The sequence below is a fragment of the Anaeromassilibacillus sp. 1001302B_160321_C8 genome (assembly GCF_015554745.1).
GTDB lineage: Bacteria > Bacillota > Clostridia > Oscillospirales > Acutalibacteraceae > Anaeromassilibacillus > Anaeromassilibacillus stercoravium.
In genome coordinates, this window is the sequence record NZ_JADNJD010000002.1 from 1 (window position 1) to 57671 (window position 57671).

A 57671-nucleotide genomic window follows, 5' to 3' on the forward strand; every position below is an offset into this window, starting at 1 on the left:
AGAGGCACTGTGTGCCCGCCGTAGGCGCGAGAGGCACTGTGTGCCCGCCGTAGGCGCGAGAGGCACTGTGTGCCCGCCGTAGGCGCGAGAGGCACTGTGTGCCCGCGGAAGACGCTGTGCGTCCAGTCAAGCATTGTGCTGTGACGATTGGCTTAAGCATATCCACAAAGCAAAATAAGCAGGAGAAGACCTTTTCCCTGCAAATCACAAATCTCCCACCCTGGCAAAACCCAGGATGGGAGATTTTCTTTCGTAACAGCCAATTGCTTTTCTCTCTGCCCCATAAATCTTTACAAAACAAAAAGGACCTAGGAAAATCAAACAATTCCTAAGCCCTTAGACCGCACCATCATTTCTGATGATTATTATGCGGACTTCTTCACCGCCAACACAAAAAACTGCTCATACCACAGGATGAACGAATACACGGACCAAATGCGCTGCATATTGGCCGCTTTTCCCGCCTTGTGATCATCCAATAATTTCATGATCGCCTGCTGATTGAAGAATTGCGCCGCAATAGGCCCTTCAAACTTTTCTTTGACCATGTTGTAATACTTATCCTGGCGCAGCCAATCGTTTAGCGGAACCGGGAATCCCAGCTTCTTTTTATTGGCTGTGCGCTCCGGCAGCTGTTTGAGCGCTGCACCGCGTAGGGCCACCTTTGTCACATCGCCATGCACACGGTAGCGGGACGGAATCTGCATCGCCAGCTCCAACATCTTCTTATCCAGGAACGGTACGCGCAGTTCCAAGGAATTTGCCATACTCATGCGGTCTGCCTTTTGCAAAATGTCGAACAGCATCCATGTGTGGATGTCCACATACTGCAATTGCGTCGGCTCATCTAAATCCTTGACCTTGTCAAAATAGGGCTTTGCATAGTCCACCGGGTCCTTCTGATGGTAATCCTTTTTCAGATAGCGGTTCACGTCCCCATACGTAAACACAAAATTGCTGCGCATAAACCGCTGGTACGGCTCCATGCCACCGCGCACAATGAAGTTCTTGCCCTTAAAGTTCGGCATCTTTTTCGCAATGGACGCCGCCGCCCGGCGCAACCCGCGCGGGATTTTCCGATACTTCTCAAAATGCATCCCCGCCAGGTACATCGGGTACCCGCCAAAGAGCTCATCCGCCCCTTCGCCGGAGAGAACCACCTTCACATACTTCCGGGCGTTCTGTGCCAAGAAGAAGAGCGGCACTTCAGACGGATTCGGCAAGGGTTCATCCATATAATACTGGATCGCTTGATTCGCCTCAAAAAACTCGTCCGCGCTCACCTTATTGCTGATGTTCTGCACGCCGATGGTCTTGGAAAAATCCTGCGCATACGGCAGCTCGCTGTACTTTTCCTCCTCGTAACCAACGGAAAACGTCTTTACATCCTTCGCAACCTTGGAAACCTCGCGCACAACATAGCTGGAATCCACGCCGCTGGACAAGAAACAGCCGACCTCTACATCGCTGATCTGGTGGGCCTCCACGCTCTTGGTGAATTCCTCGGTGATACGCGCCTCCCAGTCCTCCAGAGATTTGGATTCGTCGATGTGATACTGAATGTCGTAATATTTGTGGATGCTGAGCTTGCCGTCCTGGTACTCAAAATAATGCCCGCCCAACAGCTTATACACGTTGCGGAACATGGTCTCTTCATCCGGGATATACGAATAACACATGTATTCGGGAAGCCGCTCCTCGTTGAGCTCCGGATGGAAAGCTGGATGTTCCAAAAAGCTTTTGACCTCCGACCCAAACAGGAAGTCCCCATCCTTTTGGTAGTAGTAAAACGGCTTAATGCCAAAGATGTCCCGCGCGCCGAAGAGCTTCTTTGCCCGGCTGTCCCAGATCACAAAGGCATACATGCCGCGCAGCTTTTGCAGCAGCTCCGCGCCGTATTCCTCATACCCGTGCAGCAGCACCTCCGAATCCGTGGAGGTCTTAAACACATGCCCCTTGGCCAGCAAGTCTTTGCGCAATTCCTGGAAATTGTAGATCTCGCCGTTGAACACCAGGACCTTCGTCCCGTCCTCGTTCAAAATCGGCTGAGAACCGCCCTCCAGGTCGATGATGCTCAACCGGCGGAATCCAAACGCCATATCGTCATCCACATAGTAGTCGTCCTGATCCGGCCCGCGGTGTATAATGCGGTCTGCCATCGCCTTGATGACCGCATTTCGATCCCCGCCGTAACCGTTTGTAAAAAATCCAACGAAGCCGCACATGGGCAAAGCCTCCTTTTCTATGCATCAATTGTCAAGGGCAGACGTCCAAGCCGCCCCTATGCTCTCGTAATCAACTGTTCGTACGCTGGGCGCAGGGGTTTCCCGCACCGCTGGATGCTCGCCCGCGCCAATACATCCAAGGCATCCAACACGCCGGGGCCCACGGGACGGTCCCGCTTGATAAGCGAAAGCTCCGTACACCCCAGGACAATGCACTCCGCGCCCTGCCTTCGCACAAAATCGGACGCAAGCTGGAACTTTTCCCATTCCAGTGGCCGCCCGGCCTTGTAATCGTCGTAGATCAGACTCATGACGCGTTGCTGATTCGCTTCATCCGGCAAAATGCAGCGGATCCCCTGCTCCGCCAGCGCATCCTGAAACAAAGACGCGCGTACCGTCCCGGTGGTGGCTAGGATGCCCGCCGCTGCCACGCCGTTCTCCTTCAGGTGGGTGGCGGTCTCACGCAAAATATGGATAAAGGGGATTCCCACAGCTGCGGAAAACTCAAAAAACAGCGCATGGGAGGTGATGCAGGGAATGGCGATGCAGCAGGCCCCCAGCTGTTCCAGCGTTTTGGCCGCATCGACAATCGGCGGCAAGGGCGACGGCTTTGTGCGGTCCAAAATATATGCCGTCCGGTCTGGAATCGAGGGACGGTTCAGTACGATCACATCCAGATGCTCCTGGTCGGTCCATGCATCCGTCATCTCCACGATGCGGCGCAGGAAATAGGCGGTGGCCATTGGCCCCAGTCCCCCGATGACACCCAACGTCTTCATTCGTGCAGCCCCTTATTGCCAAAGCATTTCTTATATTTCTTCCGATAGTTCATCTGGTTGAGGAAGAAGGCCAGTTCATGTTTGAAGTTGCGGTCCGGCTTATACTGCATGGATTGGCAGTATTTTCCCGCCTTGATGAGCGCACGCGCTTTCTCTTTGAGCGCTTCATCGCGCACATATTTGAAAATAACGTCCTTTGGAATGATGCTCCAAAGCACCTCATTGGTGGCAATGGTCAACGGGAGGTCCTTGTGCTCCAAAACGTCCTCCACCAGCCATTTGGCCATATTATATCCGGCGGCAGTCACATAGAAGCTGCTTCTTCCCTGCCGCAGGTTCATCTCAAAGAGCTTATAGCGCCCGTCGCGCGGGTCGAACTTCATATCAAAATTGGCAAATCCGACATAGCCGATGCCCTCCAGGAAATTGCGCATCTGCTCGGAAAGCGCATCGTCGTGCGAGCTGATGATCGCCGCATAGCTGCCGATCCCCTCGGGAGAATGCTCTTCCAACAGCGCGTGGCCCAGGGCAATCAGCTTCACCTTTTTATCCCGCCCGCAATAGCAATTCATCACGCGCATGTTGCTGTCGTCACCGGGGATGTACTCCTGCAAAATCAGGTGATCTTTGTAGGAGGAACCATAGATGGCGTCCAGAATAGCTTCGAATTCCTGGCGGTTATTCGCCACAAAGACCTTTTTCTTATACTGGAAATGGCAGTTCCAATACGCCACCGAATTGCTCGGCTTGATAATCACAGGGAAATCAAAGGGGAGTTCCACACCCTTATAATTCTCGTAAGAACAGGTCGTCGTTTTGGGGAATGCAAATCCATGCTCCTCACAGACCTGGTAGAAGCTCTCTTTGATGCTCAACCGCATCAAAAGCGGCTCGTCGATGCACTCAAAGCGGTAATAGGGGCGCAGCTTGTCCTGGTTGCGCACCAACAGCTTGATATAATTGTCGCCACAGGGCACCAACAAGAGCGTCTTGTTTGGGTAGCGCCCCGCGAAGTCGATCAACGTCTTGCAGAAGACCGCGTCGTCCTCCAAATTGGGTTCCACGCACTCCACGGTGACAATCGCGCTATTGGAGGTCGCGTTTAAGCGCCCCTTCCCCACGGCAACGCTTTTGACGCCGTACGCCTCGTGGAACGACCGCGCCATGCCGTATACATTTACGTCGCTGCCGAGCAACACCGGCAGAAAATCCAACTGGCCCATCAAACATCCTCTTTTCTTCGATGTCGTTTATTATCAAAAGCCCATGTCCGCACGGGCCGGAATGTCTCCATTCTTACAGTATGGCCGCGGGCTCCGCTCCCATACGGGCCCCGCCAATATTTGTATATTATACTATTTTTCCCCAGGAATGACAATAAAAGAATCCAGGAATCCGGCGGGCAAAAACTGTGCAGGTTGCAGGTTTGAAAAGCAAAAGCGGCCCTGCCGTGTGCGGGTTTCCGTACACGGCAGGGCCAAAGGAATCGAAGCGCAAACGTTCTTCGTAGCCTTACTTGCCGGCCTTCCCCTGGTTTGCCACGCTCTGCATTTTGGCGGCGACGACCGCCGGATCGCCGAGGTACTCTTTGTGCACAACGGTAAAATCCGGTGCAAATTCATAGACGAGCGGCACGGCGGTCGGGATGTTTACGCCGACGATCTCTTCCTCGGAGAGGTTCTCAAAATATTTGACCAGCGCGCGCAGGGAATTCCCATGCGCGGCAATCACCACGCGTTCACCCGCTTCGATGCGGGGACGAATCTCCTGCTCAAAATAGGGGATCACACGCGCGATGGTGTCCTTCAGGCTCTCGGTCAGGGGGAGCTGGCGCGGGTCGACCTTGCGGTACTGCGCGTGGCCGCGCGGGTTGCGCTCGTCGCTTTCCTCCAAGGCGGGCGGTTGGATGTCGAAGGAGCGGCGCCAAATTTTCACCTGGTTCTCCCCGTATTTCTGCGCCGTCTCAGATTTGTTCAATCCCTGTAGCGCCCCATAATGGCGCTCGTTGAGTTTCCAATTCTTGACCACCGGCAGCCACTCGCGGTCCATCTGCTCCAGGGTGAAATTCAGTGTATGGATGGCACGCTTTAAATAGGAGGTATAACAAATATCAAAATCGTATCCGGCTTCTTTGAGGGTCTTTCCCGCCTGTTCCGCCTCCTGCCGGCCGGTTTCGGAAAGGCCGACGTCTGTCCAGCCGGTAAACAAATTCAATTTGTTCCACTCGCTCTCGCCATGGCGGATCAAAACCAGTTTTCTATTTTCGCTCAATTCGATCACTCCTTTATTTTCGTTAGCATATGCTAACTATGTTGATTTCTATTATATACCATTTTTATCCATATTGCAAGGCGTCCTTTCCCCAGGGATTCTATTCCACAATATATCCAATATTTCCAAGATCTATGCATGAAAAAACCGCGCCCCAAGAAAATGGAGCGCGGTCAGATCCGCTCATGCAAATTTTATTTTACATATCCATGTGCGGCACGCCATTCTTCCGCCGTACCGGTATAGAAAAAGTCATTCCGCTCGCCGCTCTTCCACCCCATCTTGGAAGCGATTTTACTCACCACGACGCAGAGGATGGGCGAAAGAATCATGGCCAAACACGCATAGATCGGGCCGTCCGGCGTGGTAAAGCCGGAGATCGCCACCGGGACAAAGGCCGTCAGGAAACCGCCCAACATGCCTGCCCATGCGCCCGCGCGGTTGATGCCCTTCCAATACAGGGCGATGGCATACGGCGCCAGGAATGCGCCGGAGATGATTCCCCAGGAATAGGACATCATTTCCAAAATTGGCGTGGGATAATTCGCAACCACATAGGAACCGATGACAAATACCAAGCAAAGCACGCGCGTAAACATTGCGACATGCGAATCGCTCATCTTTGGCTTGATCTTCCCTTTGACCAAATCCATGGCGACCGTGGAGCAGGCCGTCAGCGTAATGCTGGAGAGCGTCGAAACCGAAGCCGAGATCAAGAGGACCAGCACAATGCCGATCAGGATATTGGACAGCCCCGCCATGTTCAGCATATTGGGGATGATGTAATCCTTGCCACCCTCCGGCAGGGTATCGCCGAAGAAGAGGTGGGAGAAGGACCCGATAAAATAGCCGCCGCCCGCCACCAGCAAAGCAAAGAAAGTGGAAATCACCGTGCCGCGCTTGACCTCCCGGTCATCCCGGATGCCGTAATACTTATGAACCATCTGCGGCAATCCCCAGGTGCCGAAGCTGGTCATGAGAATCGTCGCCACAAGGGACAAGGCCGTCTGCGACGACATCGGCGACATGCCGCTTTCCTTCATATAATCGCTCATACGCCGGACGCCTTCTGTAAGGCCGCCCACCTGCGGACAAATGACAACCATCACCACCAGTGCAGCCACGCCGAACATCATCACAATGCCCTGCACAAAATCGGCCTTCAAGGTGGCCATATAGCCGCCCAGCACCAACACCACCGCGGATGCCACCGCGATCATAATCATGCAGACCCGTTCGTCGATGTTCAGCAAAATGGAGCATACGCTGGTTAGGCCCTTATAGACGGACGCCGAATAGGGCAGCAGGAAAATGAAGATCACAATGCAAGAGAAAATCTTCATGCCGTTGCTCTGATACCGCATTTCAAAGAGCTGGGGCATGGATTTGATTTTGAGACGCCGCGTGACCTCTCGGGTGCGCCCCGCCAACACCATCCACGCCAAGAGGGAACCGAACACCGCATTTCCAATTCCCACCAGTGTGGCATATAATCCGTAGCTCCAGCCGGAGCCTCCGGAATACCCGATAAACATAACGGCGGAAAAATACGCCGTTCCGTAGGACAGAGCGGAAATCCACGCGCCTGCATTGCGCCCGCCGACGGTGAAACTCGCCATTCCGCCGCTGTTCTTGGAATTCACCACGCCAATGACCACCATAAAGATGGCATAGATGGCGATGACAATCCAAATGGTTGCCTCTTTGCTCATAATTGTTCCCCCTAAGCTACTTTTTCGATTTAAACCTTCGATGCTTTGACTTGATAAATTATCGCTATTCTATCAAAAAGTCCAACGAAAGGCAATTGATTTTTTGCACAAAATATAGAAGGTTTCTTCGGGAAACGTGGTGAAAGAAGGAACTTTAAAGAATAAACTGCGCCAAATTCATAACCGGAATGCCTTTTTTCTGACAATACGTTACCGTATATTTTGTTCCACCTTTTGGGTAAACCAGGTAGGAAAGGCAAACATCGCTGTGGTCGACCATATAGTGATTTCTCTTTTGCATACAGCCGCGAAAATAGTGATCCGAAATGTATAGAATTTCGTCGGCATTCTTCTCAATAAGGCGTTGATAATTGGATCGGATTTCTTCCTTCCATACTTGGTCGTGACCTTTATATGGCAATGCCAAAATCAATCGAATCTGTGGATATTGTTCACGCGCTTTTAAAACCGCCTGTTCCGCCAAAAAGTCAAATCCTAGCGCTCCCCCTGCGTAGAAATGGACGATTCCCTCCGCAATGAAAGCTTCTATTTGCCTGGCCAATGGCCCTTGAATGGCATTTACAGCTTCCCTTGGTAAATCTCTATGTCCGGTAAAACAACAGCTTTTCATATTCTTCCTCCAAATTGTATTCGTTTTTGTAATCGTTTTTCAATTCTATTCATACTATAGAATATAGAATACAATTTTTCAAGAGGTGAGGTGAAATGTCCAAATTCATTCCAAAGCCATATAAAAAAGAGCCGATTACCATTCGAATGAGTTCTGAGAAGATCGAACAAATTGACCGCCTATCTGCGGAATTCAACTTAAGCCGCAGCGCTTTTATCAATCAATGTATTGACTATGCAATGGAACACATGTCACCACCAAACCAAAAGGATTCTAAGGAATAAATGTTTATTACAATGTGAGATATTTCGTATGTTTCAGATCAATAAGCAATTTAAAAGCGCAAATGTTCCGCGAACTATCCGCTTCACGGAATCCTTATTTGCCGACCTGAATAAAGTTGCTCAGGAAAATCACATTTCTTAAAATTCTTTGGTGCTCCAATGTTGCAAATATACATTGGACAGCCTCTTTTCTTCCTCAGAAGGATCACTATAAATGCAAAAAGCGGCGCTATCCGAACGTTCAGATAGCGCCGCTTTTATCATGATCATTCTTTTTCCAAATAGCCTTTTTCGATGCTCTCCTGAATCATCTTGTCTACAAACGGCCAAACCTCCGGGAGCGCCACACGGATGGGATCCATCCGCTCATACACCTGCGCGCTCTTTACGCCGCCCAATCCCCAGGTGTGCCCCTGGGTCAGGTAGTTGTTCAAAAAGGGCTGCAAGCGGTCAATGGCCGCCGCATATTGGGCGTCCGGCGTCTCCATTGCGTCAAACTCTTCCCATAGCGCCCGAATCTCCGCTGCCTGGTCCTCCGGCAACAGTGCAAAGAGCTTATCCGCCGCTTCGGTCTCCCTCTGCCGTTTGTCCTGGTTTCCCTGCACATCGTAGGCAAAGGTATCGCCCGCGTAAATCTCAATCAAATCGTGCACCAACGCCATGCGGATGACGCGCGCGCAGTCGACCTTTTCCGGGTCCGCATATTCCGCCAGCAGCATGGCCATCAAAGCAAAATGCCAAGAATGCTCAGCATCCGACTCCCGCCGCGTCTTGTCGATCAAGATGGTCCGGCGGTAGACGCTTTTCATCTTATCCACCTCTACCAGAAAGCGCATTTGCTGTTCCAGCCGATTGACGTCCATCTATCTTTCCTCGCTTTCTTTATGCCGGAAGGAACTCCTGCTCCAACCGCAGCACCATTTCCTCGTAGGTACGCGCACATGCCTCCGGTTTTCCGGCCTCCAAATCCTTGAGGCATGACTGCAAATACTCCTGCCAGATTCGCTGGTAGACCGCCCCGCGGTCCGCCCGGCGGTCAATTTTTTGCACCAGCATTGGCGCGTATAAGTAATATTCCTGAATCTTCCGCTCTCCGCCCGGCGCCTTTGCAAGCCAATCGTCCCGGAATTTGCGGAAGGTGGTGAGCTCGTAGCAATCGTCCGCTTTTCCCTGGAATTCGCAGACAGCCGTGGTGATAAAGCAAAGCCGTTGGCGGAATCCATGGCGGATCTCATCGTAGCGCGCTTTTCCCAACGGCTTTTTGGGATACTGCTTATTCCATTTTTCCAGGAATTGATCGGCTAGGGCCTCCGTCGCCTCGTGCCCCTGCTCCAAAATCGCCGGGATTAAAAAAGCGACAACCGTATACCGGTAGTCAAAAAAGGTTGTGTCGTTCTCTTTTACTTGCAGCTTCTGGAACAGCTCCAAAAAGCGCTCCATTAGGAACAAGCTGTATTCTTCTGCCGCGCGTTGCGCTGTACTCGCCTCCGCCGCAACACAGAACGCGCGCAAGGCTGGCGCCAGCTTTTCCACATACGCCTGGAACGCCTCCGGATACCCGTGGTTGTTCACCGCTTGGATATTGGCTTTGTAAGCCACCACATCGTCCTTCATCAATTCCTTTGCCGTATGCAGCAGCGCGCGATAGGAATCTGTATCCTCCTGTGCGTGCAGCACCTGCTGCACATCGATCGGCTTTGCGCAATACATGCACACCACCTGCTGTGCATCGTCTGGCAGCTGAAGCTCCTTGCCGCAGTGGGGACATTGGGCAGAAATAAATTGCATTCGGTAACACCTCTTTGTGAAACGAAATCACGAATTTGATCCGTGATCCTTTATATATTCCTTGATTTTGTCAAAGCTTTCCTGGCTGATCACATGCTCAATCCGGCAAGCATCCTGGACGGCGGTCTCCGGATCGACTCCCAGAACCTTGCGAAAGAAATCGGATAACACGGTGTGGCGCTCATAAACGGCGCTGGCCCGCGCAAAACCGCTCTCTGTCAGGACAATATTCCCGCTCTTTTCCATCACAATCAGCCCCGCCTTGCGCAGGATGCTCATCGCGCGGCTGACGCTCGCCTTTGTAAAGGAGAGCTCATTGGCAATATCCACAGAGCGCACATAACCGTTTCGATTTTTTAATATCAGAATGGTTTCCAAATAGTTTTCGCCTGACTCCTGAATCTTCATGGGACCCCTCCTGTGCTGATGTGGGTTTGTATTCTTATGATTATAGCAGTTTTCCTTAAAAATGACAAGGAATTTCCCATTCCTTTATTGTTTTCATCCATAGGTGCTTTTTCCCTTTTATGATAGAATAGAGTGGCATTTGCACAAGAGGTTTTTTCGCCTCGTCTTTCCAAAATGTATATTGATAAATAAAAAATACAATATGTTTTACGATTTTCAATGAAGGAGCAAAGCCAATGATTACCGTTTCCGATCTTGGCCTCAGTTTTAGCGGCCAGAACCTATTTTCCCATGTCAATCTTCTGTTCACGGCGGGCAACTGCTACGGCGTCATCGGCGCGAACGGAGCCGGAAAATCCACGTTCTTAAAGATTCTCTCCGGCGAGCTGGAGCCCACCAAGGGCGAGGTCATCATCGACCCCAAGCTGCGCATGTCCGTTTTGAAGCAGGACCACCATGCGTATGACGCATACACCGTATTTGAAACCATCCTGATGGGCAATCCGCGCCTATACGAGGTTTTAAAGCAGAAGGACGCGCTCTATGCAAAAGAGGACTTCTCCGATGCGGACGGCGACCTGGCCGCCGAATTGGAGGCGGAATTTGCAGAGCTAAACGGCTGGGAGGCCGAAACAGAGGCCGGAAAGCTCTTACAGGGCTTGGGATTGGACAACATGTTGCTGTATTCCCAGATGGACTCCCTGCCTGGCAACGAAAAGGTGAAGGTATTGCTGGCACAATCGCTGTTTGGCCATCCGGATATCATCCTTCTGGACGAACCGACAAACGACCTCGACGTGCGGTCCATCGCCTGGCTGGAGGATTTTCTCGCGGATTACGAGGGCACGGTGATCGTCGTGTCCCATGACCGCCATTTCCTGAACAATGTCTGCACCCATATTGTCGACATCGATTACAACAAAATCAAGCTCTATGTGGGTAACTACGACTTCTGGTATGAATCCAGCCAGCTGATGCAGCGCGTGATGCGCGACCAGAACAAAAAGGCGGAGGAAAAGATCAAGGAACTCCAATCGTTTATCCAGCGTTTCTCCGCCAACAAGAGCAAATCCAAGCAGGCGACCTCCCGCAAAAAGCTGCTGGAAAAGATCACCGTGGAGGAAATGCCCGCCTCGAGCCGCCGGTACCCGTTTGTCGGCTTTACGATGGACCGCGAACCGGGCAAGGAAATTTTGGAGGTGGAAAACCTCTCCAAAACGGTTGACGGCGTCAAGGTGCTCAACAACGTCAGTTTCCGTGTCAACAAGGGCGATAAGATCGCCTTCCTCGCCAAAAATGATATTGTCACCACGACGCTGTTCAAGATTTTGATGGAAGAACTGGAAGCCGACGAGGGACGCTTCAAATGGGGCGTATCCACCACCCAATCGTACTTCCCGCAGGACAACTCCGCATACTTCAACGGCTGTGATCTGAGCATCATCAAATGGCTGGAACAGTACGCGCAGGACACCACGGAAACGTATCTGCGCAGTTTCCTCGGCAAGATGCTCTTCTCCGGCGACGACGTGCAAAAACCGGTCAACGTGCTCTCCGGCGGCGAAAAAGTGCGCTGCATGTTGTCCCGGATGATGATGTTCGGTTCCAACGTCCTGGTTGTGGACCAGCCCACCAACCACCTCGATCTGGAATCCATCACCGCTGTGAACAATGGCTTGATCGCCTTTAAGGGGATTGTCCTCTTTGCTTCGCACGACCACCAATTCATCCAGACGGTCGCCAACCGGATTATTGAGATCACGGACGACGGCATCATCGACCGCCTCGGCACCTACGACGAATATTTGGAATCCATGAACCGGATGTAAAAACGTTTCTGCCTTCCGGAAAAAATGGCTGCGCCTTTGCAGCCTGAATCTTTCAAAAAAGACGCGCCCTTCCCCATCTATTTGGATGAGGAAGGGCGCGTCTTTTCATATAGATAAAGAGCCTTATAAAACAAACTGTTCGATTGCGCGTGCCACACCGTCCTGTTCGTTGGAAGCCGTACGGTATTTGGCCGCTGCCTTTGCCTCCGGCGTCCCGTCCTCCATGGCGACGGAGCACCCGGCATACCGCAACATTTCAACGTCGTTGCCGCTGTCCCCTACAGCCATCACATTCTCCGGGGGAATCTGCAACCGTTGGCAAAGATGATGCAGCGCATCCCCTTTGCTCGCCCCGTCGCGGTTTAGTTCGATATTGCTTCCAGCCGAAGAGACCACCGTGACGCCCGGCATCGCCTCAAACTGCTTCCACAGCTTTTCGCGCAATCCCGACTCCACATGGGCCAGATTCAGCTTTTCCACACCCTCCGGATGCTCCTCCAACAGCGTCTGGAAGCTGTCCAGCTCGATCTGCGTCTTGCGAATATTCTCAATAAATTCCACCGCAAATGGGAGGTCAACCACCCTGACGAGGGAACGCTTTTCCGCATAGATGTTCCCCCCACAGTAGATCTGGGTCAACAGGCCGTAAGGTTCCAAAATCTGAAGAATCTGCCGGACGGTCTCTGCGGGGATTGGATTCGAATAAATCACGCGATTTTCCACCCGATCCCATACGGACGCCCCATTGGAATTGATCACATAGCGGATGCCGTCCAACTCATAAAAGACCTTTGGCAGCATAGCCGCCACCCGCCCTGTGGCGGGTACAACGGTGACCCCCTTCGCAAGCGCCTGCTCAATGGAGCGCCGCACGGCAGGCGTGACGGTCAGATGGTCGTCCAACAAAACGGTCCCATCCATATCGAGCGCAACCAATTGGATTCCCATTGGTGATTCCCCCTTAAACCGGAAATGTATCCATCTGCATGGTATAGACGATATACCATGCAGATCGTATCTTGGACTGCACATTTCATCATACCCGAGGATCGAAAAGCCCTTCCAAAATTAGCATTATCACCGGGGCAGAATCAAATGCAGCGTACAATTTCTTCTTTGCAATATAAAAAGTATAAACAAAATTCCTGCGGACTTAATTGCAAAGGGAAAAATTCTAGAGAATGCAGCCGCCAGAGTTTTTCTTTTTGGATTCTAAAAAACTGTGCAGTCTTACCATGGTGGTTTCCAGCCCACTGAAAAATAGGAATGCGCCCCAAAGAAAGGCAAGGGACTTGCAACAAACAAGCACCCCCGCCATAAGATAGTTAGAAGAACCGGACGGCAGGAAAGCCGTCCAAATTTTATCTGGATTGGGGCGATTCTATGCTGACAGCTCTGCTCTCCTGCGCGCTTTCCGGCCTGATTTTTTTCATTCTGCATGTCACAGGCGCTGGCTCTTTCCCCAGGCCCCTAACCGCGGAGGAAGAACGCAACTGCCTCGAACGCCTCAAAAATGGGGACCGGCACGCGCGCGACGAATTGATCGAACACAATCTCCGGTTGGTCGCGCATATCGTCAAAAAATACTATTCCAACACAAGCGACCAAGACGATTTGATCTCCATTGGTACCATTGGGCTGATTAAAGCGGTCAACACATTCGATCACACGAAGGGAATCCGCCTTTCCAGTTATGCGGCGCGGTGTATTGAAAATCCTATTCTATTGTAACGGAACAAATGAAATTTGAGAACGAAAACTTCGCATCATGCTGCGAAAAATGGAGCGTTTTCTGTCACTTGCGCGGACACAGGTATGTTATGATACGCAGCATATCATATGCAATAGAAGTATCCCCCCTGATCATTCTGCATTTTCCTCTGCTCACTCCCAGAAAATTTCTGGATGCCCAGATATTCAATCTTCGCTTTTCAGACCCATCGGAAATGACGCAGATTGCGGACAAGCTCCGGTGGTACCGCTACAGGCACGCCCTGCTTCAGAGCGAGGTCGCGGACCGGATCGGGGTCGATCCGAAAACCTACATGCGTTATGAAGAATATGGCCGGGATTACTATCCAATCGAGCATATGCAAAAGCTTGCTGGGATGTACGTTGTCCCTGTCGAAAGCTTGCTGGATGACTACAACCTATTTTTGTACCATGATCAGGGACGGCAGATTCGAGAGAGGCGCTTGTCCCAGAAATTGACGCAGAAGGCCTATGCTGCAAATCTTGGCGTCTCGTTGGATAAGCTTAAGAAATGGGAGGAAAACAGGGTAAGGATGTTCAAATCCACATGGGAGAAGTATTTCCGGTAAACAAAGCCGCCCGCTGCAGTCACAGCTGACTGCGGCGGGCGGTCCCTCTATGTATTTATGCTTTTGCGGCCTTTTTCTCCGCTTTGATGACGTTCACCACTGCATCCACCAGTTCCAGTTTCTGCTCGGTGGGACAAGGCATTTTTTCGATCATCTTCTGGGCGTGTTCTGCGTGGAAACGGGCCAGCGTTTTCTCCAGTTCTTTTTTGCCCTGTTGTGTCCTGGGCAGGATCAGGAATACTTCTATGTCTGTCCCTCCTTTCTGCGGACTGGTTCAATCTATGCGGCGAAGCTTGTACATTATCCCTCACCGGATTATGGCTGTGCCTCTTTCACAATGAGCTTTGCGTCGGCAGGGTAATTGAGCGTGATCAACGACGGTCTGCCAAGCCCCTGTTTCTTCCGGATAATGAGGCCGCAGTATTCCAGCTCCCGGAATATCCTTGTGACGCATTGCCTGCTGCGATGCAGTCGTTCCTGTGCCTGTTCCACCGTGAAATACAGGCGGATAGTTCCGTCCGGTTCTACGTAACCGTTCTGCTTGGAAATACTTGCCCGATCCAGCAGCATAGCATACAGCACCTTGGCATCGTTGGTGATGTCCCGCAGCGCCTCATCTTGAAAAAGAAATCTGGGCAGAGGTATATAGGAAGCTGCCGGACTTTGTGTGGTAAATTTGCAAAATTCTTTCACAGTGCCTCCCTCCCATCCATCTTATCCGGACTGCTGTTGATTGGATTGATGGATAACTATCTTGAGAGTTGATTATTTCTTATTAGTTAGGGAATGAATTTCATCCGTCAGGAGCGATCAGAAACCCGCCGTCAAGAAATCCAATAACGGATCACTCTGGAGCGTCAGAATCTCTGCAATCTGAAAACCCGGTGACGGAGGGCCCTACAGCAGTCAGAGTTCCTCCTTCTGGTACTGCTTAAAAAGCTTCCAGACTTCGCCGACTCTTTCTTTCAGCTCAGCCACATCATTTTCATAAAAATGCCCGGTCTGATTGATGCGTCGGCAGATGTAGTTGATATTTGCAGCGATCCCGCTGACAGCTGCAGCCAGCTTTTTCTGCTCAGTGTAGTCCACCTGGATGATATAGCCGTCGATCAGCATTTTCCGTGCGTATGCCCCAAAGTTCTGGGTTCTGAGCTGCTGCATCTTTTGCAGAATGATGTTCCACTCCGTCTCATCCAGACAGATTTCCTTTCGGATAGGTCGGGTGCGTTTCGGCATTGCATCCTCCTTACAGCAGCGTCAGGACAGACACGCCGTCCTCACAGTGAATGTCGAGATACCCCCACTCATTCAGCTCCGAAAAAATCTTGGAGAGCTTTTCTTCTGTCGTGTGCAGCTCCCTGGCCATCTCAGCAAGAATCCACCGGCTTTCATCACAGGTGTACAGGATAGCAGCAACGGCTTTGGCATCGTTGGAGAGGTGCGGATTCAGCAACAGATCTGTCGGGACGGACGTTCTACGGATGCGTGTGTTATTTCGGTTCAGGTTCACCATGGTTTGAGCTCCTTTCAGATTTTGAAATACGATTTGATTTGTTTGAACGCTGTGCTGGGGGACGGCGCCTTTCACTATCCTACGGACAGAACAATGCTTTCTGTCACGGCTCTGTCATGCAACACTCCCTGTAAGAAGGCTGTTTTGCCCCTCTTCACTTTTCAACGGACATTATATTGCGGATTGTCTCGGTTTTGTCACGATGCTGACGAAAAAGAAGCACCTGCCGGTTCCGGCAAGTGCTTCAAGAACAGCGTATTCTGTTATTCATCCCCATCCCAAATGGAAATGGCAGGGGTGTTGGTAATAATTCGCAGAATGCCGTCCGCCTCGTCCCGTTGGCGGAGGAGCACAGAAAATGCCTTGTAAAAAGCTGCCTGTCTGCGTTCCACTGCACCGCGATTCAGGTGCATGGCCTCAGCTGTTTTACGGATGGACAGCCCCTCGGAAAAGCGTTTCTGAAACAGCTCAGTATAGTCATTCAGAATCGTTTTCATGGACTGCTGCAGAAAAGACATATCTTCGCACATAGCCTGATATTCCGCCTTGCTGGTAATGCCAATATACCGCTTACGCTCCCGGATCAGCTTGTAGCGCCGCAGATCCATCCGGTAATTGGTGCAGATATCTTTTGCATACTCGTAATAGCTGTGGCTGCGCCGGACGCATCGAGGCTGATATTCATCATCGATATAGGTGATTGGTTTCCGCTTGGGTTCCGGAAAGCCGTCCTCTGTTACTTCTCCGATCATTTCCGGTTCGACCTCACGCCGAGTCTGACGGATGTATTTATCCTTAAGAATACCATCTACATTCACCTGCTCACAAAAGGACTCCAAGTGGATGGTGTAGTATTCCTCATTGCCTTCCCGGATGAAGCTGGCATCCTTGCAGATCACAACAGCATCGCCGGTATCGATATCTTTTACCACGCGGACAACGTAGATCCGCTTGCCGTCGTATCGTTTATAGTAACCAGCAAAAACGCGTTTGACTGCCATGCATAGGTCCCTCCTTTCCGGGTGATTTTCCATCAGTATATCATAGAATGCAGCCGATAAACAGGACAATTTGAAAAAACGCGGATCAGGGAATATGAAGAATAGCAAGCACAGCCGGTGTCCGTACACACGGCGATTTTCGCTTGTTGGGATAGTCCCAAACCCTGTATTTTTGATAAACCTCGGCTGCAGTCAGAGAAATGAGATGATACCAAAAGAACACAACCAGCTGGTGCTTCAGACTGTATAATCTTCATGTGCTGAGGTAAGAGATGTTCGCAATTCAGTGCGAAAGTCTCTTGCTTTATAGCCTAAAACAACGTATAATTATGTCGATATCTGTAGTTGGAGGTCGGGAAATGGCTATCTCATACAACAAGCTTTGGAAATTACTTGTTGATAGAAAAATGAGCAAAGCGGATTTGAGAAAAGCTGCTGGGATTGCGCCAAATACCATGACCCGCTTGAGGCGCGATGAGGAAGTTACACTTACGGTGCTCAATAAGATCTGTGCTGTGTTGGGCGCAGATATCGGTGATATTATGGAGTTTTTACCAGAAGAGAAAGCGGGGAGATGAGTCCGTTTTTTTGGACAGTAATTTTGCGATAATGTCATTTGCGGAAGTCCTCGTAATCGGGATAACGTAATAGGCAGATTAAGGAAGGATAGCAGATATGCAAGTTAGGGAAACGCCTCCATTTGCACCTGTGCTTATGGAATCCACCAGGGCAATTGGTTACAGCTTGGAAGCTGCCATAGCCGATATTATCGACAACAGCATTGCGGCAAAAGCGGGCAAAGTTCAGCTGTTCTTTTTCCCAGTTGATGATGCTTATGTCTGCATCTTAGACAATGGATCCGGCATGGATGATGCGCAAATTGATGTCGCCATGCAGTATGGCAGCAAAAGTCCAACCGATATGCGTGACGCCTCTGATCTGGGACGTTATGGACTTGGCTTAAAAACCGCTTCGCTGTCACAGTGCCGTGTGCTCACGGTGGTCAGCAAACAGGGCAATACCATAATCGGCAGACGATGGGATTTAGATTATGTCATTGAAACAGGGACATGGTCACTCCTCGTTCTTAATGAAGATGACCTTGAACAGGTTCCTCATATCGCTGATTTGAAAGAGCAGGAAAATGGCACGCTGGTCGTATGGCAGAATCTTGACCGTCTGCTTATGGGCGAAGTCGATTATGAAAAATCACTTGGCCGGAAAATGGACGATGTTAGGCAGCACTTGGGGCTTGTTTTTCACAGATATCTATCCGGCGAAGCAGGCATCAAACGGCTGGAAATTCTTTTCAACGGTGTAAAAATAAAAGCAGCAGATCCTTTTTTGCTGAAGAAAAGCACGCAGGCAATGGACACCGAAACGTTGATTATCCGAGGAAAAAAGATTCTGGTTAAGCCCTATATTCTGCCGCACATATCCAAGATGACCGAAGAGGAAAAAAATCAGCTTGGCGGAAAAGAAGGTATTCGGAAGCAGCAGGGCTTTTATGTATACCGAAACAAGCGCCTTTTGATCTGGGGAACGTGGTTCCGCATGATGAGACAGGGAGACCTCTCTAAACTGGCTCGTGTGATGGTTGATATCCCAAATGATTTGGATGATCTTTGGACGCTTGATATCAAGAAATCACACGCTATTCCTCCTGCTGAAGTGAGAAACAACCTTCAAATTTGAATTTAACTATCTAATCCTCAAAAACCATTGATTTTTCAAGGCTTCACGCCTGTTTTTCATTCAAACCTTATCTGTTTGCCCTTGTTTTTGCCCTTACGAGCCGAAACAAGGGCAACTTTTTATTCCCCGCCGACCACCTTATCCAGCAGCCTTGCGGAAGTGCGCTTCGCTTCCCTTGTAGAGTGAGCGTAGATGTTCATTGTGGTACTGACATCGGAGTGTCCGAGAAGTTCCTGCACATCTTTCGGCTTTGCGCCGCCGGAAAGCAGATTGCTTGTGTAGGTGTGACGGAGCGTGTGGAAATGGAAATCTTCAAGCCCTTTCACTTTCTTCTTTGCCGCCCTGCACATAATCCCTACCGTACTCGGCGCTTCATACGCCCCGTCTGCTCTCAGGCAGACAAAGGAGATTTCCTTGTAATCCTCCGGGACTTCCTCTGTCCTTTGCAGGCTGTAAACCTCATAATAGGTGCGCCCTTTTTCCTTTACTTCTTTGTAGTAGTTCAGGTGATAAAACTCCCCGTAGCGGAAACGGTTTTTGCGCTGTTCTGTTCTCGCCGCCCGCAGGATTGCCGCCAGCGTGTCGCAGAAATCAACGGTGCGGACTTTGCTCCGTTTTGTCGTTCCCACTTCGGTTGTGTGCCTTGTTCCGTTATAGCGCATGCTTCGGCGTACCGTGAGATATTGTTCCTCAAGGTTAATATCCTGCCAAGTCAAGCCGCATACTTCCCCGATACGAAGCCCCGTGTAGTACGCTATCTGCACAGGCAGCAAGGCGGGATTATCTTTTGCCTTGAGAAATTCCTCCAGCTTTTGGAACTGTTCATGGGTGATAGTAGGAATACTGGAAGTATCTTCCTCACTGTCCGAGAAAATATCCGTTTCCTGCTTCCTGCCCCTCAGCTTCACATACTGCATAGGGTTAAAGGTAATCAGTTTTTTCGGGAAAACCGCAAAGCGGAAGGAATTTTGCAACACCGCCGAGAACAGGAGCATATATCCTTTGCTCATGGGCTTTGAAGTTGTCCCGTCCGGGTTTGTCCCACCGTAGCTCAGAAAATCAATGAACGCCTGCAAATGGTCGGCGGTCACGGTTTTCAGCTTGCGTTTGCCAATGGGATATTGCTTGATACGGTTGACCGTTCCCTGATAGGACATGACCGTCCCGTTGCTTAAGTTGCCGGGTTTCAGTTCTTCCTCTACCCACATATCCAGCATATCGCCTACCGTGATGTTTTCCGCTTTCCCGACAAACTGCTTTTCCTCATAGTCCGCTATCGCTTTGCGGAGCATGGCTTCTGTTTCCGCCTTGCTCTCTGTGCCTGCAAACTCTTTCTGCACTTTTCTGCCGCTTTCATCTTCAATATAAAAGCGTCCGTACCACTTTTTGCCTTTCTTTCTTACAGAACCTTTTGCCATAGATAAAAAACTCCTTTCTATCCGTGGCAATCGGGACTGTGACATATGGTGTGCGTAAAGTAATTGTGTCACTTCCGCCAGTGAAAGTCAACTGGCGTCTTTACTTGTCAAGGTGCCACGGAATTTTCTTTTTCGGAAAGCCTTTCTTCGGCTTCCTCCACTATCCCGAAAAGTGCGCCCATCGACATTCTTGTGCGCCCCTCATCGTGGATATGTAAAATCCCGTCTAAAAACCGTTTCATATCCTCAATCGGTACTTCCATCTTCTTGCGGTATACCTGTTCCATGATTGCCCCGGACTCTATGGCGTACCGTCCAAGAGACTCTTTCAGCCCTTTGTCCTCCGCCACACGGTCAACTTCCTCCATAGCATCAGCAAAGTAGCAGGTCATAACCGTATACAGGTCAACCATCTTGCCGAGAAATGTCGTGAGAAGCTGCTGGTGCGGCTCGCCCTTTACTGTATAGGAAACTGTGTCCAGATATTTCCTGATGTGTTCCTCAATATCCCGCTGGCAAAGAGTATAGGTGTCATATTCCTTATCATCGGAAAGACCTGTCAGCCATTCGGGAGTTGTGAGCAACGCTTCCGCAAGACCGTTGATAACCATTGTGCGCTTCGGATCAACTCCGTCCGCTTCATACCGCTGAATGGTGGATTTGTTCACGCCTACACGCCTGCCAAGTTCCGGCATGGTAATGTTTAACTCTGTGCGGCGTTCCTTAATCCTCCTACCGACCTGTTTTGCGGTGAATGTGGTTTCTTTTTTCAAGGTGTTCACCTCCTGACTGGTATCAGTATAACACGCCGATACTTATTTTGCAACCTTTATCTCAATGAAAGTTGTAAATAAACTATGAATGGTTGCAAAATAGGTTGACAAGAGATGGCAGAATAAGTATAATGATAAAACAGTAGTTGCAAAATGAGTATTCTAAAAGGAGGTTGATAGAATGAGCGCAGTCAAAATGGGACTTACCATAGAGGAAGCCGCAGAATGTACGGGTATCGGCAGGAACACCATGCGGAAGCTGGTGGAATGGGGAAAGCTGCCCGTCCTCAAAGTGGGGCGCAAGACCATTATCCGCAGGGACACGCTGGAACGGTTTCTGACGGTCAATCAGGGAAGAAATCTTCTGAAGCCCGATGATGTCCGCAGAGTGGAATGACCATCCATTCTCTTTTCGGAAAGTAACCCTAAGCCCTCGGCGTTTGAGAGCGAAATACACCCCTCGCACAAATCTTCGATTTGTACTCCGGGTATTTCGCCCTTGCAGGGGGCTTCCGTATCAACCGCCTGCGGCGTATGATACGGGGCTGTCACCGCTGCCGCAGCGACAGCCACAACCGTAAACGGTTGCAAAAAAAGGACGCACCTTGACAACAGAAAACGGAGATGATGTATGCCGAGACACAGTTTTATCCAGATGTCAAAACTGCCCAATGTCAAAGGGCGAATATCGTATATTACAAGCCATGCAAGGCAGGAAAATCTCTATGCCACCTACCGCACCGCCGACAGCACCTTTTGGAGCAACCTTGCAAGGGAAAGCCAGCAGGAGTTTCAGCGCAGCGGCACAGAGGGCAAATGTATCGAAGCAAGGGAACTGATTATCGCCTTGCCCGAAATCTATACGCAATACGAGCCGCAGCAGGTACTCACGGACTTTACAGAGGAGTTCCGCAGGCGGTACGGTGTGGAGTGCGTGTCCGCCCTCCACCACAACAAGCGCAAGACAAATTATCATATCCATCTGATTTTCAGCGAGAGGAGGTTGCTCCCCGAACCTGATGTAAAGGTTGCTTCCCGCAGCGTGTTCTTTGACGAGACTGGAAAGCGTGTCCGCACCAAAAAGGAAATCACGGGGGAGGACGGGCAGATACGGAAAGGCTGTACCGTCATCAAAAAAGGCGAGGTATACGAAAGCCATCTGTTTACTACCAAAGATACACGCTTTAAGGGAGAGCCTTTTCTCCGAGAGATAAAGGAAGTGTATACAGAACTTATTAACTGCCATATCTCCGATCCTGAGCAGCACTTAAAGGTATTTGATAAAAACAGCGTCTATCTTCCGGCCAAGAAAATCGGCAAAAATAATCCCAAAGAGGACGAAATCAAAGCCGATAATGCCGCAAGGCAGGAATGGAACAGGACAGCGGATATGGCGTTATTATCAGGTATCTCCGAAGCAAAGATTTTAGAAGTCAAGCAGACAGAGATACACGAAAAGGCGAGCCAGTCTATCAAAAGCAAGGGCTGGCTGCCGGGTCTGTTCCGCAGTATCGTAAACAAGGCTAAGGACTTCCTGCAAAACTTAATCCGTGAACACGATATGCCGCCGAAGCCTGTCCTTGAAATAGATATGGCAGAGTTCCGTACCATGCAAAAGCTGATGATAAAGGCGCAGGATAAGGCGAAAGAAATCCGGCATTTGCAGGATACGGTACTTCCGAAGCTGAAACAACAGCTTGCCGATACAAAAGGGATTTTCAAGGGTAAGGAGCGCAAGGCGCTCACAGAGCAGATACAGCGGACAGAAAAGAAAATCGCTGAAAAGCTGGATAAACTGCCCGATGTTCTGAAAGAGGACGGTTATCCCGATGTGCAGGCGTTCATGGCAACCTACCGCAAGGCGGAGGCTGTCGTGGAGCAGTACAATCGTGACCTTGCCGCATGGGAGCGGCAGGTCAGGGAAAAACAGAAACCCGCCCAAAAAGAGCAGGCAAAGCCGCCTGAACGGGAGAGCCTATTGAAACGCCTGCGCCAGCTTCAGGCGGAGGGCAAGCAGAGAAACCAGCCGAGACAGAGAAAGAAATCCTTTGACAGAGACAGCCGATAGGCACAAAAAACCGCCGCTATGGTATTACCCATGCGGCGGCATACATAAAAATCTTATTTGTGTTCTGCAAGTGTGACTTTCATATCCTGAGCATTGATGATTGTTTCCTTTTTGCACTTCGGACAGTAGAGGGGGAAGTTTCTTAATTCTGTATCTTCCCGTATCATTGTACGAGTTTTATTGCCGCAGATAGGGCATAATATCCATTCTGTAGCTTTCATGTTACTTTTCTAATTTCAAGTCTTTTATTTTTTGAGATATTCTCTCAATGACCTGTATAAAACATTCATCACTTTTGCCCGTCGGATCGGGAAGTCCCCAATTATCATCAAACGCTCTACCGATATAGGGACAACCGACATCACACCCCATTGAAATCGCAATATCGGGCGTAGGGATTTTATCAATCGTCTTGCTATACTGGCTTTGCTCCATATCTATCCCATAAAGCTGTTTCATAAGCCGCACAGCGTCCTGATTGATTTGTGATTTTGTTTCTGTTCCGGCAGAATAGAAATCAAACTTATCTCCCGCCAAATGTTTTCCAAGTGCTTCTGCAATCTGACTGCGGCAGGAGTTATGCACACAAATAAAGGCTACCTTTTTCTTATCCATCGTTAAAACCCCAGCTTGTGCAGCAGAGCAACCACATCAGCAGCTTTCAAAACCTTACCCATAGCAACAACCTTTTCGTTGACAACAAGGGCAGGCATACTCATAACACCGTATTCCATTACTTTCTGCATATCGGTAATGTATTCGACCTCTACGGAAAGTCCCATATCCTTTACTGCCTGCTTTGTGTATTCAAATTGTTCGTGACAGGATTTACAACCTGCCCCTAACACTTTGATACAGCAGATTTCTCCCTCTTTCAAATCAGGACAGCAATCGTTTGTAATGCTTTCTGCTTCGCTGGCAGCACAACCGCAGCTACAAGCGCAAGCAGGTGTTTTCTTTTCTTCTTCCTTTTTCTTTCCAAAGTTAAATAATGCCATAATAATAACCTCCTAAAATTAAACAATTAAATATTGTATTGCGTTGAAAAGATAGCCTACAATAATAATACCAGCAGCACATATTCCAATGAAAATACCAAGCAGTTTCGGTTTGACCGCCTTGCGAAGCATAATCATTGAAGGGAGCGAAAGCGTAGTAACGCCCATCATAAAGGAAAGGACAACGCCGAGCAAAGCACCTTTTGCAAGCAGGGCTTCTGCAATCGGAATTGTACCGAAAATATCCGCATACATCGGAATACCTACTATCGTAGCAAGAATTACGCCAAACGGATTATTTTCGCCAAGTGCTTTGACAATAAATTCTTCAGGAATCCAGTTGTGAATGAAAGCACCAATGCCCACGCCAATCAGAACATAAGGAGCAACCTTTTTAGCGGTTTCAACAACCTGTTCCCACGCAAATTTCATACGGTCTTTGAAATGCAGCTCCTCCTGCGGAACATCAATTGAGTGACCGTTTCGGATATATTCTTCCACTTGATTATCGAGGTGCAGCTTTTCAATTATCGTTCCGCCAGCCACAGCGATTACTAAACCGAATATTACATATAAAACAGCAACTTTCCAGCCGAAAATACTCATCAGTAAGACAAGGCTTCCGAGGTCAACCATCGGCGAAGAAATCAAAAAGGAGAATGTAACTCCAAGTGGTAAGCCTGCGCTTGTAAATCCGATAAACAGCGGAATAGAGGAACACGAGCAAAACGGTGTTACCGTACCGAGCAGAGCTGCGATGATATTCGCCCATATGCCGTGAAATCTGCCGAGTATCTTTTTTGCTCTTTCGGGCGGGAAATAACTTTGAATATACGAGATAATCAAAATCAAAACGCCAAGCAGTACCATAATTTTTATGGTATCATAGATGAAAAACTGAATACTCGCTCCTATTTTGCCCGTGGTATCTAAACCGCAAGCGTTCAAAATTGTTTCAATGAGACGATTCAGCCAGTTCATACCGAGGACTTCATTTTGAAAAAAGTCCCAAATTGTTTTTAGTGCCTCCATAAAAAGCTCCTTTCATATAGTCATATTGAAATATGTCGATTTATCGTCCCGAATATAAGCCGTGCGGAAAAGCAATCAATAAACTTCCTCACTTTTCACAGCACGACTTGTTTTCGCTTTCAACATCAAGTGTTGTCAACTGCCGCAAACATTCTTTTGCCTGCTCCACACCTTTTTCTGAAATAGAATAGTGTGTCCATTTTCCCTCTTTGCGCCCGACAACTATTTCAGCGTCACAAAGAATTTTCATATGGTGGGAAAGCGTAGGCTGCGTGACATTGATTTCTTCTAGCAACTTGCAAGCACATTTTTCACCTGAACGCAGCAGTTTTATAATCCTAATGCGGTTTTCATCACAAAACGCTTTGAAAATTGCCGCAATTCTTTTTTCATCCATCTCTCTCAATCACCTCCTATAGATAAATGTCTATGTGTTATTATATGCAACACATAGAAAAATGTCAATATATTTTTTTGATTTAAGTGAAACAGCGGTAGGAAAACTAAATCCTACCGCTGTCTTCTTATGCAAAGATGATTTCTTTTTCCACAATCTCCTTTGCACACGCCCGTATGTTATTCATTCTCTGTGTCCATTCCAAAGCGTTTTCCGCCTTTAACTGCTCCGTAATACCCTGCACCCGTTTCATCTGCTCTGTGAGCCTTTCCATGCGTTCCTGCGCCTGCCTGTCGATGTCAGCAAGGTAATTGTTCAGTCTGCCGCTTGTGAACAAGGTTATGTAGGTGGCTCGGCGGTATTCTTTCAGATACCGCAAGTGCCGCTGTCCCCACAAACCAATAGGCTGTTCTTTTTCGGCTGGTAAGATAAGACATGGGATATAATAATCTCCTTGCAGTTCATACCACAGACCATTTTTATCATCGTAAATGTACTTGTCCATTGAAAAATCCTCCGTTATAATATATTCGCACATACATCACAGTTCTCCGATTGCCACACTTTGTTATATCTTGTTATGAGATTTTCTTGCCCTTGTATTTGCCCTTATGAGCAATGAGGGAAAGAGTAAACTTGTGTGTAACCGTATAAAGAGATAAGGCAGACACATTGCGATAAATCCTTTATTTTCAAGGCTTTTGGAGGATTTTATTAAAACACTGTAACCTCTGTTGAGAGGTCATAATTTACTGATATTCAAATTGTGATTGATCGTATTGCAGATAAGAGCAAGCGGACTTGGACATTCAGAGGGAAAAAAGAGACTTCTGATACAGTAGAGCATATATGGACGAGGCTGAAAACTCCGGGCAGCGGTGTTGCCTATGAGATCAATCGTGACCACCCGCTGGTGGATCAGATTATTGCAGATGTTCCAGAAGCCCGTACGAAACTTGAGAGTCTGCTTCGGTATATTGAACGCAGCATCCCTCTGAACCAGCTGTATGTTGATTTGAATAATGATGAAAAGATCGAAAATGATACCGAAATAGAAGAAGCGGAAATGCGGAAAACATTGGAGCAAATGTTATCTGCTGTGCCGAGCAGCATCCTTAGACTGGAGATGCTGGAAAGACTTGAGCACACCGAGCCATTCTGCTTGTACCCCGATGTGCTTCATGATTTAAAAGCAGAGGAGGAGAGCTAATGTCTAATCCCAATATTGCGATGCTTGAGAATGTGATTTCTGCAGCAGTCAGTACACAGTATAAAGAAGTCCCACCCACCGAGGAGGAGTTTATTAATTTGGCGCAGACCATGCGTGCGAATATGAGCGCATTTGCGGTGACGGATGATGAATTTGCTGACATTCTGGTTCGGCTTCGTGCTTCGATTGTTATTCAGATGGATGTGGGCGTGTTTATCAACGACAGGAATACTCCGCATAAATCTTGGCTCCCGGCGAGAAGAGCGGATTTAGATTTCTTCTTCTGGAGCCGCTATAAAAAGTATCTTGAAGAAATCAAGCATTGGAACCCGCGTGTTACTGCTACTCTGGACAAAGTTTCCGACGAAATTGTCGATTTGCTTGGCGATCCAGAAAGCAGCGAGCCCTTCCAGCGCCGCGGACTTGTATTGGGGGATGTTCAGTCTGGCAAAACAGCTAACTATACAGCTATCAGCAATAAAGCTGCTGATACAGGATATAGGATCATTATTGTTCTGGCAGGTATGATGGAAAATCTGCGCCAGCAGACACAGTCTCGCTTGGATGCTGAGTTCTCCGGACGCAAAAGTGAATATTATCTGGATCCGAAGGCTGAACAGGAAATTAAAAATCTTCCTGTAGGTGTTGGACGCTATGGCGTGCAGAAGCGCATCGCTGCGTTCACATCTGTCTCTAAGGATTTCGATATAAACGTTCTGAAAAGCAACGATCTGAATCTCCAAAGTGTTTCTGATCCAGTCGTTTTGGTTGTAAAAAAGAATAAGCGAATTCTAAACAATTTAATTAAATGGCTGTCTAAGAGCAGAGATGACACCACCGGCAAGATTATGCTTCCTATGCTGCTGATTGACGATGAGGCTGATAATGCGTCGGTAAACACCCGCAGCGAGGACGACAGCCCTGCTGCGGTTAACGCCTGTATCAGAAAGCTGCTTCATGAGTTCTATCAGGCATCTTACCTTGGCATTACTGCAACCCCCTTCGCTAACATTTTCATTAATCCGGAAACGGAAGATGAGATGATAGGCGATGATTTGTTCCCGAGGGATTTCATCTATTCACTGGCTCCTCCTACCAACTATATTGGAGCAGACAAGATTTTTGGTGATGAGCCCAGCTTTTCGAATGCACTTATCCCGCTGCGGCGTGATGAGATGGATTTGTTTTTCCCGTTTACCCACAAAAAAGATCTCGAAGTTGATGCACTCCCGCCCAGTCTGTATGAAGCTATGGCGTACTTTCTGCTGTTTAATGCGATTCGCGATTTGCGAGGAGACTATACAGAACATCGGTCAATGATGATCCATGTCAGCAGATTCACTGACGTTCAGAACCGCATCGCCGAGGCGGTAAATGAATGGCTCGTTCAGATGAAATCCGATGTGCAGAATTACGCTGCACTGCCTTCTGCCCAGCGTGAGAAAATCAGCAATCTTCGTTACCTCCGCAAAGTTTGGGATAAGCATAAATTGGAAGCAATCAGCCGCGTGAGTTGGGACGAAATATGTACGAAATACCTCAATCGAGCTGTTGCGCCTATCGCAGCACGGGCTGTAAACCAAAAAACCGGTGCAACCAGTTTGGATTATTTCAATCATAAAGATGATGGCCTCAGGGTAATTGCAATTGGCGGAAACAGTCTGTCCAGAGGATTGACTTTGGAAGGTTTAGGTGTCAGCTATTTCTACCGCAGATCACAGATGTATGATACCCTTCTGCAGATGGGACGGTGGTTCGGCTATCGTCCAAACTACGACGATCTTTTCCGCATTTGGATGTCCGAAGAAGCTATTGACTGGTATGGATATATCACGAGAGCTGCCAATGAACTTAAGGACGAAATTGCAAAGATGAAACTGGCGAACCAGACACCGATGGAATTCGGTTTAAAAGTTCGTCAGGATCCGAATTCGCTGATTGCAACAGCGCGCAACAAGATGCGTTCTGCCACGCAGGTAAGCCGTCCCGTCACTGTCTCCGGTAAGCTTCTTGAAACACCGAGGTTGAAGGCTAATTTGGACATTCTCAAGTCCAACGAAACTGCATTCAAGGAGTTTGTTGATCATCTTGCAGAAGCAGGCACGCGTGATGTGAAGGAAAAGCCTTATTACTGGCGCGGAGTACCAAAGGAAATGATTGTACAGTTGCTGTTGGCTTTTGAAACCCATCCGTGGCACTTGGCATTCCAAGGAAGAGCCCTGGCGGAATATGTCGATGAGAAAATGAGTAATGAGACGTGGGATGTTGCGCTTGTTGCCGATGGTGAAGGCTCTGCGTATGATGCCGGATTGAAATGCGGAAGCGAGGTTTTGTCGATTAAAGCCACCGAGCGCCGTTCTGTTATCGCTGACGATAAGATGATTCGAATCAGCGGAACCAAGGTTAAAGTCGGTTCAGGCGGATGCACAAGGGTTGGACTTTCTGAGGAAGAAATCGAAGAAGCCAAGCGCCGATTCAGAGAGCAAAATGGTGATAAGCATATGTCGGACAGTGCCTATCTGATCAAAGAACGCAGTCCGTTGCTTATGCTGCATATTATTGAGACTCGTTTGGATGAAAAAGAGTCTACGAATAAAAATGTTCCTCCGTATTTGTTCGCTCTTGGTGTTGGCTTTCCAGATACAGGCACGGGGGTTCGTACTGCGAACTATATGGTCAATATGGTGGAGCTTAGAAACTGGATGGATCCGGATGAGGAAGAAGACGAATGAAGATTACTGCTGAATATCTCCATGGGAAATGGAAATCCATCAGCTATTATGATGGCGGATACATACAGGTAGAAGTGAAGCACCCTTTGGAGTGGCATGTCGGCTACAAAGAGATCGATCAGAAAACTTTAGTGATTGTATCTGAGAAAGAGCCGGAACTGCTTCAAACTTCAAAATCTATTGCGGTTTCAAAAGGCCGCCGCATGGATGGGAGGTGGGCGCTTTCATTTGCGCTTATGCGAGTAGAGCAGGACAGTGTCTTTGAGCTGCTATGTGCAGATTTGATCACCTACTCCCAATCTGCAGAGAACGAAACTGCGGCACTTGCACTGACTGCAAAGCGCTACAAGCAATGGAATAAGCTTTTGGAGCATCAGCGAAAAAGTTTGATGGACGAAAGCAATCGTAAGGGGCTGTTGGGAGAGTTAACCTATCTTTGCGGTGTAATTGACAGCGGATATCCAATATTCGCTGCAGTGCAGGGATGGGTAGGCCCGGATGGTGCAGACCAAGATTTCGTATATGCTGATGGCTGGCATGAAGTAAAGTCTGTCGGCGTTGCTGCCTCCTCTGTAACAATTTCTTCTTTGGAGCAGCTGGACAATAGTGATCCCGGCGAGTTGGTCGTCATGTTTATCGACAAGTGCGCTCCGGAACGAGGAGGCGCTGTGTCTCTTGGCGAGCAGGTCGATCTTACACTGGCACGGGTGCACGAAGATGGAGATGCTTTGTCGCTGTTGGAGAACAAACTGATGCGATATGGCTATATCGATCTGCCTGAATACAGAGAACAGAAGTATGTGTGCTCTGGAAGAGCTCGTTTCCTTGTAGACGCAGACTTTCCAAGGCTTACTGCTGATACTGTAATGCCGCAGATTATTGCCGCACAGTACTCTATTAGTTTAGCTGGTATTGAAGGCTGGAGAGTTGAGGATTAGACATGGATGCGCAGGAATTCAGAAAAGATTTTCTTGAAAATGTGAAAGCTGAGGCGGCCGCTACCGGAGAGGGTTCCTGCGCTGCTTTTGTGGGAGCCATGGCCCAATATCTGATTGAAGCTGAGGTGCTTCCGGATTTCACACCCTCTTTCTATACAAGCACGACGTCTACTCGAAAGAGATATCGGGTGGATGGGTATGTTTTGGATGAATTTGACTATACAATGAACCTGATCATCGCCGACTACGATGGCGCAGAGGAACGAACAATGGGCAAGGTTGCCTCTTCAACAAATTTTCAGCGTTTGTGTGTCTTTGTAGACCAAGCGTTAAACACCAGGCTCTATAAGGAAATCGAGATGAGTACGCCTTGTGCGGACTTGATTGATTTGCTTAGACTTGAAAAAGAGCGAATCCGCAAATATCGTCTGCTTATCTTCACGGATGCAGATGTCAGTGATACACTTAAAAACTTGGATAACCTTGACATCGGCGGAATTCCTGCTGAATGTCAGATTTGGGATATCGAGCGTCTGTTTAGAGTATGCTGTTCTGATTTGGGACGTCAGAATATTGAGATCGATTTCCGCGAGTATATCCCCGAAGGTATTCCTTGTTTGGAAGCAAGCAGTGCGTCAACTGCAGAGTATAACAGTTACCTCTGTATCATTCCAGGCAAGGTTCTCGCAGATATTTATGATAAATATGGAAGCCAGCTGCTGGAGGGTAATGTTCGGTCGTTCTTGTCTACCAAAGTTGCTGTAAATAAGAAAATCAGAGAAACTATCTTGAAATGCCCGTCTATGTTTTTTGCATACAACAATGGTGTTTCTGCTACAGCGATGGATGTTGAGATTGAGCGTTCCGCCAACGGAACTCATATCGTGAGTGCGCGGGACTTTCAGATCATCAACGGAGGTCAAACAACGGCATCGCTTTCAAACACTCGCCATAAAGACAAGGCTGATCTGAAGGGTATCTATGTACAGATGAAGCTTACTGAGATCGATGAGAGCGACATGGATCGTTCTACCGAACTTGTGCGAAATATTTCTCGGTCCTCCAACAGCCAGAACAAGGTCACGGATGCAGACTTCTTCTCGACACATCCCTTCCACATCAGAATGGAACAGCATTCCCGCAGAATTTTTGCTCCTGCAGAGGCTGGTGCACAGTACGAAACAAAGTGGTTCTATGAACGAGCTAAGGGTCAGTTCCTGCAGGCGCAGATGCGGCTCACTCCGGCAAAAAAACGCCAGTTCCTGCTGCAAAATCCAAAAAGCAAGGTTATTACAAAGACGGACTTGGCCAAAGTTCGCAATACATGGAACGAAATGCCTCACATAGTCAGCAAGGGCGCCCAGACCAACTTTATGAAATTTGCTGAGCTAATCGATGAAACATGGACGTCCAATGATGCGCAGTTCAATGAGCGCTATTTTACTGAAACTGTGGCATTGGTTATCTTGTTTAAACATTTGGAGGCGTTAATTCCGAAGCTGCCTTGGTATGAGCAGGGCTATCGTGCAAACATTGTCACCTATTCTTTGGCACTGCTCCATACGTTAATCCGGAAACAGTTTAAGGATATGGAGTTGGATTTGCAAAGCATTTGGCTGCGCCAAAGTGTTCCTGAAATCCTTACAAGCGTTTTGGAACAAATCTCCGAACAAGTCTTTTATAAGATTACTGATCCCAATCGCCCTACCATCAACGTTACACAATGGTGTAAGCGAGATGGCTGCTGGAAGAGCGTTCAGGAGATTAATCTGACATTGCCTGCGGAATTCACCAATGTATTGATTGGAAAAACTGAAGTGAAAGCGGCAGAAAAAGAGGCAAAGAGAGATCAGAAAATGCTTTCCGAAACAGAAGCACAGGTTAAGGTACTTGAGTATTCTGCAGATCAGTGGAAAAAGCTGTCTGCATTTGCAATGCAGAAACGCATGGTATCACCTGACGAAAATATAGCGTTGAAATATGCATGCCAAATCCCTAATAAAATGCCGAGCGGCTACCAGAGTCAACGACTTCTTGCTCTCCTCGAGCGAGCATTGTCAGAGGGCTTTAAGCTTTAACGGGAGAAAGAGGAATGTGCCGTGTACAAAGTTGTAGACTTGTTTGCAGGAGCAGGGGGCCTGAGCCTCGGCTTCATGCAGACTCAGAAATATGATATAAAAGTAGCCTTTGAGAACAGTCCTTATATGCAGGATACATATCGCCTCAATCATCCCGGTGTTGAAGTGCGGGGAGATGTCTGTACTGCGGACTATGATGCGATTAAGAAAAAGTACGGAGAAATAGATGTAGTCATTGGCGGGCCTCCTTGCCAGGGGTTTTCTAATGCGAACCGTCAAAAGAACCATGCTATCAGCCAGAATAATATGCTGGTAAAGCAGTATATCCGAGCTATTCTCGAACTTAAGCCGAAGGCTTTTGTTATGGAGAATGTCAGCATGCTGAAGTCTGACGTTCACCGATTCTATATGGAAGAGAGCGATATTGAAACTGTTAAAAGGTGCGGTATTCCTGTTAAATCAACGCCTCTTCACTTGCTGGATGCGGAGTACATGTTTGATGGAGCGCTGGAGATCGTCAAGGATCAGCAGAAGATTCAGCAGTATTTGTGGCCAGAACAGCATTATTTTGAACTGAACGTTATTTACAAAGCCGCGAAGAATCTTGATAAAATGAAATCTGCGCTTGAGAAACACAAAAAAAAACTTTGTGTTGCAGCTGCTGACTATGCGAAATCATCTGATAATAACCATATCTCCCGCGTCTCTGCAGACGCGTTTCAAGCTGTCTTAAATTACTATTCTGGAGTGCTGGATGCATCTGCACTCAAGAGTAAGATTGAACCAGCGATTATGATTCAGCGCATGCTCAGCAAGGCACAAGAAATATACGAAAACCACATAGTTGTAGATGCCTATACTGTTGAAGATGGAATTGCGGCGGTGATTCGCTCCTTTGCTGTTTATGACTATCTTGAGAAAGTACTGCAAGCGCCTGAGAATGATTATGTTTTGGACAAAGGGGTTCTTTGTGCGGCAGATTATGGTGCACCACAGAAACGGATGCGCTTTGTTGTAATTGGCATTAAACGCAGTATATCCCCAAAAGTTGCTCTGCCTAAAGGCCGTTTCGATGCAGATGAATATCGAACAGTACGAGACGCTATCAGTGATCTGGAAGATGTTGCGCCAGTATTTGACCTCGAAGATGATAATGACGGTATCCGTATTGAGCGTAAGGAAAACCTGAACGAATTAGCCTCTGCTCTGCGTAATGCTGAAGTTCTTCGAAATCATATTGTCACGAAAACGACAGATATCGCTATGGAAAGATTCCGCGCGCTGAAGCAAGGGCAAAATTTCCATGCGCTGGATGAATCACTTAAAATGAATACCTATACAGATGCCGCACGTACGCAGAATACAATCTATCTGAGATTGAACTATGACGAACCAAGCGGTACGGTTGTTAATGTGAGAAAATCTATGTGGATTCACCCAACGCTGGATCGCGCAATCAGCGTTCGAGAAGCTGCCAGACTTCAGACTTTCCCTGATAGTTTTGTGTTTTGCGGTTCAAAGGATAAACAGTACCAACAAGTGGGAAATGCTGTGCCGCCGATTATGGCTAAGTCTATTGCAAAGAAGCTGGCAAAAATTTTGAAAGACAATTTGCCGGAAGGTGAACAGTGTGGCGGATAACCATAGCAAAGAAGTCCGAAGCATGAATATGTCCCGCATTCGCAGCACGAATTCGAAACCCGAAGAAATTGTGCGCAAGTATCTTTTCTCAAAAGGATTCCGATATCGTAAGAATGTGAACAAACTGCCGGGTTGTCCGGATATAGTACTTCCTAAGTATAAAACGGTCATTTTTGTGAATGGATGCTTCTGGCATAAGCATGATTGCCCAAGATTCGTATGGCCTTCCTCCAATCAAGAATATTGGAAGCCGAAGATTCTAAGGAATGTTGAACGAGACAAAAATAACTGCAGAGAATTGTCGAGCATGGGATGGAATGTTATTACGATATGGGAATGTGAGTTAAAAAAGAAAGTTTTTGAAGGAACGATGGAACGAGTCATTTTGCAAATAACGTCAGGGAAGCAACCTTCGGTATAATTTGAAGGGAGAATTATGCAAAGAGCGTATTATTCTGCAAGAATAAGAGAATTTGTGGATGAAAAACCAGAAACGCTTCTTGGAAAACTTATGGTTTCTGATGAGTTTTCTACTACCGATCTCCAGAAAAATGCATGGCGAAAAGAAATAGATATTTTACAGGACCAGTTGCGTTCAGTTGAAAACGGTGATATTGCGTTCGAGTACACAATTCCGAGAATGGGTCACCGAATTGATGTAGTGTGCATCATTCACGGTTTGATCTTTTTGCTTGAATTTAAGGTCGGTGACAGAGAGTACAGAAAGTCGACAGCAGATCAGGTTATGGATTATGCTCTTGATTTGAAATACTTTCACGAACTGAGTGCAGATCGATATATTATTCCTATCAGTATTCCAACAGAAGCACCTTCTGTTTGTAATGAAGTCAGCTTTATGGAAGACAAAATCTCAGATGTGCTCAAATGCACGAAGGATAATATTGGATTAACTATTAACTCCGTACTCTCTTCTGTTCAGGATCAAGACTTATCTATGATGGATTGGATCAATTCCAGGTATGCTCCTACGCCAACTATTATAGAAGCAGCACAGGCAATGTACCGCAATCATTCAGTGAGGGACATCTCTCGAAATGATGCAGGCACATATAATTTGACGGCTACAACGGAAACAATCAATCAGATAATTGATGACTGCAAAAGAAACCACAAAAAAGCAATTTGCTTTGTAACTGGCGTTCCGGGTGCCGGAAAAACACTGGCTGGGCTAAATATTGCAAATGAACGTCACAATTTTGATGCAGATGAGCATGCAGTTTTTCTCTCTGGAAACGGCCCTCTCGTAGATATCCTTCAAGCTGCGTTAGCTAAGGATAGATCAAACCGCACGGGAATAACGATTGCAGAAGCAAAAAAGGAAACTAAAGCATTCATCCAGATTATTCACCGGTTCAGAGATGAAGCGCTTACAACGAATAATCCCCCAGCCGAAAAAGTGGCCATTTTTGATGAAGCACAGCGTGCTTGGAATGAAGAAAGCTTAACCGATTTTATGAAGCGAAAGAAGGGTGTTGATGCGTTTAATCAATCTGAACCTGAATTCTTAATTCGCATCATGGATCGACATCAAGACTGGGCAATAATTGTTTGTTTGGTTGGAGGCGGTCAGGAAATATATAATGGCGAAGCAGGAATTATTGATTGGTTCAGAGCTTTGCAGAATAAATTTAGAAATTGGCATATTTATCTTTCAGACAAGATGACCGATTCTGAGTATGTTGGAAACTCTTCAATTGAAGAATTGCTGACGGGATGTTCATACAGCCTTAGACCTGCTTTGCATCTGGGAGTTTCTCTGCGTTCTTTCCGAAGCGAGAAACTGGCCGAATTTGTAAAGCTGCTTCTTGATAATGAACCTAGCGCTGCAGCTGCCGTTTATTCAGAACTAAGTATACATTACCCTATTATATTGACTCGTGACTTAGACAAAGCAAAAGAATGGATTCGCAAGAAGGCAAGAGGAACTGAGCGATATGGATTATTGGCCAGTTCTGAGGGAAAACGTCTGCGCGGCATTGGCATTTGGGTTCCATCTGTTATTAACCACGTGGGATGGTTTTTGAATGAAAAAGACAATGTGGATTCGTCATACTTCCTTGAAGTGGCTGCTTCTGAATTCAAGGTACAAGGTCTTGAAATAGATTATAGTATACTTGCATGGGATGCAGATCTGCGCCGGTCTGGCGAAGGTTTTGACTATTTCAAATTTAGAGGAACTCATTGGAATCACGTAAATAATATGCAGCAGCAAAAGTATTTAAAGAATGCATACCGCGTTTTGATGACAAGAGCACGTCAGGGTATGATAATATTTGTGCCGAGCGGCACAGATCCAGAGGATGATCCAACGAGAGATTCTGCCTATTATGATGATATCTACAAATACCTGCGAAGTTGCGGAATTAAAGAACTTATGTAGTGGTAGTGGAAGAATTTATACTTATACCCCATTATACCCTTGATTTCGAGGGTATAATGAGGTATAATTTTGCATATAATAGTTTCACCGGGGAGGTGTACCATGGAACTGTCTGAACTGCAAGCCAAGATTGCTGATCTGGAACAGCAGATTGCAGAGCTGCCTGCTGGGTCTGTCACAAAGAAGGCGATCAACGGCAATGTGTATTTCTATCACCGCTGGACAGAGGACAAGAAGCGCCGGGAGAAGTATATTCCTGCAGAAGAGGTGGATTCTTTCCAGAAACAGGTTGAGCGACGAAAAGCACTGGAAAAAGAACTGAAGGTGCTGCAGAAGCAGCTGCCCAAGAAATCCGTATCTGCCGTCTCTGCACATACCTTTGCAACGAATATCCGCACTGGCGAGGCACTGCGTACCTTTTCTGCCTCTGTACGCAAATATCGCAAGCGCGAATGCTTCCGGCAGCTGCATGACTATATTTACGGAGAGCAGCATGATAAAGTGTTCATTCTCTATGGTTTGCGCCGGACGGGAAAAACAACCATGATCCGTCAGATCTTCGTAGAGATGAGCGACGCAGAGCTTTCGAAAGCAGCTTTCATTCAAATCACAGCAAGAGACACACTGGCTGATGTGAACCGCGATCTCAAGGCGTTGGAGGAACAGGGCTTCCGCTATGTGTTTCTCGACGAAGTAACACTGATGGAGGACTTTATTGAGGGCGCGGCGCTGTTCTCCGATGTGTTTGCCGCCTGCGGAATGAAAATCGTGCTGTCCGGCACGGATTCGCTGGGCTTCCTGTTCACGGAGGATGAGCAGCTCTACGACCGCTGTATTCTGCTGCACACGACATTCATCCCTTACCGCGAGTTTGAGTCTGTTCTTGGTATCCACGGCATTGATGAATACATCCGCTTCGGCGGCACCATGAGCCTCGGCGGTGTTCACTATAACGAAACCTCTACGTTTGCCAGCAAAAAAAGCGCCGATGAGTATGTGGACACGGCCATTGCCCGCAACATCCAGCATTCTCTGCTCTGCTACCAGTACGAGGGGCATTTCCGGCACTTACGGGATTTGTATGACAGGAATGAGCTGACCAGCGCCATCAATCGTGTGGTGGAAGATATCAACCACCGCTTCACACTGGAGGTGCTGACGCAGGACTTTAAGTCCCATGATCTGGGTATTTCAGCCAGCAATCTGCGCCGGGACCGCCAAAACCCAACGGACATCCTTGACCGCATCGACCTTGCGGCTGTTACAGAGAGCCTGCGTGAATTGCTGGAAATCCGCAACAAAGCAGAGCAGACGGTGAAGCTGGAGGATATTCACGCGGCAGAGATCAAAGAATATCTGGACTTGTTGGATTTGACACAGGAGATTGATGTGCTGCATCTGCCGGATGTAAGCACAAAGTCCAGCCGAACGGTAATCGCGCAGCCCGGTCTGCGCTACGCGCAGGCCGATGCGCTGATCCGCAGCTTGCTGCTGGATGAGACATTCAGTGCTCTGTCTCTGCCGGAGCGTACCGCTGTTCAGGAGCGCATTCTGTCCGAGATCAGAGGCCGGATGCTGGAAGACATTGTCCTGCTGGAAACCAAGCTGGCGAACCCCAAAAAGCAGGTATTTGTCCTGCAATTTCCTGTGGGTGAGTTCGACATGGTGGTGTTTGACCCTGTCGCCGGTTCCTGCCATATCTTTGAGATCAAGCACAGCGCAGAAATTGCGCCTCAGCAGTATCGGCATCTGATCGACGAAGAAAAGTGCGCTCAGGCCGAGCACCGTTACGGTCCCATCACCGGGAAAACGGTTCTCTATCGCGGTGAAAACAGAGTGATTGAGGGCATCCAATACCAGAACGTGGAAGAATACCTGCGGAACATCGTGAAAACGTAATGTAACCGCCGTCCGGGCTGAGAAGCTTGGGCGGCGGCCTTCGTTCAGCAATGAAAAAGGTTCAAAACAGCCGCTTTTCTTTCCTGTATTGCCTTGCATGCGTCAGATGTGAAATCATACGCCGCTCCATTTTATCGCCGTTTCTGCTGAACAAAACACGCGGAAATCGCCACAAAAACTGACAGAAAATCACGACCTGCTTCTGAAGCAAAAAAATCTGCGAATCTGTTTCCTGGCTCCTTTTCAAATAGATTCCTTTGTGATATGATATATCTATCAACATATCATATACGCGTGAGGTGCGCTTATGAAAAAGGAAACCAGACAATTTGTCATCTACTCCCGTAAGTCCAAGTTTACCGGCAAGGGCGAGAGCATCGAAAATCAGATCGAGCTGTGCCGCCAGTACATTGCTGTCCATTTTAGTCAGGAAGAGGCGGACGCAGCGCTGGTCTATGAAGACGAGGGCTTTTCCGGCGGGAATCTGGAGCGGCCTCAGTTCAAGAAAATGATGAAGGACTCCCAGAAAACAAAGTTTGCCGCCATTGTGGTATACCGGCTGGACCGCATCAGCCGCAACATCGGCGACTTTGCAAAGCTCATCGAAGACCTGGGCGACCGGCACATTGACTTCATTTCCATCCGGGAGCAGTTCGACACCTCCTCCCCCATGGGACGGGCCATGATGTATATTGCCTCCGTGTTCTCTCAGCTTGAAAGAGAAACGATTGCCGAGCGTATCCGGGATAATATGCACGAACTGTCCAAGACCGGGCGATGGCTGGGCGGTACCACGCCCACCGGCTATGAATCCGAAAGCATATCCAACGTGACCGTGGACGGAAAGGTGAGAAAAGCCTGCAAGCTGAAGATCATCCCGGAGGAGATCAGCCTTGTCCAGCTGATTTTTGAAAAGTTTCTGGAAACCGGCTCTCTCACCAAAGTGGATGCCTTTCTTCTGGAGAAACGGTACACCACCAAGCGGGGCAAGAACTTCACCCGCTTTGCCATCAAGGGCATTCTGACTAACCCTGTCTATATGATTGCCGACGAGGCAGCCTATGGATATCTGACGGAAAACCACGTTGACCTGTTCGCGGAAAAATCCGATTTTGACGGAAAGCACGGCATCATGGCCTACAACCGCACCCTGCAACGCCCTGGCAAGGCGCACCAGATCCGCCCCATGGAGGATTGGATCGTGTCTGTGGGTAAGCACCCCGGCGTGATTCCCGGCCAGCAGTGGATCCAGGTGCAGTCCATGCTGGAGGTCAACAAGTCCAAGAGCTACCGCAGGCCCCGCAGCAACGTGGCACTGCTGTCCGGGCTTCTGGTCTGCGGTGACTGCGGCGACTATATGCGTCCCAAACTGACCAACCGCCATGCGGCGAACGGCGAGCTGATCTACACTTATATGTGCTCCACCAAGGAACGGAGCCAGAGCTCCCGCTGCCAGATGAAAAATGCCAACGGCAACACACTGGACGCAAAGGTGATTTCCGAAATCAAAAAACTGTCCGAAGACCGGAGCTTCTTTGCCGACTTCCTGGCTCAAACGAAGAAGGCCATCAGCGGCAATCGGGAGGGATACGATGCAGAACTGCTGACTCTGAAAGAAAAGCTGGCCGAGAACGAAAGTAGCATCAAGGCGCTGGTCAGTTCCCTGACCAAGAGTGCCGGAACCTCTGCCGAGCCGTATATCATGGAGCAGATTCAGGAGCTGCACCAGACCGGCGAGGACATGAAAAATCGCCTTGCCGAGTTGGAAACCCTGACGGAACACCAGCGGTTTGCGGATCAGGAGTTCGCGTTCAGCCGCCAGATGATCGAATCCTTCGCCGCAAACGTGGATGACTGCACCGTGGAGGAAAAGCGGCGTCTGCTGCGTGCAATCGTGAAAAAAGTGGTCTGGGACGGCGAAAATGCCTGGGTTTACCTCTTTGCAGGAGACGGAGAGGCCGATTTACCCCCGTTTGACGCACCAGAAGTTCCGTTGAGTGAGGATAGCGAATGAGGTCCTGATGTATTTTCGCGCCGCAAAAAAGAGCGCGCAGGACATTTCCATGAATGAGCCGATCGACACGGATAAAGATGGAAACGCCCTGACCCTGATGGATGTAATGTCCACAGAAGATAACATTGTCGATAATCTCGATTGTAAAGTTAAATCGGAACAACTCAAACGTTATATCGCACAAGTGCTTACTCCACGGGAACGCCTCATCATTGAACTGCGTTATGGGCTGAACAATGACCATCCGCTCACGCAGCGAGAGGTCGCTGCGCGCTTAAAAATTTCACGCTCTTATGTATCCCGCATCGAGAAAAAGGCCTTACAGCTATTGAAAAGGCAGTTTGACAAACCCAGGCGATAAAAAAGAAAACCGGTCGCTTTCTCCGTTTCCCCGTCCTTACAATGGACGGGGACTTTTTTATAAAATATTCTATGTCGAACTCGGTCAAACCGTTTCCAATATTTTACAAATTTCTTAAATATGAAAATTAACAACGAATTTATTGAATTCCGATCTTCGACATAGTATAATAGAGTCTGTATATTTTTAGCGTATTCCTTGTTTAAATTGTTAAATTTTTGCAGAGGATTTCCTTGTACATTGCCAACGGCTAGCAGAAAAAAACTGGAACCCCTTTCAAAGGGATACCATCTGGGGAAGGATTGTTCACAGGAAGAGGCAAAGGGAATCCGATCGAACAGGAAAGGCGGATTTCTGACATGTATAGTGCAATAGGAACCCGAGAAAACATAAAAATTATCGACTCCGCAGAATATGGCGGTGTAAAAATCGACGTGATGGAATACCAACATCTGTTGGGTTCTACCAATACCAGCGCGGCAATGGATCTCTATTTCATGGAAAAGCAGAATATTCGCGCCCGGCAGGTTGCAGTATATGTCTCCAACGATATGGTAACGGTCGAACCCGGCGCAATGAGCTATTTCCGCGGCCCTTTGGAAATGGTTTCGGGGGTGACCGCCGGCAACGCTTTGGGGCGTCTTTTTTCCGGCGCTGTCACCGGAGAAGCCGTTGCCCAGCCGGAATACCGCGGCAGCGGAATGCTGGTACTGGAACCCTCTTTCAACCATTTTCTGCTTCTTCAGTTGGATAATGAAGAGATCATTGTGGATAAGGGCATGTTTTACTGCGCGCAGGGCAGTGTTGCCGTCAAACCCGTTATGCAGAGGAGCATTTCTTCGGCTCTGGGCGGTGGAGAGGGGCTTTTCCAGATCTCCCTTGCTGGCACCGGGCTGGTGGTATTGGAATCCCCTGTTCCGTCCTGCGAAATCGACGTCATCGAACTTCAAAATGATACTTTAAAGGTGGACGGCAATTTTGCCATTCTCCGCACAGCGTCCCTGCAATTTACGGTAGAACGTTCCGCAAAGTCGCTGATCGGTTCGGCGGTCAGCGGAGAAGGCTTGGTAAATGTATACCGGGGGACGGGAAGCGTTTGGCTGGCGCCCACCATTAAAATTTATAATACGATTAACTTCGCCCGCTCCTACGGGAACCCCAGCACGAAATCCATGAATATGAACACCAGCAACAGCCGCTAACGGATTTCTATAGGCGGCTCTATGTGCCGCTTGGCCTTCGTGCATAAACTCAGCGATTGGAGCATGGATCTATGACCGGCAATACTTCTCAATTGGAGGATTGTCTTCTGCCGTTAAGCCGCCGGACGCCCCCTTCCCCTAGGTTCTTCCGTGTGATCGGCTACGACCAGCAGGGAAAAATCCTCAATGATTTAAACAAAATAGGTGCATTGGCGCGAGACGGAGGCGCTTACCTTCAAAACGGCCTTGCAAACCCCGTAGAACCGGAAATCCAGCGTTTTTTTCGGGAGGTCGGGGAGCAATTTACCCTGACGGCCGCCCTTGTCGCACGCCATTTGACTGTGTGGTTAGGCCAACTTCGTCCCGCCCAGCGAACGACGCTCGATGCCGCTATGACAGAAATTCTGGATATTTTAAAAAGGCAGGGCGCGAACGACAACATCTGTAGGAACGCATATATCAAATTTATGTGTTGGCTCCGCGGGCCGCTCGGCGGAATTCTCAAGGGGCTTGGGCAAGATACCCCCCCAAAGGTCCTGTACGAGGGAGAGATCGGCCGGTATGAGCTGCTCTTTCTCCAGCTGTTGTACCGTTCCGGATGCGATGTCGTATATGTAAACTATTGCTCTGAGGATTCCTATACAAAAGCTGCCAGAGGCGGCACATACGGGCATCCTATTTACGGGGAGGTCCGCACGCCCCCCGCGGTCCCGCCTACCAGCAAAAGCGCCTCTGCATCGGTTCCAAAGGCTGTCGTTCCCACCCCTACGGTTCCAGCGCGACAGCCGGACGCTTCTTCCCTCGTTCCTCCTCCTTGGCAGGGTGTCGAGGAAGTGGTGCTGGTCAACCGTTGGATGGGTGGCGCTTCCTTCTGGGACGCTGTTTTCCTGCCCTGCGCACAGCGGGAAACAGGAAAGTTTTGTTCTCTATTTTCCGCCTGCTTTGGGGGCAACGACCGGGCGGAATACCGTAACCAGCTTTATCATCTGAAACGGACGCTGGACGCCTCCCCCAAAAAAGGGCTTTTAATGGAAGGAAAGATCCCTGCCCCTACGAACAACGAGGCGGCTCCCTTTCGTTCTTTGGACAAGCGTTTGCCACGCCCGTTGTTAATCCGCACATTGGCGGAGAAAATCGTCCCATCCTGTGGAAAAGTCCCTGTTTTGCTGGCGCAGCGTGCGTTTTCCCTGGTGATGGAACAGTATGCGGAAAAAGACGCCGTCCGGTTTCTCAATTATGGCGTGCGGCTTGCCTGCTGGCTGAAGCGGTATGTGGAGCTTTTCTTTGAGCAATACCGCTCGGAACATGAACCTGCGCTGGTCTATTATGGCCCGGCTACAGAGGCGGAGATCTCCCTGCTCTGGGCATTGGCACACGCCGGCGTGGACGTCCTCTATTTTTCTCCGGCGCTGTTAGGACAAGAACCCTTTGAAAAGCACTTTTTGCCGCATGACTGGCAGACAACGGTATATGAACAGGATCTCCCCATGGAACCCTTCCCCCAGCGCGAAGAGCGGGTGCGCGCCAGTACCACTGCCTATAATGCATCGCGGGAGCTCGACCAGCTTTTGTATAGCGATACCGGGATGTTCCGCGACCGGCAATTTACCCGTTCCCAGCCGGTGACCTTGAAAACCACCTACGACGAAGTAGGACAGCTCTGGCGCGAGGAGGCGCAATACCGCCCTTCCTTCCGGACCGAGGACGGAATTGTCTATGTGCCGAACCTGTTTTCCAAGATCAGCGGGGTGGACAAGGGCGACCAAAAACTGTATTGGGACCGCATCCGCGAAATGGTGACGGAGGACACCTACCTTGTCACAACGGTCCCCTTCCTTCATGTAAACGGGCCCTCTTTCAGCACGCCCCAGGCCCGGTCGTTTATCCACGACGGGCGTTTAGACCCAAATGCCTTGAAAAGCTCCCGGTTCTACCGCTACGATTACCTCCCGGACGATACCCAGGATTATATTCTCGAAAAGATACAGGCGCTGATCGACTACGACTTAATTGTCAACGGCGGGCCGGATGTGGCGGCCTCTATGTTGTCGGTTCTGATGAACTTGGATAAGGAGCTTCTCCGGCTGCTGCAAAATGTCGACTTTACGAAAAGCATCCCGAAATTCCTGGTGGTCGATGTGACAGAAAAGGTGTTTACCCTTGAAGAATGTATTCTCTTGGCATTTTTGAACCTCGTTGGGTTTGATATCGCCATCTTTACCCCTACAGGGTACCGGAATGTTGAAAAATATCTGCACCCGGACAGCTTCGATACGCTGGTGGTCGGGGAATTTGCATTTGACCTTACCATCCCCGATCTGCGGACCAAACGGGCCGCCAGCTCCGGCGGCTGGTTGGGACGGCTGTTCGGAAGCAACCACAATGGATAATTCCACTTGATAAACGATTACAATAAGGAGGATGTTCAATGGCCTTACAGTACACGCCCCGACGTGGGGAGACCGTCCAGGCACCGCCCTCCTCCCCGGCGGTGGAGGAACCGAAACCCTATGACGTTGCCTTGCAGAGGAAGGAAATGACCCAGACCTTGGTTGGGTCCAAGGAAGTAGACGACCTGGTCAGCCAGATCGTTGTGGACGACCCGCAGACGATTGTCTCGTTTGGCAGCGAAGTGGCTAACGAGATTGCAAAATGTTCCGATACCATTTTGAATAGCATCAATATGAGCCAGATCAACGACTCCGGCGAGATGCTCAATGCCCTTGGCAACATTATGGACAAGTTCGACATCGAAGAGATCGCCGCAGATGAAAAGAAAGGCTTCTTCTCCAAACTGTTTAATAACCTTCAAAAGCAGTTGGAACAGATCTTGGCCAAATACCACACGATGGGCGAGGAAGTCGATCGGATCTATATCCAGCTCAAAAAATATGAGGTGGAAATCGGGGAGTCTAACAAAAAGCTGCAAACCATCTTCGACGCCAACGTGGGGTTTTATCAGGATCTTGTCAAATATATTTTGGCCGGCGAACAGGGGTTGCAGGAAATGGATACGTATCTGACGCAGATGCAGGATGACCTTAGCAACCATCCCGACGACGCCATGCTGCAATTGGACTACAATGCGATGCAACAGGCGCGGACTATTTTGGATCAGCGCGTCCAGGACCTCCGCATAGCGGAGAATGTGGCGATGCAGTCCATCCCCATGATTCAGTCCATGCAGTTCAGCAATTTGAATTTGATCCGTAAGATCAATTCTGCTTTTATCATCACCCTGCCCGTCTTTAAACAGGCGTTGACGCAGGCGGTTCTGCTCAAGCGCCAGAAGATCCAGGCACAGGCGATGCAGGCGTTGGACGACCGCACCAACGAGATGCTGCTCAAAAATGCCCGGAATACGGCGGAGCAGACCAAGCTGACGGCACAGCTGGCCTCTTCCAGCTCCATCAAGGTGGAAACCCTGGAAAAGACCTGGCAGACCATTGTAAACGGTATTGAAGAAACCCGGCGCATCCAGGAAGATGCCAGCGCAAAGCGAATCGCGGATGCCGCTAAGCTGGACGCCCTCAAGCAGGATTTCCAGGCCCGGGTGCATGTGTAAATGGATTCCCCTCCGTTATGCGGAGAGATCATACATTTGAGGATATATGTGCTATCGAAAAGGAGTGTAAACAATGCCAATCAATCTTTCAAAAGGACAAAAAGTGGATCTGACCAAGGGCAACGCTGGTCTGGATTCCATCCTGGCCGGGCTTGGCTGGGACACCAATAAATATGACGGCGGCCATGAATTTGATCTGGATGTATCCGTGTTCATGACGGGCGACAGTGGAAAAGTGGAAACCGAATCCAATTTTATTTTCTATAACAACCCACAGGATGCCGCTGGCAGCGTGGTCTATTCCGGTGACAACCGTACCGGCGCAGGCGAAGGCGATGATGAATCCGTAAAGATCACTTTGAGCAAGGTGCCTGCCAATGTGCAGAAGATTTCTTTCACGGTCACCATCCACGAGGCCGACGCACGTGGACAAAATTTTGGCCAGGTATCTAATGCCTATATCCGCATTGTTGACACCGCAAAGAACGAAGAGCTGCTGCGCTATGACCTTGGCGAGGATTATTCCATTGAAACGGCAATTGTAGTCGCTGAGATCTACCGCCACAATGGGGAATGGAAGTTCGCCGCGGTCGGCTCCGGTTTCCAGGGCGGCCTGGAGGCTCTGTGCCGCAATTTTGGTTTGAATGTTTAATCGATTTTCGTTCAATGATACTTTAAGAAAGCAGGTGTAAATCCTATGGCGATTTCCCTACAAAAAGGACAAAAAATTGATCTGCAAAAGAAGGACGGCTCCCAGCTTACCAATATCTTGGTCGGTTTAGGCTGGAAAGAGGTCCAACAAAAGGGCGGTCTTATGGGGCTATTTAAGCAGAAAGCCGATGTGGACATTGATGCATCCGTCATTATGCTGAACGCCAATGGGAAGATCCCCACAAAAGAAGAGGTTATCTTCTTCAACCACAAGGATCATCCGTCTGGTTGCGTCCACCACTGCGGCGACAACCTGGTAGGCGGCAAAATGGGCGGCATGGACGACTCCGAGCAGATTCTGGTGGATCTGACCCGTGTCCCGCAGAACATCGACCGCATCGTGTTCGTTGTGAATATCTACAACTGTGTCCAGCGGAAACAGCACTTTGGCATGGTTGAAAATGCTTACATCCGCATTGTGGACAAGGGCGCCGGCGAAACCATCGCCAGCTACAATTTGACGGAAGATTACTCTGGAAAGACATCCATGGTTGTAGGCGAAATCTATCGCCGCGGGGATGGCTGGAAGTTTAATGCAATCGGCCAGCCCGGATATGACCCCGGAATTGCCGATCTGGTAAACCGTTACTGCTAATGATCGAAACCGTATGGAAAAGGAGGAATTTTTATGCCGATCAACCTCACAAAAGGGCAAAAATTAGCTTGAGCAAAGAAGCGCCGAACCTCAAAATTGCGCTTGTTGGCCTAGGGTGGGACATCAAACAGTATGACAGCGGCGCAGATTTTGACTTGGACGCCTCGATTTTCCTGTTGGACAACACCGGGAAATGCGCCCATGATTCGGATTTCATCTTTTACAACAACCTTTCCTCCGGCGGCGTGACCCATTCCGGCGATAACCGCACCGGTGAAGGCGAGGGCGACGACGAAGCCGTCACCATTGAGTTTGAAAAAGTTCCCAGCTATGTGGAGAAAATCGTTGTCACAGTGACCATCTATGAAGCACAGGCGCGCGGCCAGAACTTTGGGCAGGTAGCAAACGCTTTTGTCCGGCTGGTGGACAAGCAGACGGGCGTTGAGCTGCTCCGGTACGACCTGGGCGAGGATTATTCTACGGAAACAGCCATCGTCTTTGCGGAGATCTACCGCCACAACGGCGAATGGAAATTCTCTGCGGTTGGCTCCGGCTTCAACGGCGGGTTGGAAGCCCTGTGCCGTCAATACGGTCTGAGCGTCTAAACCGCCCCTTGCATCGATTCCAGCCGGTGCGCGCAGATTACAAAACGACAAGGATTCCAAATCATGAGATATTTTAACTATTTATCCCACGGCGACCGGAAAAGCCTTTTTTTCCGTGAACCTGCACCGTTTGACAAAACGACCGAGCGGGAAATGCTACGCAGCGCAGTGGGAGGGTTGCTCTACATTCCTGGGGGGAATCCAACGATCGCTCAAATTCTCCAGACAGGGAAAGTCCAGGGGCTTGCCTCTATGGCCATCTGCCTGGAGGACGCTGTGGGCGATCAGGAGCGGGAAGAAGCTGTTCTCAATGTGGAAAAACAGCTTTCCGATATCAGGCGGGCATTGCTGGGCGGGAGTCTATCCCGGGATAGGCTCCCGCTTCTCTTTGTACGTGTGAAAGACGTGGATATGTTGGAAAGGCTGGCCGGGCTCTTTGTAGAAAACAGCCCTGTCCTCACGGGCGTCATCCTTCCCAAAACGACCCGCGAAAGCCTCCAACGTGCCCTGTCCATTGTGGAAACAATCAACCAAGAAGCGAAAGAACCCTTTTATATCATGCCGATCTTGGAATCGGTGGAACTGATGCTCTGCGATGACCGCATTAGCCTCCTTCGGGAGCTGGCATCCATTGCGGAACCCTTTTTTGACCGCATTTTAAACATCCGAATCGGTGCCACGGATCTGTGCGGCCTCTATGGCATCCGCCGAAATGTCGATACCCCGATCTATCAAGTTGCCACCGTCGCCTCCTGTATTGCGGATATCGTCCGTGTGTTTGGATTGGGGGACCGCTATACCATCAGCGGGCCCGTGTGGGAATATTACAGCACCATCGCGCGGGCGCGGGCATTGCAGAATTGGAGCGAAGTGGAAGGCCTGATGCAGGAAGTGGCCCTGGATCAGCAAAACGGCATCTGCGGGAAAACCTGTGTACATCCCACGCAGCTGCTCCCCGTCCAGGCCAGCTATGCCGTCCCCTATGAACGGTACCACGACGCGGTCGCCATCTTGGGAGGGGACCCGGGCCGCGTGGGTGTTATGCCCAGCATCCGGCACAATAAGATGAATGAACTCAAGCCCCATGCGCTTTGGGCAAACAAAATGCTGCGGCAAGCGGAGCTATACGGCGTCTATCAGGAAAACACCGACGCAAAGGGCCTGCTTCGAGCGGTTTACAACGAGGGGGATTATCTATGAGCAAAGCGGTTTTTTCTCTCGAACCCGCACTCGAACTGGAATTGGAGATCAGCGAGACCCGCTTTGGCCTGCTGCCGGAGGACCTCTTTCGATTGGCTGTACGGCAAAATACGCAGCGCGCCTTTCTCTTTGTCAGCAAGGTGCTGGGCAAGCATCTGCCGGTTGAACCGGCTGCGCTTCTCGCCGCAGGGAAGCTGCTGGCGCTGGCGTGGCTCGACCAGAAGGATGAACAGGGCTGGGCCGGTATCCTCAAAGGAAGCACCGCTTCGCCTTTTTCCGAAGTTTGGGACCGCTTAGAGCACTCGCGCTATTCGCTGGGAATGGAGGACCGGGCGCTGTTTCTGGGTTTTGCGGAAACCGCCACCGGGCTCGCACGGGCAGTGGCGGACTGCTTCGACGGGGAGATGGCCTACATCAGCACAACCCGTGTGGACCGTGCAGGCGCCTCCCCGCTCACCTTTGACGAAGCCCACTCGCATGCCCGCACCCACCGGTTGTATTTGGACCCGCATGACCCGTTTATGGCAGCTTGCCAGCAGGTCGTCCTGGTGGACGACGAGCTCACCACGGGAAACACCGCGCTGCGCCTGATCCGCCAGCTCCATGCCGTTTACGGGATTCGCCGTTTCACGCTGATGGTTCTGGTAGACAACAGCGAAGGCGGCAACCGCAGGGCCATCGAACAGGAGCTTGGCATCGAGATCCGGGTGGTCTCCCTTTTACGCGGCCACATTGCCCAGGTCCGGACCGGGGAATTGCCTCCCCTGTCCCTATCCGATTACCGCGGTGCCGCTGGGGAAGCCCCTGCGCTTCTCTCGCTGCCCGGCAACGCCCTTTCAGACCGGACCTTGCAAAGCGCCAGCGCTCTGGCGCTCCAGCGCGCCCGCTGCCGTTCCATTGCCACTCAACTGGGACCGGCCCCATCAGAGACGTCAACTCTCTATCTGGGCGCTGGGGAATTTATCTACGCTCCGGCCCTCATCTCTGGATTTTGCGGGGGACATGCGTTCCACTCCACCACGCAAAGCCCGGTGTTCCCCATGGCTGGTTCCGCAATTGTATCCGGCGTCTGTTTCGATCCGCCGGATTGTTACAGTCCGGTCGGCTATCTATACAATGTCCCGGACCATGCCTACCGGGAGGCTACCCTCTTTGTGGAGGAGGGGACCCTGCGCCCGGCAGGAATCGGGCAACTGGCCGCCTACCTCAAAAGCAAAGGGATTGGGAAAGTGACGGTGGTCGCCCTATGAACTGGACCGCATCCTCCCTTCCTCCCCACTTGGGCAGCTTCGATCCGGACGATGTGATCCTCTTGCTCAAGGATGTAACTGGGCAGGTCGAAGAGCGGGACACGGCGCTCCGGGAACGCGACATCCAAGCGGGACGCCACTATTCCGAAGATCTCCCCATCGAACAGGTCCCCAGCCCAGCCTATGAACAGGTCTTTGAACATCTGATGGAGACGCAGCTCCCAGAGGTAGCGCTCTACACCGGTGTTTTGACCCGTTTGGTGCTCTCTGAGCACCCCAGTCCCGTGCTGGTCTCCCTGGTGCGTGCGGGCGTCCCCTGCGGCGTTTTGATGCGCCGGTACGCTGCCCGCGAATTGGGCCGCGATCTTCCCCATTATGGGGTGAGCATCATCCGTGGAAAGGGCTTTGACGAAAACGCCATCCGGCTCATTCTGCAGCGGCACCCAGGCCAGGAGATCGTTTTTGTGGACGGCTGGACGGGCAAAGGGATGATTACCCACCAATTGGAGGAATCCTGCGCGCAGTTTAATGTGCACAACGGGACGTCCCTGCGCCCCACCCTTGCCGTACTGGCCGACCCTGCCCACTCGTGTTCCCTCTATGCCACACGGGAGGATTTCATCAACCCGTCCTGCTGCCTCAACAGCACCATCTGTGGGCTGATCAGCCGTACCGTTCACAACAAAACACTGATCGGGCCGGATGACTTCCACGGCGTGCGGGTCTACTGGGAATTTGCCGCAAAGGATCAGACCGCCCGCTATTTGGATGGGGTATGCCGGTGGTTTGCCCCGCGTAGGAAGGAGATCGAAACCCAGTTTGCCCGCCTCCTTGCATCGGACCGTTCCCCCGATTGGAGCGGCATGCAGGCGGTCCGGCGGATTGGGGAAGCCTTCGGCGTCCATGATATCAACCGGATCAAGCCCAGCATCGGCGAAACCACCCGCGTGCTCCTGCGCCGTGTGCCAGACCGGGTGCTCCTGCGGGAGGCGAACCACCCGGATGTGGCGCACATCACCTTGTTAGCCAAGGAACGCCATGTCCCTATCACCATCTATCCGGAAATGCCGTATCTTTGCTGCGGCCTGATCGCCGACAAGCGAGGTGGCGCCGAATGATCTTTGCCGCTGATTTGGATCGTACCCTCTTATTTTCCCAGCGCCGCCTGGAGGGTGACGCCGCTGTCATCCCTGTGGAGTACCGCTTTGGGGAACCGTTCGGGTTTATGACCCCCGGCGGGTTTTCTGCGCTGCGGACGCTGCAAAAACAGGCGGTCTGCTTTGTAAACACCCTGCGGGGGCTGGAACAGGCCAATCGGGTGGTCTTTGTCTCCGACGGAAGCTGTCGGTACCTGTCCCTGCAAAATGGCTTATATCTTTATCGCGACGGCAAGGAAGATTCTGTATGGGCCGCCCATGTGAAACGCACGGTCCACGCCCTTCCCCTGCACTTGACAGACGGGGCAGGGATCGTGCTGAAGCAACTGCCGGGGATTCAGTGCCTGTCCAAGCAATATGAATACCTCGCGGTCTTTTTCGTGGAGGATGAGTCGTTCGACGACCGGGCATGCAGCTCTTTGGCGGCGGAGCTTTCCGCCTCCGGCTGGGCGCTCTACCGCCAACGGAAAAAGCTCTACCTCTATCCGCAGGCCCTCGATAAAGGGGCCGTCCTCGAACGCGTCCGGGAATTGGAAGGCTGCGGCACCGCTGTGGGCTTTGGGGATTCCTGGTTCGACGTACCCATGCTTCGCGCCTGCGACGCCGCTTGGTCTTTAAAAGGCTGTGAACTCGAGGGAACCGATTGGGGGTTCCCCATTCAATACTCTTCCCTCCCGGCACAAGCCGGTACGGAAGAGGTTTTAACCCGTATCTTAACAGGTTTAGGAGAAGGATACTATGCTGAAAAATCATGAAATCAATGCGCTTACCGAACAGGAAGCGGAAGAAAGCCGAAAAAAATATGGAAGCAACATGCTTACCCCACCGGAACAGACCTCCTTCTGGCATGAGCTGTGGGAGACCTTTCGCGGGGACGCCTTGATCCGCATTCTCACCGTGGCGTTGATCATCACGGTGGTCTTCGCCATCCTCGGGGTCGGCGACTGGCTGGAAGCTGTCGGCATCGCTATCGCCGTCATCCTCGCCACAACGGTCTCCACCTACAGCGAATACTCCAACAACCAGCTCTTTCAAAAGCTACAGGACGAGTATTCCAAGATCCTCTGCAAGGTGTTCCGCAAACGCGACGGCGTTGTCCAGGTCACCGATCTGAAGATCGACGACATCGTCACGGGCGACTATGTCCTGCTGCAAGCGGGCGACAAAGTGTGCGCAGACGGCATCCTCATCGACGGCGATATCAAGGTCAACCAGGCCAGCCTCAACGGCGAAAGCGAAGAGGCCAAAAAGACCGCGGCGGAGCCGGGCTATACCTATGACCCGGAAAAGATCGACTTCTTAGATCCGAACAAAGTCTACCGCGGTTCGGTCGTCACCAGCGGGGAGGCGGTCATGCAGGTAAAATGCGTGGGCGACAAATCCCAGTTTGGCCGCCTGGCGCAAGAGCTCAAGGAGGACGACGAACGCGAATCGCCGTTGAAGGTCAAACTCGGGAAAGTGGCCGACACCATCTCCAAATTTGGTTACATCGGCGGCACATTGATCGCCGTGGCCTTCATGATTAACTGCATCTTCTTTAATCCCACCCTGCTGCCCGGCGCCACAACCTACTTCTCCATGGAGAACATCATGCAGATCCTGCGCGACCTGGTTTCCTCGGTCACATTGGCTGTGGTCATCATCGTGGTGGCGGTCCCGGAGGGCCTCCCCATGATGATCGCGCTTGTTTCCGGCTTAAATATGAAAAAGCTGCTCAAAGACAACATCCTGATCCGAAAAATCGACGGTGCGGAGACAGCCGGCAGCCTCAACATTCTCTTTTCCGATAAGACGGGTACCATCACCAAGGGCGCGCTCCAGGTGGTGGACTTTATCTCCCCGGAGGGAAAGGACTATCAGAGTTTTGCCAGCATCCCCGATCCTTTGCGCGAACTGCTGCTGATTAACATCTGCGGCAATACCAATGCGATTGCGTTGGTGAACAACGGGAAGCTGCAAGTCACCGGCGGCAACGCCACCGAGCGGGCCCTGCATGAGTTTGTCGGCGTCGAAGGGACATTGACCTATGAGGGCTATAAGATGGAGTGCGAGGACACGTTGATGTTCAACAGCGCCAACAAATACTCCGCCAGCGTGATGAAAGGGAGGCTCAACCGCGCCATCATCAAGGGCGCGCCGGAAAAGCTCCTGGCCTATTGCACCTCCTATTATGGCGAAGACCTGCAGGTCCATCCTCTCACGGATGAGGTGCGGAATATGCTCGAGCAGCGCATGGCCGCCCTTTCGGAAAAGGCTATGCGTGTGCTGGCCTTTGCTACCTCCGACAACCGGATTGGCGAACACCTGTTGCAGGACATGACCTTTGTGGGAATGGTCGGCATCCGCGATGAGCTCCGCCCCGAGGCGGTGGAAGCCATCAAGACCGCCAAACGCGCTGGAATCCAAGTGGTCATGGTCACCGGAGACAAAAAAGAAACCGCAGCTGCCATCGCGCGGGACGCCAAGCTCATCGAGTCCGAGGACGATTTGGCGCTCACCAGCGAGGATTTGGCCGCCCTATCGGATGACGAGCTGAAAAAGCTGTTGCCGCGGCTGCGCGTCGTCGCGCGTGCCCTTCCCACGGATAAAAGCCGTTTGGTCCGCGTTTCGCAGGAGCTGAACCTCGTGGTCGGCATGACGGGCGACGGCGTCAACGACGCCCCGGCGCTCAAAAAAGCGGACGTCGGCTTTGCCATGGGTTCCGGCACGGAGGTCTCCAAGGAGGCGGCCGCCATCACCATTCTCGACGACAATTTCAATTCCGTCGTCAAGACGGTCCTATACGGCCGAACCATCTACAACAACATCCGGAAATTTATCGTCTTCCAGCTGACCATCAATATCAGCGCCGTGCTGATTGCCTTCATCGGGCCGTTCATCGGCATGGGGACGCCCCTGTCTGTCACGCAGATGCTCTGGGTCAACATCGTCATGGATACGTTGGCCGCGCTTGCATTGGGCGGTGAACCCGCGCTGGACCGCTATATGGACGAAAAACCAAAGCGCAGGGACGAATCCATCATCAGCAAAAACATGTGGTCTTCCCTGCTGGTCATGGGCATCTACTTGACAACCGCCAGCTTGGTCTTCCTCCAGCATCCGTTCTTTAGAAGCCTCTTCCGTCAGGACGGTGAGATGATTTACGAGGGCCACGACATCTACTTTATGACCGGGTTCTTCTGCTTCTATGTGCTCAGCGCAATGCTCAACGGCTTTAACGCGCGCACCGAAAAGATCAATATTTTTGACAACATCACACAAAACAAGATGTTCCTCTATATTATGGCGCTCATTGCCGGCGTACAGGTTCTGATGACCTTTATCGGAGGGCCGATCCTTCGCACAGCGCCGCTTACCTTGCAGGAGTGGGGCGTTGTCATTCTGTTGTCTTTGATTATTCTGCCGGTTGGAACGCTTCGCAAGCTGATTTTCCCAGAAAAGCACACCTGATCTGGGAGGTGTAAATTACATGCTGGATTTTTTGCGCGGGCAAAAAGAATCCATCCGCAGGCTCTGTGGTGGCCTGGAATTGGAACTGGAGTTCTACCACAAAGCTCCCTTAGAGATCGACGTCGGATGTTTCGGATTGGATGACGCCGGGAAGCTCTCGGATGAGCGTTACTTTATCTTTTACAACCAAACGCAATCCCCGGAGGGCGGCATTCTCCTACACAGGGGAGCTGCCACCGGCGCGGTCCGTTTCCATCTGCGCTTGGATCAACTGCCGCCCCATATTGCCAAGCTGTCTTTTACCGCCTCCATCGACGGGACCCGCACCATGCAGGAGCTGACCAAGGGCCATGTGTGTCTGTTTCGAGGGCAGGAAGAAACCGCGCGGTATTCCTATGACGGCTCCCAATTCCGGGCAGAACGGGCGATTGTGATCTGTGAGCTCTATCGCAAAGGGGACGACTGGCGTTTCAACGCCGTTGGACGCGGCTTTAACGGTGGGTTGAAGGCGCTGGTGGAGCACTTTGGAGGTACCGTTGCGGAATCCACGCCCGCCGCTCCTTCGATTCCCAATCGTCCGCCCGTTTCCCCGCTTCCGCGGGCCTCTGTTCCGTCCCCCAACCGGCCGGCCGCAGGCCCGTCCTTGGTGCAGAATATCGTCTCCTCACTTCCCACCCATGTCTGCGCCCGCATGGACAACCTGGCCCGGCAATGCCGCGGGGACACCGAATATTTAACCAGCCTATATAAGAACATGTTTGCATGTTTGGCTAGCCATCCGGAAGTGGCTGAAATGCCCGTGCAAGTCGTCACATGCGCCGACGCCTCCGGTTCCATGTTTGACCTCTATCGGAACGGCCGTATGCAGCGGGTTGTAGATAAATTTTTTGCCTTTGCAACCACCTTATCCGATCCCTGTTCGATGGATCTATGGGCGTTTGGGGCCAAGAGCCGCCAATTTGGCGCTGTGACCATGGATAACGTGCGGGATTATACCTTTGCGGAGGCCGGCGGTTTTGAACGGTGGATGAGTATGCTCAACTACCAATACAACAACGAACCAGAAGCTATGCGCGACATCATGATGATCTATGGCGCTCTCCGCAAGCCGGTGATGGTCCTGTTTCTCACAGATGGAAGGCTCAGCTCCGATTGGGAAATCGAAGAGATCCTGATCAAAACCTCCCGTTTCCCCATTTATTGGCAGTTCGTGGGTCTTCACGGGGAGGAATATGGGATTCTGGAACGCCTTCAAGAGATCGATGGGCGCAGGTCCGATAATGCAGCCTTTTTAAAGCTGGACGACATCGACGATATCAGCGACAATACCCTCTATGAAAATTTGTTACATAACCTTGAAGGGTGGCTGCGGGAAATCCAATATAAACATATCTTGGAACCATAACTTCCACCGATGAAAAGCTTATAGAAAGGAGTCCCGATATGCCATGGCATATCGGGACTCCTTTCTATAAGCTAGTTTTCTTTGATAAATAGCGCAGGGCAAACAGACCCTCCCGGCGTCCCTTAAATCGTACCCCAAAAACCCGTTATAACTTTCCCAGATCGTGTAAAAAGCCCCGTCCCGGGAAAAAACCAGGACGGGGACTTCTCTGTTTACCGGGAAAACCTTTCCCTGTTATTTGGCCTCATCAGCCAACCGTTACTGCACTGTGCTTGATAGGACGGACGCACAGCGTCTTTTCGCGGACCTCCGGTCGGGACACGCCTACGGCGTTCTCTAAGAAAGCAAACTGCGATGAGTTTGTTTTCCACTCCACAGGGAAAGCCCTACAGAAGCAAGGGGGGAAACGCCTAAAGACACAGGAAGCCATCGTTCTGCATCCCATCTGAAAAAGAAAAGCATGGAATATGGAAAAGGCTCCAACCCTGGGAACACCCAGGCTTGGAGCCTTACCGTTATCGGGAAGAATCCTTCCCTTTTATCTTGTCATTTCCGATTATTCAATCGTTACAGTGCAATGGACGCATGGCGTCCGTCTACGAAAGCATTTAGCCAATCGTAACTGCACAGTGTTTCACTGGAGCATTGCCCGGCAGGGTGGTGTAAACGCCTGTGCTCTGGCCCGGCGTGCCGGTGGCATACACTCTGTAGTAGTAGTCATTGCCAACCTTCGCCACAAACTGGGTTTTCAGCACATTGCCGTTGCCGACAGTGAAGCTCGGCGTCATGGCATTGCCGTTCACGACCGTCATCTTGAAGCAGTATGCGCTGCCTCTCTTCAAGGTGAAGTTTACCGTCGTGTCGGAAACCACATACGCGCTTGCGGATACGTTCTGGCCTGCTGCCACAACACCTGCCGCGCCGTATGCATTGCCAACATTCACAGACGTGCTGCCCTTATTGCTGCTGGAGCTGTTGCTGCTGTCGTGATCGTCGTTGTCCTTGTCGATTTCAACAAGGCCGCCGATCGCTGCGACAACCGCCTTTGTCCCCGCATCAACAACCGCCTGGTCGTCTTCGCTGAGATCCTCATTCTCCAAAATCGCATAGGCTTCATCCAATGCCTTTTCCAGGGCTCGTACGCTCGCCTTCGTATAGAGGGAGAGGTCGATCTGGTTCGCGCGGTCAACTTCCGCCTGCAGCTGGGATTTATCCGCCTTCAAGCGCATCGCCGCAATTGCCTTTACAAGGCCCTGTGCCGCTTCGTCAACAGCGCTCTGTTCGGAATCCTCCGTGACGGCAAGGGCCGCTTCATATGCTTCCTCGAGGGCGTCCCAACCGTCGTCCGTATAGAATGCCGCATTCTCGAAGATTTCATCCGCCTTCGCCATCAGCATCTCCAGCTGGCTCAGGTCTGCAACAAACTGTAAGTTTTCTGCTGCTTCGAGGAGCGCATCATACGCCTCTTTGATGCTATCATCCATGGCATTCTCATCCGCCAGAACGGCCTCTGCCTCTGCAAGCGCATCCTGCAGCGCCTGATACGAATCCTCCGTATAGGGGTCCGAGCCAATGCCCTTCAATTGTTCCACCAAGCTCTCCAAACTGGAGGTGTCGCCCGGCTTGAATTCCAACAGGTGCAGTACATCGAGCAAATCGGACCAAGCTTGATTAATCACATCTTGCGTGGAGGTCTTCTCCGCATAGACCGCCTCTGCATTTTCCAATGCCTTTGCAAAGGCTTCCTGTACAGCGGGTACCGCCTCTTCCACCTGATCTTCGACGCTCTTCGCATACTCGATGATCTGGCCCAGCGTTTCCTTGTAAACGGTGGTAAATTGAATCTCTACCGTTGTATCTGCATTGGGCATCGTGAGGTCATAAGTGAAGCTGTCCGCCTCAAAGTCAACCTTTTCACCGTTCACCAGAACCTCTGCAAAGGTTCTTCCATCCGTAGCCGGGGTAAAGGCAAGCTGGAGTTCCTCGCCGCCCAAAACATCCGCTTCATATTTGCCGAGCAGGTCCGCAATACGCTGCGGTTCGCCGTTCACGGTGAGACTGGCATCCTTCGTATAAAGGACGGTCAACGTGTGATTTTCCGGCACCGATGTTCC

The 57671-nt window shown here is 50.3% G+C and carries 52 protein-coding genes and 1 pseudogene (1 of these 53 running past the window's edge); 30 read left to right on the top strand and 23 right to left on the bottom strand.

What is annotated here, in order from left to right:
- Positions 1-365: 365 nt before the first annotated feature.
- The 6 genes from asnB to I2E77_RS01425 all read right to left on the bottom strand — a co-directional run bounded on the left by asnB (position 366) and on the right by I2E77_RS01425 (position 7618).
- Positions 366-2225, bottom strand: a complete 1860-nt coding sequence (gene asnB, locus I2E77_RS01400) for an asparagine synthase (glutamine-hydrolyzing) (protein ID WP_195450468.1) — start codon at positions 2223-2225, stop codon at positions 366-368.
- A 56-nt stretch (positions 2226-2281) separates the two neighbouring features.
- The gene (locus I2E77_RS01405; RefSeq protein WP_195450469.1) at positions 2282-3004 is read right to left on the bottom strand and encodes an aspartate/glutamate racemase family protein; all 723 of its coding nucleotides are present in this window, start codon (positions 3002-3004) and stop codon (positions 2282-2284) included.
- The gene (locus I2E77_RS01410) at positions 3001-4227 is read right to left on the bottom strand and encodes a carboxylate--amine ligase (protein WP_195450470.1); all 1227 of its coding nucleotides are present in this window, start codon (positions 4225-4227) and stop codon (positions 3001-3003) included. Before I2E77_RS01410 ends, I2E77_RS01405 begins: the two co-directional genes overlap by 4 nt.
- A gap of 289 nt (positions 4228-4516) precedes the next feature.
- Positions 4517-5275: a 2,3-diphosphoglycerate-dependent phosphoglycerate mutase gene (gene gpmA, locus I2E77_RS01415; protein ID WP_195450471.1), complete on the bottom strand. Its 759-nt coding sequence runs from the start codon at positions 5273-5275 to the stop codon at positions 4517-4519.
- Positions 5276-5469: 194 nt separating this feature from the next.
- Positions 5470-6987: a sodium:solute symporter family protein gene (locus I2E77_RS01420; protein WP_191363022.1), complete on the bottom strand. Its 1518-nt coding sequence runs from the start codon at positions 6985-6987 to the stop codon at positions 5470-5472.
- 154 nt (positions 6988-7141) lie between these two features.
- Positions 7142-7618 (bottom strand): SLOG family protein, encoded by a 477-nt coding sequence (locus tag I2E77_RS01425; RefSeq protein ID WP_087230692.1) that lies wholly within the window; start codon positions 7616-7618, stop codon positions 7142-7144.
- 95 nt (positions 7619-7713) lie between these two features.
- Here I2E77_RS01425 and I2E77_RS01430 point away from each other — a divergent pair, with 95 nt between their 5' ends.
- The gene (locus I2E77_RS01430; RefSeq protein ID WP_087230688.1) at positions 7714-7902 is read left to right on the top strand and encodes a hypothetical protein; all 189 of its coding nucleotides are present in this window, start codon (positions 7714-7716) and stop codon (positions 7900-7902) included.
- A 266-nt stretch (positions 7903-8168) separates the two neighbouring features.
- On the opposite strand, the gene I2E77_RS01435 is transcribed toward I2E77_RS01430, so the two are convergent.
- From I2E77_RS01435 to I2E77_RS01445, 3 genes are read right to left on the bottom strand one after another with little or no spacing between them, the layout of a single operon-like run.
- A complete protein-coding gene (locus tag I2E77_RS01435) occupies positions 8169-8765 on the bottom strand; it encodes an HD domain-containing protein (protein WP_087230686.1) in 597 nt (198 codons plus the stop codon).
- 19 nt (positions 8766-8784) lie between these two features.
- On the bottom strand, positions 8785-9690 hold the full coding sequence (locus I2E77_RS01440; RefSeq protein WP_191405743.1) for a CFI-box-CTERM domain-containing protein: 906 nt from the start codon (positions 9688-9690) through the stop codon (positions 8785-8787).
- A gap of 27 nt (positions 9691-9717) precedes the next feature.
- Complete coding sequence (locus I2E77_RS01445) at positions 9718-10098, bottom strand: metal-dependent transcriptional regulator (RefSeq protein WP_087230680.1); 381 nt, start codon at positions 10096-10098, stop codon at positions 9718-9720.
- Between the two features lie 236 nt (positions 10099-10334).
- Here I2E77_RS01445 and I2E77_RS01450 point away from each other — a divergent pair, with 236 nt between their 5' ends.
- The gene (locus tag I2E77_RS01450) at positions 10335-11927 is read left to right on the top strand and encodes an ABC-F family ATP-binding cassette domain-containing protein (protein ID WP_087230677.1); all 1593 of its coding nucleotides are present in this window, start codon (positions 10335-10337) and stop codon (positions 11925-11927) included.
- Positions 11928-12050: 123 nt separating this feature from the next.
- Here the strand turns inward: I2E77_RS01450 and I2E77_RS01455 are convergent, their stop codons facing one another.
- Positions 12051-12875: a Cof-type HAD-IIB family hydrolase gene (locus I2E77_RS01455; protein WP_195450472.1), complete on the bottom strand. Its 825-nt coding sequence runs from the start codon at positions 12873-12875 to the stop codon at positions 12051-12053.
- Positions 12876-13310: 435 nt separating this feature from the next.
- Between I2E77_RS01455 and I2E77_RS01460 the strand changes: the two genes are divergently transcribed.
- Both I2E77_RS01460 and I2E77_RS01465 read left to right on the top strand, forming a co-directional pair.
- Positions 13311-13658 (top strand): sigma-70 family RNA polymerase sigma factor, encoded by a 348-nt coding sequence (locus tag I2E77_RS01460; protein ID WP_195450473.1) that lies wholly within the window; start codon positions 13311-13313, stop codon positions 13656-13658.
- A gap of 215 nt (positions 13659-13873) precedes the next feature.
- The gene (locus I2E77_RS01465; RefSeq protein ID WP_195450474.1) at positions 13874-14248 is read left to right on the top strand and encodes a hypothetical protein; all 375 of its coding nucleotides are present in this window, start codon (positions 13874-13876) and stop codon (positions 14246-14248) included.
- Between the two features lie 315 nt (positions 14249-14563).
- Here the strand turns inward: I2E77_RS01465 and I2E77_RS01470 are convergent, their stop codons facing one another.
- From I2E77_RS01470 to I2E77_RS01485, 4 genes are all read right to left on the bottom strand, one after another.
- Positions 14564-14941 carry a replication initiator protein A gene (locus tag I2E77_RS01470; protein WP_195450475.1) on the bottom strand — a complete coding sequence of 126 codons (378 nt, stop codon included), beginning with the start codon at positions 14939-14941 and terminating at the stop codon, positions 14564-14566.
- A 213-nt stretch (positions 14942-15154) separates the two neighbouring features.
- Positions 15155-15484 (bottom strand): plasmid mobilization protein, encoded by a 330-nt coding sequence (locus I2E77_RS01475; RefSeq protein WP_195450476.1) that lies wholly within the window; start codon positions 15482-15484, stop codon positions 15155-15157.
- Between the two features lie 10 nt (positions 15485-15494).
- Complete coding sequence (locus I2E77_RS01480) at positions 15495-15761, bottom strand: hypothetical protein (protein WP_195450477.1); 267 nt, start codon at positions 15759-15761, stop codon at positions 15495-15497.
- Between the two features lie 263 nt (positions 15762-16024).
- The gene (locus I2E77_RS01485; RefSeq protein ID WP_195450478.1) at positions 16025-16762 is read right to left on the bottom strand and encodes a hypothetical protein; all 738 of its coding nucleotides are present in this window, start codon (positions 16760-16762) and stop codon (positions 16025-16027) included.
- Between the two features lie 359 nt (positions 16763-17121).
- On the opposite strand from I2E77_RS01485, the gene I2E77_RS01490 reads away from it, so the two are divergent.
- Positions 17122-17340 (top strand): helix-turn-helix domain-containing protein, encoded by a 219-nt coding sequence (locus tag I2E77_RS01490; RefSeq protein ID WP_195450479.1) that lies wholly within the window; start codon positions 17122-17124, stop codon positions 17338-17340.
- A gap of 97 nt (positions 17341-17437) precedes the next feature.
- Complete coding sequence (locus I2E77_RS01495; protein ID WP_195450480.1) at positions 17438-18457, top strand: ATP-binding protein; 1020 nt, start codon at positions 17438-17440, stop codon at positions 18455-18457.
- Positions 18458-18576: 119 nt separating this feature from the next.
- On the opposite strand, the gene I2E77_RS01500 is transcribed toward I2E77_RS01495, so the two are convergent.
- Positions 18577-19875 carry a tyrosine-type recombinase/integrase gene (locus I2E77_RS01500; protein WP_002586625.1) on the bottom strand — a complete coding sequence of 433 codons (1299 nt, stop codon included), beginning with the start codon at positions 19873-19875 and terminating at the stop codon, positions 18577-18579.
- A gap of 107 nt (positions 19876-19982) precedes the next feature.
- Positions 19983-20657 carry a helix-turn-helix domain-containing protein gene (locus I2E77_RS01505; protein ID WP_225363674.1) on the bottom strand — a complete coding sequence of 225 codons (675 nt, stop codon included), beginning with the start codon at positions 20655-20657 and terminating at the stop codon, positions 19983-19985.
- Positions 20658-20829: 172 nt separating this feature from the next.
- On the opposite strand from I2E77_RS01505, the gene I2E77_RS01510 reads away from it, so the two are divergent.
- Both I2E77_RS01510 and I2E77_RS01515 read left to right on the top strand, forming a co-directional pair.
- On the top strand, positions 20830-21045 hold the full coding sequence (locus I2E77_RS01510; protein ID WP_002586623.1) for a helix-turn-helix domain-containing protein: 216 nt from the start codon (positions 20830-20832) through the stop codon (positions 21043-21045).
- 234 nt (positions 21046-21279) lie between these two features.
- Complete coding sequence (locus I2E77_RS01515; protein WP_195450481.1) at positions 21280-22716, top strand: MobA/MobL family protein; 1437 nt, start codon at positions 21280-21282, stop codon at positions 22714-22716.
- A gap of 53 nt (positions 22717-22769) precedes the next feature.
- Here I2E77_RS01515 and I2E77_RS01520 read toward each other — a convergent pair whose 3' ends face one another.
- The 6 genes from I2E77_RS01520 to I2E77_RS01545 form a co-directional block, all read right to left on the bottom strand.
- Positions 22770-22937, bottom strand: coding sequence for a cysteine-rich KTR domain-containing protein (locus I2E77_RS01520; protein WP_087301850.1), 168 nt, complete (start codon positions 22935-22937; stop codon positions 22770-22772).
- Between the two features lies 1 nt (position 22938).
- Positions 22939-23331 carry an arsenate reductase ArsC gene (locus I2E77_RS01525; protein ID WP_002586621.1) on the bottom strand — a complete coding sequence of 131 codons (393 nt, stop codon included), beginning with the start codon at positions 23329-23331 and terminating at the stop codon, positions 22939-22941.
- A gap of 2 nt (positions 23332-23333) precedes the next feature.
- On the bottom strand, positions 23334-23714 hold the full coding sequence (locus I2E77_RS01530) for a thioredoxin family protein (protein WP_074141146.1): 381 nt from the start codon (positions 23712-23714) through the stop codon (positions 23334-23336).
- A gap of 18 nt (positions 23715-23732) precedes the next feature.
- Complete coding sequence (locus tag I2E77_RS01535; protein WP_195450482.1) at positions 23733-24746, bottom strand: permease; 1014 nt, start codon at positions 24744-24746, stop codon at positions 23733-23735.
- Positions 24747-24834: 88 nt separating this feature from the next.
- Positions 24835-25143 (bottom strand): ArsR/SmtB family transcription factor, encoded by a 309-nt coding sequence (locus tag I2E77_RS01540; protein WP_002586618.1) that lies wholly within the window; start codon positions 25141-25143, stop codon positions 24835-24837.
- Between the two features lie 127 nt (positions 25144-25270).
- Positions 25271-25648, bottom strand: coding sequence for a TnpV protein (locus I2E77_RS01545; RefSeq protein ID WP_002586617.1), 378 nt, complete (start codon positions 25646-25648; stop codon positions 25271-25273).
- A 261-nt stretch (positions 25649-25909) separates the two neighbouring features.
- On the opposite strand from I2E77_RS01545, the gene I2E77_RS01550 reads away from it, so the two are divergent.
- The 22 genes and pseudogenes from I2E77_RS01550 (at position 25910) to I2E77_RS01655 (ending at position 55557) form a co-directional block, all read left to right on the top strand.
- Positions 25910-26353, top strand: a complete 444-nt coding sequence (locus I2E77_RS01550) for a hypothetical protein (RefSeq protein WP_195450483.1) — start codon at positions 25910-25912, stop codon at positions 26351-26353.
- Positions 26353-29085 (top strand): Z1 domain-containing protein, encoded by a 2733-nt coding sequence (locus I2E77_RS01555; RefSeq protein ID WP_195450484.1) that lies wholly within the window; start codon positions 26353-26355, stop codon positions 29083-29085. The genes I2E77_RS01550 and I2E77_RS01555 overlap by 1 nt, the downstream gene beginning before the upstream one ends.
- Positions 29082-30023, top strand: coding sequence for a PD-(D/E)XK motif protein (locus tag I2E77_RS01560; RefSeq protein WP_195450485.1), 942 nt, complete (start codon positions 29082-29084; stop codon positions 30021-30023). The genes I2E77_RS01555 and I2E77_RS01560 overlap by 4 nt, the downstream gene beginning before the upstream one ends.
- Before the next feature lie 2 nt (positions 30024-30025).
- Positions 30026-32101, top strand: coding sequence for an AIPR family protein (locus I2E77_RS01565; protein WP_195450486.1), 2076 nt, complete (start codon positions 30026-30028; stop codon positions 32099-32101).
- 21 nt (positions 32102-32122) lie between these two features.
- On the top strand, positions 32123-33742 hold the full coding sequence (locus tag I2E77_RS14125; protein ID WP_195450487.1) for a DNA cytosine methyltransferase: 1620 nt from the start codon (positions 32123-32125) through the stop codon (positions 33740-33742).
- 28 nt (positions 33743-33770) lie between these two features.
- On the top strand, positions 33771-34163 hold the full coding sequence (locus I2E77_RS01575) for a very short patch repair endonuclease (RefSeq protein ID WP_442858913.1): 393 nt from the start codon (positions 33771-33773) through the stop codon (positions 34161-34163).
- Positions 34164-34178: 15 nt separating this feature from the next.
- Complete coding sequence (locus tag I2E77_RS01580) at positions 34179-36143, top strand: DUF2075 domain-containing protein (protein WP_195450489.1); 1965 nt, start codon at positions 34179-34181, stop codon at positions 36141-36143.
- Between the two features lie 102 nt (positions 36144-36245).
- Positions 36246-38042: an AAA family ATPase gene (locus I2E77_RS01585; RefSeq protein ID WP_195450490.1), complete on the top strand. Its 1797-nt coding sequence runs from the start codon at positions 36246-36248 to the stop codon at positions 38040-38042.
- 307 nt (positions 38043-38349) lie between these two features.
- On the top strand, positions 38350-40056 hold the full coding sequence (locus I2E77_RS01590; protein ID WP_195450491.1) for a recombinase family protein: 1707 nt from the start codon (positions 38350-38352) through the stop codon (positions 40054-40056).
- The gene (locus I2E77_RS01595; protein WP_330608868.1) at positions 40040-40417 is read left to right on the top strand and encodes a sigma-70 family RNA polymerase sigma factor; all 378 of its coding nucleotides are present in this window, start codon (positions 40040-40042) and stop codon (positions 40415-40417) included. The genes I2E77_RS01590 and I2E77_RS01595 overlap by 17 nt, the downstream gene beginning before the upstream one ends.
- A 359-nt stretch (positions 40418-40776) precedes the next feature.
- Positions 40777-41619 (top strand): AIM24 family protein, encoded by an 843-nt coding sequence (locus I2E77_RS01600; RefSeq protein ID WP_087230669.1) that lies wholly within the window; start codon positions 40777-40779, stop codon positions 41617-41619.
- A gap of 71 nt (positions 41620-41690) precedes the next feature.
- Positions 41691-44009, top strand: coding sequence for a YceG family protein (locus I2E77_RS01605; protein WP_195450492.1), 2319 nt, complete (start codon positions 41691-41693; stop codon positions 44007-44009).
- A gap of 38 nt (positions 44010-44047) precedes the next feature.
- The gene (locus I2E77_RS01610; protein ID WP_191363014.1) at positions 44048-45184 is read left to right on the top strand and encodes a toxic anion resistance protein; all 1137 of its coding nucleotides are present in this window, start codon (positions 44048-44050) and stop codon (positions 45182-45184) included.
- A gap of 73 nt (positions 45185-45257) precedes the next feature.
- Positions 45258-45836, top strand: coding sequence for a TerD family protein (locus I2E77_RS01615; protein WP_087230661.1), 579 nt, complete (start codon positions 45258-45260; stop codon positions 45834-45836).
- A gap of 45 nt (positions 45837-45881) precedes the next feature.
- Positions 45882-46490, top strand: coding sequence for a TerD family protein (locus tag I2E77_RS01620; protein ID WP_087230658.1), 609 nt, complete (start codon positions 45882-45884; stop codon positions 46488-46490).
- 33 nt (positions 46491-46523) lie between these two features.
- A pseudogene (locus tag I2E77_RS01625) lies at positions 46524-47095 on the top strand (TerD family protein).
- Positions 47096-47158: 63 nt separating this feature from the next.
- Positions 47159-48295 (top strand): HpcH/HpaI aldolase/citrate lyase family protein, encoded by a 1137-nt coding sequence (locus I2E77_RS01630; protein ID WP_195450494.1) that lies wholly within the window; start codon positions 47159-47161, stop codon positions 48293-48295.
- Entirely contained in the window at positions 48292-49545 is a 1254-nt protein-coding gene (locus I2E77_RS01635) for a phosphoribosyltransferase domain-containing protein (protein ID WP_195450495.1), read from the top strand. Before I2E77_RS01630 ends, I2E77_RS01635 begins: the two co-directional genes overlap by 4 nt.
- A complete protein-coding gene (locus I2E77_RS01640) occupies positions 49542-50663 on the top strand; it encodes a cysteine protease StiP family protein (RefSeq protein WP_191395927.1) in 1122 nt (373 codons plus the stop codon). Before I2E77_RS01635 ends, I2E77_RS01640 begins: the two co-directional genes overlap by 4 nt.
- On the top strand, positions 50660-51457 hold the full coding sequence (locus I2E77_RS01645; protein ID WP_087230644.1) for a hypothetical protein: 798 nt from the start codon (positions 50660-50662) through the stop codon (positions 51455-51457). The genes I2E77_RS01640 and I2E77_RS01645 overlap by 4 nt, the downstream gene beginning before the upstream one ends.
- Positions 51441-54152 carry a calcium-translocating P-type ATPase, PMCA-type gene (locus I2E77_RS01650; protein ID WP_087230640.1) on the top strand — a complete coding sequence of 904 codons (2712 nt, stop codon included), beginning with the start codon at positions 51441-51443 and terminating at the stop codon, positions 54150-54152. The genes I2E77_RS01645 and I2E77_RS01650 overlap by 17 nt, the downstream gene beginning before the upstream one ends.
- 19 nt (positions 54153-54171) lie before the next feature.
- Entirely contained in the window at positions 54172-55557 is a 1386-nt protein-coding gene (locus tag I2E77_RS01655) for a VWA domain-containing protein (RefSeq protein WP_195450496.1), read from the top strand.
- Between the two features lie 608 nt (positions 55558-56165).
- Here the strand turns inward: I2E77_RS01655 and I2E77_RS01660 are convergent.
- Positions 56166-57671, bottom strand: the 3' end of a protein-coding gene (locus tag I2E77_RS01660; RefSeq protein WP_195450497.1) for an Ig-like domain-containing protein. Its footprint extends 5016 nt past the window's final position; only the last 1506 of its 6522 coding nucleotides appear in the window; its start codon lies beyond the right edge, outside the window — the gene reads right to left on this strand; the stop codon is at positions 56166-56168.

Excerpts from the sequence above, each read along its gene's own strand:
- I2E77_RS01475 (WP_195450476.1), bottom strand. The coding sequence starts at position 15,484 with ATGCCGAAACGCACCCGACCTATCCGAAAGGAAATCTGTCTGGATGAG.
- I2E77_RS01495 (WP_195450480.1), top strand. The coding sequence starts at position 17,438 with ATGCAAGTTAGGGAAACGCCTCCATTTGCACCTGTGCTTATGGAATCC.
- I2E77_RS01445 (WP_087230680.1), bottom strand. The coding sequence starts at position 10,098 with ATGAAGATTCAGGAGTCAGGCGAAAACTATTTGGAAACCATTCTGATA.
- I2E77_RS01425 (WP_087230692.1), bottom strand. The coding sequence starts at position 7,618 with ATGAAAAGCTGTTGTTTTACCGGACATAGAGATTTACCAAGGGAAGCT.
- I2E77_RS01615 (WP_087230661.1), top strand. The coding sequence starts at position 45,258 with ATGCCAATCAATCTTTCAAAAGGACAAAAAGTGGATCTGACCAAGGGC.
- I2E77_RS01455 (WP_195450472.1), bottom strand. The coding sequence starts at position 12,875 with ATGGGAATCCAATTGGTTGCGCTCGATATGGATGGGACCGTTTTGTTG.
- I2E77_RS01590 (WP_195450491.1), top strand. The coding sequence starts at position 38,350 with ATGAAAAAGGAAACCAGACAATTTGTCATCTACTCCCGTAAGTCCAAG.
- I2E77_RS01510 (WP_002586623.1), top strand. The coding sequence starts at position 20,830 with ATGAGCGCAGTCAAAATGGGACTTACCATAGAGGAAGCCGCAGAATGT.
- I2E77_RS01655 (WP_195450496.1), top strand. The coding sequence starts at position 54,172 with ATGCTGGATTTTTTGCGCGGGCAAAAAGAATCCATCCGCAGGCTCTGT.
- I2E77_RS01545 (WP_002586617.1), bottom strand. The coding sequence starts at position 25,648 with ATGGACAAGTACATTTACGATGATAAAAATGGTCTGTGGTATGAACTG.
- I2E77_RS01500 (WP_002586625.1), bottom strand. The coding sequence starts at position 19,875 with ATGGCAAAAGGTTCTGTAAGAAAGAAAGGCAAAAAGTGGTACGGACGC.
- I2E77_RS01560 (WP_195450485.1), top strand. The coding sequence starts at position 29,082 with ATGAAGATTACTGCTGAATATCTCCATGGGAAATGGAAATCCATCAGC.
- I2E77_RS01485 (WP_195450478.1), bottom strand. The coding sequence starts at position 16,762 with ATGGCAGTCAAACGCGTTTTTGCTGGTTACTATAAACGATACGACGGC.
- I2E77_RS01645 (WP_087230644.1), top strand. The coding sequence starts at position 50,660 with ATGATCTTTGCCGCTGATTTGGATCGTACCCTCTTATTTTCCCAGCGC.
- I2E77_RS01465 (WP_195450474.1), top strand. The coding sequence starts at position 13,874 with ATGACGCAGATTGCGGACAAGCTCCGGTGGTACCGCTACAGGCACGCC.
- I2E77_RS01610 (WP_191363014.1), top strand. The coding sequence starts at position 44,048 with ATGGCCTTACAGTACACGCCCCGACGTGGGGAGACCGTCCAGGCACCG.
- I2E77_RS01585 (WP_195450490.1), top strand. The coding sequence starts at position 36,246 with ATGGAACTGTCTGAACTGCAAGCCAAGATTGCTGATCTGGAACAGCAG.
- I2E77_RS01630 (WP_195450494.1), top strand. The coding sequence starts at position 47,159 with ATGAGATATTTTAACTATTTATCCCACGGCGACCGGAAAAGCCTTTTT.
- I2E77_RS01420 (WP_191363022.1), bottom strand. The coding sequence starts at position 6,987 with ATGAGCAAAGAGGCAACCATTTGGATTGTCATCGCCATCTATGCCATC.
- I2E77_RS01490 (WP_195450479.1), top strand. The coding sequence starts at position 17,122 with ATGGCTATCTCATACAACAAGCTTTGGAAATTACTTGTTGATAGAAAA.
- I2E77_RS01520 (WP_087301850.1), bottom strand. The coding sequence starts at position 22,937 with ATGAAAGCTACAGAATGGATATTATGCCCTATCTGCGGCAATAAAACT.
- I2E77_RS01405 (WP_195450469.1), bottom strand. The coding sequence starts at position 3,004 with ATGAAGACGTTGGGTGTCATCGGGGGACTGGGGCCAATGGCCACCGCC.
- I2E77_RS01575 (WP_442858913.1), top strand. The coding sequence starts at position 33,771 with ATGTCCCGCATTCGCAGCACGAATTCGAAACCCGAAGAAATTGTGCGC.
- I2E77_RS01600 (WP_087230669.1), top strand. The coding sequence starts at position 40,777 with ATGTATAGTGCAATAGGAACCCGAGAAAACATAAAAATTATCGACTCC.
- I2E77_RS01430 (WP_087230688.1), top strand. The coding sequence starts at position 7,714 with ATGTCCAAATTCATTCCAAAGCCATATAAAAAAGAGCCGATTACCATT.
- I2E77_RS01530 (WP_074141146.1), bottom strand. The coding sequence starts at position 23,714 with ATGGCATTATTTAACTTTGGAAAGAAAAAGGAAGAAGAAAAGAAAACA.
- I2E77_RS01515 (WP_195450481.1), top strand. The coding sequence starts at position 21,280 with ATGCCGAGACACAGTTTTATCCAGATGTCAAAACTGCCCAATGTCAAA.
- I2E77_RS01635 (WP_195450495.1), top strand. The coding sequence starts at position 48,292 with ATGAGCAAAGCGGTTTTTTCTCTCGAACCCGCACTCGAACTGGAATTG.
- I2E77_RS01450 (WP_087230677.1), top strand. The coding sequence starts at position 10,335 with ATGATTACCGTTTCCGATCTTGGCCTCAGTTTTAGCGGCCAGAACCTA.
- I2E77_RS01620 (WP_087230658.1), top strand. The coding sequence starts at position 45,882 with ATGGCGATTTCCCTACAAAAAGGACAAAAAATTGATCTGCAAAAGAAG.
- I2E77_RS01650 (WP_087230640.1), top strand. The coding sequence starts at position 51,441 with ATGCTGAAAAATCATGAAATCAATGCGCTTACCGAACAGGAAGCGGAA.
- I2E77_RS01410 (WP_195450470.1), bottom strand. The coding sequence starts at position 4,227 with ATGGGCCAGTTGGATTTTCTGCCGGTGTTGCTCGGCAGCGACGTAAAT.
- I2E77_RS01525 (WP_002586621.1), bottom strand. The coding sequence starts at position 23,331 with ATGGATAAGAAAAAGGTAGCCTTTATTTGTGTGCATAACTCCTGCCGC.
- I2E77_RS01565 (WP_195450486.1), top strand. The coding sequence starts at position 30,026 with ATGGATGCGCAGGAATTCAGAAAAGATTTTCTTGAAAATGTGAAAGCT.
- I2E77_RS01460 (WP_195450473.1), top strand. The coding sequence starts at position 13,311 with ATGCTGACAGCTCTGCTCTCCTGCGCGCTTTCCGGCCTGATTTTTTTC.
- I2E77_RS01535 (WP_195450482.1), bottom strand. The coding sequence starts at position 24,746 with ATGGAGGCACTAAAAACAATTTGGGACTTTTTTCAAAATGAAGTCCTC.
- I2E77_RS01640 (WP_191395927.1), top strand. The coding sequence starts at position 49,542 with ATGAACTGGACCGCATCCTCCCTTCCTCCCCACTTGGGCAGCTTCGAT.
- asnB (WP_195450468.1), bottom strand. The coding sequence starts at position 2,225 with ATGTGCGGCTTCGTTGGATTTTTTACAAACGGTTACGGCGGGGATCGA.
- I2E77_RS01440 (WP_191405743.1), bottom strand. The coding sequence starts at position 9,690 with ATGCAATTTATTTCTGCCCAATGTCCCCACTGCGGCAAGGAGCTTCAG.
- I2E77_RS01435 (WP_087230686.1), bottom strand. The coding sequence starts at position 8,765 with ATGGACGTCAATCGGCTGGAACAGCAAATGCGCTTTCTGGTAGAGGTG.
- I2E77_RS01605 (WP_195450492.1), top strand. The coding sequence starts at position 41,691 with ATGACCGGCAATACTTCTCAATTGGAGGATTGTCTTCTGCCGTTAAGC.
- I2E77_RS01540 (WP_002586618.1), bottom strand. The coding sequence starts at position 25,143 with ATGGATGAAAAAAGAATTGCGGCAATTTTCAAAGCGTTTTGTGATGAA.
- I2E77_RS01580 (WP_195450489.1), top strand. The coding sequence starts at position 34,179 with ATGCAAAGAGCGTATTATTCTGCAAGAATAAGAGAATTTGTGGATGAA.
- I2E77_RS01555 (WP_195450484.1), top strand. The coding sequence starts at position 26,353 with ATGTCTAATCCCAATATTGCGATGCTTGAGAATGTGATTTCTGCAGCA.
- I2E77_RS01480 (WP_195450477.1), bottom strand. The coding sequence starts at position 15,761 with ATGGTGAACCTGAACCGAAATAACACACGCATCCGTAGAACGTCCGTC.